Source organism: Anaerococcus sp. C0059F3 (assembly GCF_056590475.1).
The window spans coordinates 57550-113871 of the sequence record NZ_JBWPWE010000008.1 but is presented as its reverse complement, the minus strand read 5'-3'; the positions used below and the strand labels follow the sequence as shown (position 1 = coordinate 113871).

Here is a 56322-nt window from a genome sequence, read left to right as displayed (position 1 = left end):
AAAGTCAATCTTTAACCAACCGTCTTTTTTATCTTTAACTTCGTATTCTTTGTTTTCATCGTCTATTAGGCCGATAATGTTATCGCCAAGTTTAGCTTCGCTTCTAACATTTACTCCATTTGCTTGATTTTTGTTAATTACAGCGCTTGCTGCGTCTGCCTTGTTAGCTCCAAAGCTAAAAGCCGATGGGATTACTAGGGCTGCCGCTAGGGCGTATTTTGTAAAAAATTTCATTTTGTCTCCTTAAATCTATATAAATTTCTTATTTTTAAATTTATGTCTCAATCTGTAATAATAGTTACAAATTGATAACAATTCCTTATTACGGTTTATAGTATAACTTTAAATTGTGTGGAAATTATGTAGATTTTGTCAATTCTTACAAATTGTTTACAATTTTATTCAAACCATTGATTACAAGCCTTTTCCTCTATGGCTTTCTCTCCTATTACAATGAATTTTGTTGAGATTTTTTTATCAAAGAAGATATTCTCGCTAATAGAAGACTTTTATAACTTGTTGCCAATTGTTACATTTGATTTCCAATTTGTAACTAATTTTGATTATCATTGGCATTTTTAAGTACAAAATAAACTTATTTCCTCAAAGAAAAGTCCCATAAATACAGATATATTTGCCCATATTTTTCATATGTAGTAAAATTTACTTAAGCTTATAAATAGAAAGAGAGACACTATGAAAACTGTATACATCTTATGCGGAGGACCATCGAGCGAGCATGATATTGCCCTAAGAAGCGCCCTTAACATAGTTAAAAACCTAAATAAAGAAAAGTACAACAAAAAAATCGTATATATAGATAAGGAAGGAAAATTTTCAGAAACTTTCACAACCTATGATCCAGTTGACGAATTTTCCCTAGTTAAAAAAATCGAAAAATCAAAACAAGCATCGATTGCAGACTTCCTTTTAGAAGTCTCTAAAGAGGACCTAGAGGATACAATCATCTTGCCAGTAGTTCATGGTACCTATGGCGAAGACGGCACTATCCAGGGCTTTTTAGACGCAGTAGGCCTTGCTTATATAGGAAACGGCCTCCTTTCCTCTGCTATTTGCATGGATAAGGTCACATCTAACGATATTTTCGAAAAATCAAAGCTAAAACAAGCCAAGTACAAGTATTGTTATAAGGAAGACTTTAACGACGAATTTATTGATGAATGTATAGCCTATGTCGGCCTTCCTCTAATTGTAAAACCATCTGCCAATGGGTCTTCTGTTGGAGTTTCAAGGGTTGAGACTAAGGAAGATTTCAAAAAAGCAGGCCTTGAAGCCCTTAAATATGACAGAAAACTTTTGGTAGAAGAATTAATCGTAGGCCAAGAAATAGAACTAGCTGTCCTTGGAGATTCTGATAATATAGATGTCTCTGACCCAGCAGCCTATATCACCGACCACGTATTTTTGGATTGGGATGCTAAGTATTTTTCAAAATCAACCAGAGAAGAGCTTCCTTATAAGATGGACGAAGATGACAAGAAAAAAGCCAAAGAATTTGCCAGGGCTTGCTACAAGGCAGCAGGATGCGAAGGTTTTGCCAGAGTTGATATCTTCTATGGCAAAGATAAAGAGTTTTACATCAACGAAATCAACACCTTCCCAGGCTTTACCCCTTCATCATTTTTTGCAAGGATGGCCATGGACCTATATAAGGTAGACTTTTCTAACATCCTTGATATGTTAATAGAAGATGGTTTTAGGAGATCTAACAATGATTGAAAAAACTTTAGGCCAAATCGCCCAAATGATTGGCGGAGACATATCTGATGAGAAATTTTCCGATATAAAAATTAAAGGGATTTCAACCGACTCAAGGACAATCGATCCAGGTGAGCTTTATATTCCCCTAGTTGGCGAAGTCTTTGACGGTAGGATTTTCATTAAAGAATGTGAAAGCAAGGGCGCCAAGGCCTTTTTCATAGATGATCCGGCAAAGATAAATAAAACTGTATCTATCCCTTATATAAAGGTCAAAGATACAAAAAAAGCCCTCCAAGACCTAGCTACAGCCTACAGGGACCAATTAACCTGCAAGGTCATTGCAATCACCGGTTCAAACGGCAAGACAACAACCAAGGACATTTTGCACAAGGTCTTGTCAGAAAAATATAAGACCCAAAAAACCTGTGGCAACCTCAACAACGAAATAGGAGTTCCAAAAACTGTCCTAAGCCTTGATACCGACACAGAAGTCGCAATAATAGAGCTTGGTACAGATAATTTTGGAGATATTTCCCTAACAAGTCGCATGGTTAAGCCACATATATCTATGATTACCAATATCGGAGATTCCCATCTTCATAACCTAAAATCAAGGTCAGGCATCCTAAAGGCCAAACTTGAAATCCTTGAAGGCATGGACGACGACGGAATTTTTATCTATAATATAGACGATCCGACCATGGAAAAAGAAGTTCCAACTTACCAAATCAAGCAAAAAGTCCTTTCTTTTGGAAGAAGCGATAAAGCGACTTTTAGGATCAATTTTGAAAAGTCAGGCCCAGCTAGTATCCGCTTCTCCCATGGAGATGACTTCTACCAAGTTCCACTCATGGGTGAGCATAATATCTACAACGCAGCCGCTGTTGTAATGATAAGTCAAATGCTTGGACTTGACAAAAAATCAATTGACAATGGCTTTGCCAAGGCAACATCAAGTCAAAACAGGACTGAACTTTTGGAATTTGATGGCTTTGACGTTTTGGATGATTCCTACAAGTCAAATCCCCAATCCCTCCTTGCAGGCCTTGAAACAGCCTACATGCTCGAAGGATACAAGAGAAAGATTGTCTGCCTTGCAGATATGCTTGAGCTTGGTGAAAATGAAGTTGACCTCCACCGCCAAGTAGGCAGGAAAATTGACAGCAAAAAAATAGACTATTGCCTATTTTATGGGCCACTAGCTAGGGAAATGTATGAGGCAAGCCTTGAAAATTTCCCTCCTAACAGGTCCCTTTACTTTGAACACAAGGATGAATTAATTGAGAAATTAAAATCTCTCGTCATCGGCGCTAGCCTCGTCTTTGTTAAAGGAAGCCACGGCATGCACATGGAAGAGATAATCGAAGCTATTAAGTATTTTAACATATGAAAGAGGTATCTATGATTTACACAGTAACCCTAAACCCTTCTATAGACTTGTTTGTAGAAGTAGACAAATTAAATCCTGGTTATAACAACAACATCAAAACCGAAAGGACCCTTCCAGGTGGTAAGGCAATCAACGTTTCAAGGATCCTTTCCCAACTAAAAATCCCAACAACAGCCACAGGTTTTCTTGGCTCCTACCAAGGACTTTTTATAAAAGATTGGCTAGAAAAAGAAGAAATCCTAGTAGACTTTGTAGAAATCAAAGAGTCTAACAGGATAAATATCAAAATTTTTGAAGACAAAAAAGAAACAGTAATCAACTTCCAAGGACCAACAATTTCCTCAGAAGAAGTCGAAGAACTCCTCTACTACCTATCAAGAGTTAGGGAAGGCGACACCATCATCTTTGGTGGATCAGTTCCACCAATGGAAAATGGCGAAGATTCAGACATCTACGACAGGATGGTAGAAATCGCCAAGGCCAACGGTGCTTACTTCATAGCTGACGTTCCAAGCCAATATTTAATGAATATGGTTGAAAGAGGCCCACTTCTTGTTAAACCAAACGGTGAAGACATCGAAGCTATCTACAAGGTTAAAATCGAAGATAAGATGGATTATATCCCTTACGGCAAGGACCTAATCAAAAAAGGCGCTAAATACGTTATAATTTCCTATGGCGAAGACGGATCAATGTTCTTTTCAAGAGACGGAGTCTATGCCGCAAAACCAGTAAAAGACGGCAAGGAAATAATCAACACCGTCGCTTGCAGGGATGCGATGATAGCTGGCTTTGTCGGCACCCTAGTGAGAGATAATGACCCAATCGAATCCTACATGGTCGCAGTTGCTGCAGCAAGTGCAACAGCCAAGGTCCTAGACCTACCAAGCAGGGATCAAATTCTGGAAGTCCTCCCACTTGTTGATATTGAAATTATAGAATAAATGCTAATAATTGCGCTTTGCAATAATCTAGGCCAAACAAAAAAATCTAAGAGCCTGAAAAGTTTTAAACATCTCGCAGAAGAAAAAAATATGCAGGATTTTTTATACGACTATAGGGACAAATTTTCTTCATTTGATTCCTACTGGCTTTTCGATCCCCACAAAGATACAGAATTAAAAAGAGAAAGCCTAGAAGATATAGAAAAATTTGCCCAAAGCCTATATGATTTTACAAAAAACCTAGACCTAGAAGAAGAAAATAAAATCATCGAAAAATATAACCTATCGCAAAGAAAAATAGAAACCTATGGCAAAAATCTAAAAGCCCTTGCAAGGCTTGCTATAGAAAAAAATATGACCCTAGCAGGCCTTGGAGATTAATCCAAGCTTGCTAGGGTCTTTTGCCATTTAAAAATCTCTTTTTTTATAAAAGTTAATGGAAAGTTTAATCGAAATTGTAAGAAAAAGGACAAGTAGAATACAAATCCCAATTATAAGCATCCTTTGATTTTCTAATACAAAGTTAAGGATTGGTCTAAAATCTTTTATAAAATATCCTCCAAGCATTCCTAAGATTCCAATTATAAGTATTGGTAAAAATCCAAAAGTCTTTGCTTTAGTATAGCCAGATTTAAAAAACATCGGATACTGAAAAGAAATAATTATCCCAAATAAAACAAAGTTCATTCCTAAATACATCAGAATATCAAGGTCTAATGGTATATTTTTTATTAGGGAAACTATAGTATATATCGAGAAGCCAAGTAGACTAGCCACTATAAAAATCAGACCAGCTAAGATATACCTACCTATAACTACCTTTTTGCTATCTATAGAAAAAATCTTATATAGGGCATCAATACCTGAATTTTCTCCTAGCAAAAATGGAGTAGATGAAAATATTACAGCAAAAGTCAATGTCATTGATAACATTACTACAGGAGTTTTATTAATAAAGGAATAAAAAAGACTTATACCTAATAGTATGATTAAATTTTTCAAAGTATAATAGGGTTTCATTGAGATTATATCCAATTTAATTTGCTTTCTGATATTCATTATATCCTCCCATAATAAATCATTATTTGATCAATGCTAGGCACTTCTGCCACCAAGTTCTCATCTTCCCTATAATCTTCTCTTAATACTAAAGCCTCAAAATTGACCTTAGATTTCTTTTGGCCATAAACTTTAAAGTTCTTTATCTTTTCAAAATCATCAAGACCACCTTTTATTAGTAAAAATTTGTCGTAAAACTCATCTTTTGGGCCTTCAAAAACGATTTTCCCCTGGTCTGTAAAGACAATATAATCGGCAATCCTATCTAAATCCTGGGTTATGTGAGTTGAAAACAAAACTGTATGGTCGGGATCTTCCATAAAGTCTAAAATCATATCCACAAGTTCATCCCTCATAGCAGGGTCAAGTCCGCTTGTAGGCTCATCTAGGATTAGGATTTTCGCCTGGTGAGAAAGGGCAATTGCAAGCATAAGTTTTATCTTCATTCCCCTTGATAATTCGCAAACTTTCTTCTCCTTTTCAAGTCCAAACTTATTAAGATATTCGTAATAGGTCTTGGCATCCCACCTATCATAGCCTATAGCCATGGCCTCACTAACTAGGTCCAAGGTCCAATCCTTGCCCAAAAATGAATCGTCCATTACAAGGCCCACATCTTGAAGATAGGTCAAATCATTAATTTTTTTACCATCTAGGAAAATTTCCCCATCGTAGTTTATAAGTGACAAGAGAGCCTTGATGGTGGTTGTCTTTCCCATTCCGTTTTTGCCAATAAAGCCAGTTACAAAGCCTTTTTTGATGGCAAAATCATTTGGGCCGAGCTGAAATTTGTCATAAGTTTTGCTAAGATTTTTTGCCATAATTTTATAAGTCATTAAAATCTCCTTCATACAAATATTCTAAAAGTTCAAATAAATCCTTCTTTTCCATTTCAATATCCCTTGAAATCTTGACCGAATCTAGGAGAGCCTCTTCGAGTTTTTTCTGTTTTTCCTCAAGCCTTAAATTGAGATCTTCCTTACCAACAAAGGTCCCCAAGCCCTGACGAGATTCGATAAATCCTTCATCTTCAAGCTCATCATAAGCCTTTTTGACAGTCAAAATCGAAATGGAAAGCTCACGGGCCATCGCCCTCACAGAAGGCAGTTTCTCCCCCGCCTTGAGATTTCCCTTCAAAACCTCATCTCTTATAGCATTTTTAATTTGTTCATAAATAGGGACAGCCGACCCATTTTTAATAATAATCTTCAATTTTCTCTCCTTCTTACATAACAGTATATAACAGTTTATAACACTTGTCAATAAAATTTATAAATAAAAAAATCCCCCCCCATCTATAAAGACGAGAGGAATCCTCTTATTTATCTGCTTCTATCAAATTTTTAAGCCCCTCAATTCCCACTCTTATTGCAAGGTCTGTATCGTGGATTACTGGGTTTGGGAGATTTTGTTTTTCTCTCTCTTGGTTGGCTACTACAAGGAAGCAAGATCCGACTCTCACTTTCAAAAAGCTTGCCACTACAAAGAGGGCTGCTGATTCCATTTCGCTGGCGAGGGTTCCTAGCCTTTTCCAGGCTTCCCACTTGTTTGTAAGTTCGTAGGAGACTGGCATGGTGTCCGCTTCGTGTTGGCCGTAGAAGGAGTCCTTGCATTGGACAACGCCCACATGGTCTTTTGCACCCAAGGCTTCTGCCCCTTTTTTTAAGGCACCTGTCACTCCAAAATCTGCCACAGCTGGAAATTCGATTGGGGCATACTCCTTGCTGGTTCCTTCCGCCCTGATGGCAGCTTGGGCTATTACTATGTCTCCGCTTTTTACATCTGTGTCAATCCCTCCGCATGTTCCGACTCTGACAAAGGTGTGGGCGCCGAGTTTGGCAAGCTCTGTCATGGCAATGGCTGCCGATGGGCCGCCTATGCCTGTAGATGTGACTGAAACTTTTTCCCCATTTAGAAATCCTGTATAGGTCACAAATTCACGCCTGTCGCCTACTTTTTTGGGATTTTCAAAATAGGCTGCGATTTTTTCGCACCTTTTTGGATCTCCCGGCAAGATTACGTATTTACCAATATCTTCTTCCTTTAAACCTATATGGTATTGTCTACCGTCGTCTGAATATTTCATATGCCCTCCATAAGATTTTCTATTAAGTCTGCCACAGAGCCCATGCTAAAATTACAGGCCTCTCTTACAGCCTCATTTGTGACATAGTCAAGAGTGTAGGAAAGTGGCGTATTTTTTAGAAAATCAATATCATTATAGTCGTCGCCTATGGCAATAATTTCTCCATCATAGAAATAAAAATCCTTGATAAAATCTATTCCTCTTTGTTTATTTATACCCTTTTTGACCACATCTATAACGCCTATGGAATAATGAAAATCAAAGTCTTCTGGGAAATGATTTGGTATTTGACTTTCAGAATAAATCGCCAGGGCTATTATCGGTTCATTTATATTTTTAAGATTATTTTCCTTGGCACTTTCAGTAAAAATCGCCATTTGATTAGGAATTTCTTTGCCATAAAAATTTAAAAAGTCCCTGGCCTTTGCTTTTGAAATAGTGGCCTTAAAGACTTCTTTTAATTTCCCATTTTCTTTTAGGAAAATGTGGCCACCGTTGTTGCAAATTACGGCATCAGGCTTGATTTTCCCTTCTATTAATGGAGCGAGACTTGCAAAGGACCTACCTGTCACAATAGCAAAAAGATTCCCAGCTTGCTGGAAATCTCTTATTGCTTTTATATCTTTTTGGGAAATCTTCCCGTCTATAAAAATTGTCCCGTCAAAGTCAGATGCCAATATCACTTTTCATCCTCTTCGATTTTGATATATTCTATGCCGTTTTTCTCTAATAATTCTACAGCATAGTCGTCCATCCTGTAGGCGTTTCTGTAGTAAATTTTTTTAATACCCGCTTGAATTAAGCTCTTTGTGCAGTTTAGGCAAGGAAAATGGGTTACGTAGCAAATTGTGTCTTTGACTGAAATTCCTTCCTTAGCACAGTACAAAATGGCGTTCATCTCGGCGTGAATGGTCGCTATGCAATGGCCATCCCTCATGGTATGGCCAATCTCATCGCAATGGGCATTGCCCTTGATTGATCCGTTATATCCGGTTGAAACTATCCTATTTTCGCTATTTACAAGGACACAACCAACATAGGCCCTGTCGCAAGTGCCTCGCATAGCAACAGTTTCTGCTAGTCTCATAAAATATTCATTCCAACTTAATCTATCTTTTGCCATAGCTCTCTCCTCTTAAAATTTAAGTCTTATCTTAAATAGGATATCAAATAACTTGTAAGATATCAAGAGTGAAAGGGCGTAGGCTAGGATTCTTAGGATAATATTCCCCTCTCCTGAGCTTATTAAACCAGCTATTATCACAAAGAGGATGGAAGTTAAGGATAAGATTCCTGCCCACTTGCAAATCTCTGATAAGGCCTTATTTTTAACCATGTAACCAGATCTTTCTGCAGAAGACCTGCCTATTAAGAAGTAGGTTCCAACAGCTATTATTAAGGCAACTACCAAACCAGCCCAAAGAGTTGATGTCTTATCAAAACTTGCATTTAAGAGTGATAGGAAGACCTGACTTGCTGGGCTTAAGGTTCCTTTAAAATCATAGTAGGCATCGTTGAAAGTTCCTGGATAGGTGTCGCCAAATATTCCCAAAAAGGAAAATATTATAAGTTTAAACCATTCTACAAAACCTATGGCAATTATAGAAAGTCCTATGTGGCCAAGGAAGTTTCCAGCTAAAAGTCCTAAGGATACGCCAACAAGAGATGCTGACACAAGGGAAATCATTGATTTCATAAGGAAGATTCCGATTTTTGCAAAACTTGCTATTTCTGAAAATACTGAGCCCTTAATTGTAATGGTCACCATTAGGATATTTATTATAAACAAGGCGAGTCCAAATACTAGGGCCACCCCTATTTTCATCAAAAATTCCCTTTTCTTTGACCAAGGAAGCATCCTGGTAAAGTCATAGTAGTTTAGGGATTCTTCGATAGATGTAAGTCCCATCGAGATTATCATTATAAAGACAAGAGATAGGGCCATGGAGCTTGTAATTTTTTCTGTCATGTCTGACTTGTAGTCATTAAGCTTTTCCATTCCCCACATAAATTCCTCATAGGTAGATTGTTTATCCCAAAGGTCGTCTTTGTTGAGTTTTTCCATATATTCTTCATCATAAGACCTTTCTTTCCTATATCTTAGCTTATACTTTTTGGCAAAAGCATCCGCAGTTTTTTCTGCATCTTTTAGATATTTTTCATCGATTTTTTGATCTTCCGGATAAGTTTTCTCCTCACCAAGATATTTTTCCATTGTTCTTACATTGTCTGTAATCCTAAAGGCGTCCAATTTTAAATTGCTCTTAACCCCAAGAGTGTTAAAAAGGGTGATGAAAAATCCGAAAAGGATAATCCAAATTGCATACCTCTTCCAAGTTAGTTTGAGTAGTTTCCCAAAATCTTTCATATTTCACCTCCAGCTTCCATATAGAAGTAGTCTTCTATCTTAAGGTCTAACATATCGTATTGGACAATCCCATCGTCTGATAAATACTCACTTAAGACCTTATCATCAGCCTTAATTAGGATAACCTTGACCCTGCCGAGAGATGATACAAGGACAGAATTATCTGCCAAAGCCTGTGGAAGTTTGTCTTTGACAACAACTTGGACCTTCCTAATATTTTTTGTATCTACACTTGTATTTTTAAGCCTGCCGTCCTTAGAAAGGTATAAAATCTCCTCGCAAATGCCTGTCAAATGGTCCAAATCGTGGCTTGAAGCAAGAACGGTTCTCCCTTCTTCCTTGGCATCTAGAATATAAGAAAGGATTAGTTTTTTATTTAAAACGTCCATCCCATCAAGGACCTCATCAACGAGGAGGATATCAGCCTTTGATGCAAGGATTGTGATTAATCCTAATAGGTTTTTTTGCCCCTTGGAGAGGTTTCTGATATTTTGGTTTGGATCAATTTCGTTTTTGTTTATTTCAGTAAAGAAATAATCACTGTCAAAGTTTTCATAGCTTATTTTGTAAAATTCTGGCAGGTCTTTTGCCTTATAAAAGCTAAAGTAATCAAACCTGTCTGGCAAAAATCCTATGTGGGAAATGAGTTTTGGATTTTCGCTTAATTTCTTCTTATCAAGAGTAAATTCGCCTGAGTCAGCCAAATATATCCCGCAAAGGATTTTAAGGAGGGTTGTCTTTCCTGACCCGTTCCTTCCGACAATGCCTGTTATTGTCCCTGGCATAAGGCTAAAAGACACGTCTTTTAGGACCTGGTTTTTGCCAAAGGCCTTGCTGATATTGTTAACTTCAAATAACATCTATCTCACCTTCTACTTTCTCATACAATTCGATGACTTCTTCCTTAGAAATCTTAAGGAAAATTGCTTGGGATAGGTCTTCTTCAAGCTTTTCAATAAATTCGTCTCTCTTTAGGTCGATTTTTTCGCTATTAAGCTCTATAACAGTCCCTATACCTGGTTGGGTTTTAATAATACCTTGGTTTGACAACTCTTTAAATGCCTTTGAAACTGTTGTTTGGTTTATCAAAAGTTCCTTGGATAATTCTCTTACAGATGGAAACTTATCCCCATTTTGAAGGTAGCCTGCCGCAATGGCGACCTTGGATTGCTCAACAATCTGCATATAAAGAGGAGTCTCTGAATTTGGATCTAATTTAAACATCTTAACTCCTTACTGTTTGGTCATACACCATACATCTTATTATCATTATATCAAGGATTGGTTTTTTGTCAAATAAAAAAAGGCCAGAATAATCTAGCCTTAATTAGCTTTATAAAATTTTTCCCAATTGTAATTACATCAGAGGAGCAAATGGTTTTAAGAGTTTTCCTACAATTTTTGTTGATGTTTTCATATTTATGACGTCTTCATCTGTCACAAGTTTAGAAACTTCAAAAAATTCGTCAAAGTCTTCTTTGATTGTTTCAAGACTTTTTGATTTATAGACCAAGACCCCACATTCAAAGTTTTGGTAAAGGGCTCTGTAGTCGAGGTTGATTGTGCCGACCACGCCTATTTCTCCATCGGCTAGCCATGTCTTTGAGTGGACAAATCCAGGAGTGTATTCATAAATTTTTACACCGTATTTTAGAAGTTCTGCATAATGATTTTTTGCCAAGGTAAAGGCGACTTTTTTGTCTGGTATATGAGGAATACAAAGCCTCACGTCGACTCCCTTTTTTGCCGCACTTTGAAGGGCAGAAATTATCTCGTCATCAACAATTAAATAAGGAGTCATGGCATAAACATAGTCCCTGGCGTTATTTACCATGTCTAGGTAAATATTTTTGCAAAGGCGTTCGTCGTCTGTAGGATTATCCGCAAAAGGAATGTAGTAGCCGTCTTCTTCCTGGGCAGTCACATATTCCAAATATGGTCCAAAATCTTCGATGACCTCGTCTTTTTTTGCAGCATTCCACATAGTCAAGAAAAGAACGGTTAGGCTTTCAACAGCCTCTCCCTCAACTCTCAAACCACAATCCTTCCAGTGGCCAAAACGCTCATACCTGTTGATATACTCATCAGCTAGGTTTATTCCACCGGTATAGCCAACCTTGCCGTCAACAACCATAACTTTCCTGTGGTCTCTGTTGTTTAGGTAGGTTGAAACAATTGGATACATTTTGGAAAAGACCCTAAATTTAATACCAAACTCTTCCATTTCATCTTCAAAATTTGAATGAAGCCTGGTAATAAGGTTTGATCCGTCGATTAAAAGCCTTACTTCAACGCCTTGGTTGACCTTTTCAACCAAAAGCTCAAGGATAGTCCCCCACATATAGCCGTAATCGAGAATAAAAAATTCCATGAAAATATATTCTTTGGCATTTTTAATATCTTCTATCATGGACTCAAACATATGGTCCCCGAGTTTGAAATATTGGGATGAGGTAGATTTATAAGCGGAGAATCCGCCGATGTTTTTAAGATAGGTAGAAAGATTGATAAACCTCTTATCCTTTGTCGCCATGAGTTCCTTATGAGTTAGGGACCTTTGGTGGTAAATCCTAGATTCCACTTCAAGGTCAATTACCCTCTTGTGTTCACGCCTGTAACCAATTTTAAAATATGCCATCCAAAAGGCAATAATAGCGAAGGTAGGCGCCACAAAGATAAAAAGAGACCAAGATAATTTCATATAAGGATTCATATCGTCAATATTTAGAATTACCATCATCATGATAAAACTTAGGATAGACGAACCTCCAAAGAGATAATATTGGTTGATGCCAAGGTACCTATAAAGGCTAATTAGGATAAATATTTGAAATAAAATCATAAAGGCAAAAAGTCCTGCCCTAGAGAATATCAGTGATCCCAAGCCCTTCTTAGTCTTCTTGACATATTTATTTTCTTTAATTTTATTAACAACATTTTTTGCTTGGTCGTTCATATTATTACTATACTTCTTTTAAGTTAGATATCTTTAAATATTTGACTTATTATTTCAAATCAATAGAATAATGCCAAGGAGTTTTAAATGAAAAATGTACTAATTCTAAATGACTTCGTATCCAAGGGGAAAATAGCCGGAAGGCTAATGGCACCAGTCCTTTCTTATATGGATTGTGAAGTTTTTTTGCTGCCAACAGCGATGATAGCAAACAACTTTTCCCTAGGTGGAAATGCTTTTTTTAATATAGATCCCTTTATCAAGGAAAGTCTTGCAAACTGGGAGAATTTAGGAATCAAATTTGACTTAATTTTTATTGGCTACATAGAAAACGCCAGCCAAAAAGAAATGATAAAAGATTTTATAAAAAATCTCGATTACAAACCAACCATTGTCTTTGACCCAATCATGGGCGATGACGGTGCCCTTTATCCAGGCCTTGATGAGACTAAGGTCGCAAATTACAAGGGTTTTGTAGATATAGCTGACATCATAATACCAAATGAGACTGAGGCAAAATTTCTAGACCTAGATATAAATAAGCTTACAAAAAATGGCAAGAAAATCATAGTAACATCCGCAAATAAGGACGGAAAACCAGCCGTTCTTTACTATGACGGCGAAGAAAATGCCATTTTCTATGATAAAAAAGACATCAAAGTCGGAGGTTCTGGCGATCTCTTTGACGGACTTTTTATAGGCTATCTTTTAAAAGATTTTGATATTCCAAAAGCAATCGAAAAAACTTGTCAGGATATAATTAAAATCATAGTTGCAAATGAAAAGAAAAATCCAGGTGCAATTGAGATAAATATTGAAAAATACCTGACTTTGATAGGAGCCTAGGATGGAAAGAAATAGGAAAACTTATTTTAAAAAATCCTTATCCATAGCTTGGCCGGCAGTCCTTGAATTTTTCTTTGTGTCAATAGCAGGCTTTATCGATACCTTCATGGTTTCAAGTTTAGGACCTGCGGCAATAGCTGCAATTGGTCTTACAATCCAGCCGAAGTTTTTGTCCTTGTCAGTCTTTTTTGCCATAAACGCTGCAGTTTCGGCTTTAATAGCCAGACGCCAAGGCGAAGGCAAAAGGGATAAGGCAAACGTGACCCTTACAACCGCCCTCTACATCATGGTGTTTTTTGTTATATTTGTAGACTTGTTGATGATACCCTTCGCAGGGAAAATCCTTGAACTTGCTGGATCAAACACAGAAACCCACAAATTGGCCTACGATTATTACATGATAATAATGATAGGACTAATCTTTAATGCCCTATCCATGCTCATAAATGCGGCTCACAGGGGCTGTGGCAACACTCAAATCGCCTTTATTTCAAATATGGTATCGTCAGTTGTAAATATCAGCCTAAACTTTTTGCTAATTGAAGGAAGGTTTGGCTTCCCAAGGATGGGAGTCAGAGGTGCAGCCCTTGCGACAGTCTTGGGAACTGTGGTCGCAACAATAATGTGCCTTATATCTTTAATCGATAAAAATTCTTATATGAATTTTAGGACCATGGCAAAAAATAAATTCAAATTCTCTATGGAAATTGCTGGAGAAATTAAAAACCTAGCCGTAAACCTCTTTGTGGAAAATATTTCAGCAAGGATTGGCTTTATGATTACAGCAATTACAGCCGCAAGGCTTGGTACAGAGGCCTTTGCCGCCCACAACGTCGGTATGAACCTTCTTGGCCTATCCTTCTCCTTTGGTGACGGTATGCAAGTGGCAGCCATTGCCCTTACAGGAAACGCCCTAGGAGCAGGCCATAAGGACGAAGCCCTCAAACTCGGCAAGTCTTGCCAAGAATTAGGCTTTATATTTTCGGTAATAATATCGTTAATAATGATATTTTTCGGCAGAAATATATTTTCTATATTTTTTTATGAAAATCATATACTGGACATGGGCGTTCTAATTTCAAGGTTTCTGACAATTATTGTCCTCCTACAAATCTCACAAGTTATATATGGGGGTTGCTTAAGAGCCGCAGGTGATGTAAAATATACGTTAGGAGTTGCACTCGTGTCTGTAACCTTTATCAGATCCATAGTAACTCTTATCTGTGTCAATGTCCTAAACCTAGGACTTGCCGGTATCTGGATTGGTATCCTATCTGACCAGGCATCAAGATTTTTGAGTTTAAGACACAGATTTAATTTAGGAGAATGGGTACACAAGAAAATATAGGAGGGTACTATGAAAAAATTATTTTCTCTATTAGCTCTAGCATTAGTGCTAAGCGCATGTGGTAACTCAGCTGACAAAAAAGCAGAAGAACCAACAGAAACAACTACTAAAACAGAAGCTCCAGCTGAAGAAAAAGCTGAAGAAAAAGTTGAAGATGCAAAAGATGCTCAAGAAGATGCTGACAAAGCAGAAGATGAAGCAAAAGATGCAGCTAAAGATGCAGCTGAAGAAAAAGTAGAAAAAGAAACAGAATCAAAAGACAAAGGAAATAACTAATAGTAATTTCACTAAGTCAGAAAGCCACTCTTACGGGTGGCTTTTAAATTTCTTCTATGGTATAATAAACTTGTATTTGGGGAATTAGCTCAGCTGGGAGAGCGCTTGGCTGGCAGCCAAGAGGTCAGGGGTTCAAGTCCCCTATTCTCCACCAAATAGCAAAAACCGAGGCTTTGGCCTCGGATTTTTTTGTCTTATAAATTTATGATATAATATTATTATCCCCGATAGAAAGGGGGTGATGCCCTATGGGGGAAATACTCATGATAATTTTATCATCATTTGTATTACCTTTGCTAGCTAATATTCTTTTTGAATTATGGAAAGAAAAACGTAGCAAAGACAAAAAGCAGGACTGACACTCCTGCTTTTTTGATGCCCCATTTCTGGGAAATACTCTTCATTTGTATCACAAAGTTTGAAAGCTTTGTGGCTTTTTTGGCTGGATAAGAGGTGGCTTCTCTTACTCAAATTATATACTAATTTCCCTAATTTTTCAAGTTCAATCAATTATACCACACTATCTTATATTGGGGTATGTTTATATAAGAGGAGAATCTTATGGATATGGAAAAGATAATAAAAATTGATGATGATTTAAAAAGAAATGAAGAGCTCTATAAGCTTTTTGATGAAGAAAAGCGTCTTAAATCAAGGACTGGACTTATTGAGAAAAACACTACCCAAAGGGAAATAGATAAATTAATAAATGCAAATTCTACAGTTCTTGACATCGGGGCTGGGACTGGAGTTTATACAATCCATCTTGCCCCTAAAGTTAAAGAAGTTACTGCCTTTGAGCCATCTAGTTCAAATTTTAAGACCTTAGAGCAAAAAACAAAAGAATTTTCAAATATAAAGTCCTATAATATGTCATCTTTCGACCTAAAAGATTTACAAGCAAATTATTTTGACCTAGTCTTAATCTTCGGACCCATGTACCATCTCTCTGATGAAAAAGACAGAAAGGACGTACTAAAAGAAGCCAAAAGAGTCTGCAAGGATGGTGGCCACATCTTAATTTCCTTTATAAATCACGATATGGTTTTAATTAGCGAAACAATAAACTTTAACACAGATATTTTTTCAGGACCTAGCTATAATATTGAAAAACAAAGGTTAATTGATAGGCCATTTGTATTTTTCAAACTCAATGAAGCGAGAAAAATGATTGAAGAATCGGATATAAAAATAAAAGAAATAATAGCTAGCGATGGATTCGCAGAAGTATTGAGTGAAAAGCTTGAGGAAATGACTGAAGAATCATTTAAACATTATTTAGACTGGCACTTAAGACACTGCAAAGACCCAGAAACACTAGGCGCAACGAACCACCTTCTTTTTGTATGCAAAAATAAAAAATGAAAAAAATAAAACTATATCTCCCAATAGAAAACGAATTAGACTTTGCAAAAAATATCCTAAATGATCCTGCCACCATGGCCTACAACAAAGGTTATGATTTGCCTTTTCCTGGCTATGATAAGAAAACTGGCACTATCACCCATGATGACACCTATCGGAAAAAATGGTATGACCTTTATTTTTCAAATCCAAGCAAATATTTTTACGCCTATATTTATGACAAAGATTTAAAAACCTTTGTAGGAGATGTTAATTTTCATCCTTCAAAACTTAATGATTTTACAAGGGATATAGGAATTGTGATTAAAGACGAATTTAGGGGCCAAGGCTACGGCAAGGCTGGTCTTAAGCTTTTAATAAATGAAGCTTTTTCCTTTGATTCTATAAGGGCTCTTGCCAATAATTTTGAAAAAGACCGTGCAGTTGCTTTGAAAATCCATAAAGATTTAGGTTTTAAAATCCTTTATGAATCTCATGGAATAATTTACTTAGAGATTAAAAATAAATTTTAAAAAAATGAAGACATAAAAAATGTACCAAGTTTTCAAACGACGAAACTTGGTACATTTTATTTATTATTAAAATCTTATTCCAAAACTTTTACCTGGTGCATCCTTGGGGCATCCATTGGTAGGCTCACGTCTGTTTGCCAGTGGCCGTCAGTGTTTGTGAAGCTTATTGTAATTTTTTGCCCATCATAACCCATCATATCTTCTGGAAGGCCTATTATGCCTACATTTCTTGTATCATCTCCGCTTCCATCGCCCGATTGCATTGTGACATCCATTGGCTTATCTAGGATAAGGACTGCATAATATTTTCCTGTATCTGGAACAGCCTTTGGGTTTAACTGTTGATAGTTCACTAGTTCAGAGTGACTAAATACTCTCACACTTCCTGTTGCGATCATATTTCCGGCATTACGCTCAGCTTTAATTTTCTCTTCTAATGACTTGTCTGTATCTTCCTTGCTTCCTTCTTTTTCGCCCTTTGCTTGGTCTAAAGATTTGATGTATTCGCCATCTTTGATTTTTGCCAAGTCATTAAGCTTATCCCTATCATCAATTTCAAAAAATTCTATCTCTTTAGAATCATCTGGACCTAGGGTATCAATTCTTCCTTCCCAAATGACTTCTCTTTCTAGCTTAAGAATATCATCTTCAACAGAACTTGTGATTTTTTCTTGTTGACCTTCTCCTGTCCCTGACATAAAAGTTGTGTAGATTAGGGCATCGTAATCAGCATTTTGTGCAAGCATTCCCCTAAAACCACCAGCAGGTGCAACCCCTATTGATATTGGATCTTCATCATAAAATACATCTGTAAAATCATCATTTGCAGTAAATAATTTGAGATAAGATATGCCAAAATCAGTCTCTTCCGCTACTAAAAGCTGTGGATAATCACCTTGGTCTGTTTTCACAAGGGCGTAGGAATAGGTGAATTCTCCTTCTTCTATGCCTGAAATTTTATAAGAATCAATTTCATCTAGGACCTTATTATATAATTTAGCTAATTTTTCATTATTTTCACTAGGATTTTTCTCCTCTTCGACCTTTTCCTCTTTTTTCTCGTCTGCCACTTCTTTCTTTTGTACGATTTCTGAACTATCCTCTGTATTTTCATTAGGTTTTTCTGAACAAGCTGCAAGACTTAGGGCAAGAGCTAAGGTAAGGCTTGATATTTTAATTAGTTTTTTATTCATTTCTTCTCCTATAATAATTTGAATTTAAAATTTATAATTACTATAAATTATATCAAATATAGAAAAATATTTCAAATGCTGATTAAAATAGATTTCAATATAAAAGAGCAAGCCGAAGCTTGCTACATTTTACATATCCATTATTTCCATCTTGTCTAGTTCGTCTTTTTGTTTTTCTTTATTGTCGTAGTACCTGTAAATTAAGTAGTAGATTATTGTTGGAATGTTAGCTATTACCATTGTTGTAAGGACTGCCATCCACCAATTACCATCATCTGCTATATTTAACATATATATTATCGATATTATAAAAGAAAGCCCTGGTAGGATTAGGCCTGCCCTTCCCTTTGTATATTTACATATCAAAATTTGCAAAATTAATGGTACGAACAAAATTAAAATTGCTATTACTGAGTTTGCTGCAGCTAGCTTCATTTCTCTTCTCCTTCTTTCTTGTATTCTTCAATCAAAATCTTGGCTGCATCTAGGGTGATTTTCCCATCTATGGCCATTGATTTTATAAGGCTCACATAGGACTTATCTTCCTTGTCGGCTAATTTTATTTTTTCAATCAACCTATCAAGCCTTAATCTCACCGTTGGGTAGGATACGCCGTAGATTGCTGCCATTTCCTTTAAGGATCCCGATTCTAGGATAAATCTCTTGATAAAGTCGATTTCGCTATCATCGAGATTTTCAATCCATTCTCTTTTATCATTTCCCATGGCATCCTCCTTTGTTAATACCATTATAAGCCTAAATAATATTAAAGTCAACTTTAATTTTATTAAAAATTATTAAAAGCTAATCCTAAATAATATTTTAGGTGAATAATATTTCCCCTTTTGGGTTATATATAAAATAAGGAGGAGCTTATGAAATTTTTACACACAATGGTAAGAGTTAAGGACCTTGAAAAGTCCTTTAAGTTTTATACAGAAGAATTAGGTTTTGTAGAATCAAGAAGAAAGGAATTTCCTGAAAAGAAATTTGACTTAGTTTATCTAAAACTACCACAAAGTCCTGATTATGAATTAGAATTAACCTACAATTACGACCAAGAAGAAGGCTACGAAATCGGCACAGGCTACGGCCACATAGCCATTTCTAACCCTGATATCAATACTCTTAGGGAGAAATTAATGAAAAAAGGATATGAAGTGACAGAAATCAGAGGCCTAACACCAAATTCAAACAAGTATTTCTTTGTGACTGACCCAGATGGATATAGGATTGAAATTATCCAAATGGCTGACTAATCAATAAAAAATCCGGATTTGGCTTTGACCTTATCCGGATTTCTTTTTCTTTAATTTATAATTTGTATTCTTTTTCTCTTTTCCAAATAGGATCTTCTATACCCTGAGCTTTTTGTCTTTCGTAGTCGGCCATAACTTCTTTTACCTTTCCAAAAAGTAAAAATAAGCTAATTACGTTGATAAATACGATTATACCAACAAATACGTCTATGATTCCCCAGACTACTTCAAGGTCTAGTTTAGTTGATATAATAAACATTGCAAAGGCTGTGAGCCTATAAATCCAAAGCGGGATTTTTGCTTCTTCCTTAAATATTAATAATACATTTGTTTCACCATAAAATAAGTCTGCAATTAGGGTTGTAAAACCAAACATAAGCATGGCAAAGAAAATCATCCACCTACCAAGATTTCCTAGTTGTGACTGGAAGGCGTCTTGGACTAGGACTATGCCGTCATTGCCATTTCCTAAAACTCCTGTAAGCATAATTGCAAAGGCTGTTAGGGTACAGATAATTATAGTTGTTACGAAAGTTCCAAACATTCCCAAAAATCCTTGTTCTGCAGGATGTGCCACATCTGCTGATGCGTGCATTATACCTGCTATACCATTACCTGCGTCATTTGAAAATAACCCCCTTGCAACACCATACCTAAAGGTTGTCATAATTGTATAGCCACCAAGTCCTGCAAAAGCTTGTTTGATGCCAAAGGCACCTTTGAAAATATCTGAAAACATTGCTGGCACCTTAGTAATATTTGTAAGTAGGATAAATAAAACTGCTAATATGTATAAACCGGCCATGACTGGCACAATTTTTGAAGAAATATCTGTAAGCCTTTTAACTCCGCCAATTGTAACTATTGCCGCTATTATTGTAACAACTATTCCAACGTAGATTGGGTTGATATTTGATACTCCTGTAAGGGCTTGGGCGATTGAGTTTGTCTGCATAAAAGCTATGCAAAGTCCAACTCCAATTATGTAGAAAAATGCAGTTATAACTGACATGACTTTTGATTTAAGGCCAAACCTTACATAGTATGCAGGTCCTCCCCTGTAGGTACCGTCAGTCAATTTCACCCTATAAATTTGACCTAGGACTGTTTCAGCAAAGGTAATTATCATCCCAAGTAAGGCTGTAATCCACATCCAGAAAATCGCTCCAGGTCCACCTGCCACAAGGGCTGTGGCAACTCCTACTAGAGATCCTGTACCAACTTGGCCGCCAACAGCTGTTGCAAGGGCAGCAAAGCCTGATACATTTGAATCAGATTTTAGATTTTTCTTTATTACGTGGAATATGTCCTTTGCGTAGCGAAACTGTGGAAAGCCTAACCTTATCGAATAATAAAGACCTACGCCCAAGAGAACATAACCAATCACATTGGCCCACATAAAGTTTGCTATTTCAATAAAAATATTCATAATACTCCTTTAATTTACAAGATTTTTCCCATCATTTTTTCAAATGCCTTAATATTATCAATTGCGATTCTTAAAAGTCTTTCCCTCGTTTCAACAGGTCCCCAGGCCATGTGTGGGGTAATGATAATATTATCATAGGCTAAAAGCGGGTTGTCATCGTTAATTGGTTCGGTTTTATTTACGTCAAGTCCTGCCGCAAAAACTTTCCCAGTATCAAGGCCAGCCATCAAGGCTTTTTCATCAATCAAACCACCCCTGGCTGTATTTATAATAATAACACCGTCTTTCATCTTTGAAATAGCCTCTTCATTGATTATATTTTCTGTATTCTTAGTCAAAGGCAGGTGAAGGTCGATAATATCAGCTTTGGCATAAATTTCATCAAGGCTCGCATATTTTACATAGGCCTTAGCTTCCTCATTTTCACTGCGATTGTAGGCCAAAACTTCCATGCCCATGGCCTTATAAATCTTTGCTGCTGCAAGGCCAATTTTTCCCAGCCCCAAAAGTCCAATGGTTTTACCGTAGAGTTCTATAAGTGGATAGTCACCGAAATACCAAAAACCTGCTTTCTTCCAGCGACCAGATTTCACTTCCCTATCGTGGTGGCCAACCCTTGTGGTAATTTCAAGAAGGAGGGCTAAGGAAAACTGAGCCACAGCCTCTGTTCCGTATGCTGGCACATTTGTCACTGCAATTCCCAAATCTTTGGCCGCCTTGGTGTCAATGTTATCAAAACCAGTTGATAAGACCCCTATATATTTCAAATTCGGAAGATTTTCCATTATTTCCCTGGTGATTTTCACATAGCAAACCAGTAAAATTTCCGCATCCTTGGCTCTTTTTATGATTTCTTCACTATCATTTGGACATTCTTTATAGACTGTGAGATTTCCAAGCTTTTCTAAATCATTAAAAGAAATATCTCCCGGATTTAAGGGTTTAGAGTCAAGAATTACGATATTTTTCATAAAAACCCTCCTCTAGGTTTTTAAATTCATCTTCATTTAAGCCATAATCACCAAGTTCAAAACGGCCTAGCCTGTGAAAGTCAGAACCACCTGACATTAGAAGATCAAGTCTATTTGCAAAATCTTTCGCCCTATCAAAATCTCCATCCTTCATCCTAGAATGGTTGATTTCAATAGCTCTAAGTCCCATTTCCTTGTATTTTCCAATCTCATCCCAGTTATCGTACTCTTGGGGATGGGCAAGGATTGATAGGCCTCCATCTTTATTTACAGCCGCTATTGCGTCTTTTACAGGAATATAGCCCATGGTCCTTGCAAGGTCGTCAGTGGTTTTTTCGTGGAAAATATCCTTAAAACCGACTCCTTCCATTCTTTCTGGGTATTTTGCCATCATTGCCCAAAAAATATCTGACTTATATATTATGGAATTTTTTGCAAAAGTTTTTAAATAGGTGTAATCCAGGTCAAAACCATCTTCCGCAAGCTTTGGCAAAAGAGAAATGTGGTAGGCTTCTCTTTTTTTATTAGTAATGGCATTAAGCTTGTCAATTTCCGGTGTTTTTTCAGGTAAAAATAAACCCACTATGTGGACTTTTTTATGAGAATCAAAGTCATATGCCGATATTTCAAGGCCCTTAATTAGCCTAATATCAAAGTCTTTGCCGATTTCCTTTATTTTTTCAAAATGGTCTGCCCTGTCGTGATCAGTTATGGCCATGGTTTTGATTCCTGCCCCCACAGCCATTTCTATTACTTCTTTTATATCATAGTCACCATCAGAATATGATGTGTGCATGTGTAAATCTGCGTATTTCATACTACCTCTCAATATTTATAATCTATCTATATGAACAAAAAAAGGGACTGTTTTTTTAACAGCCCCGTATTTTTATTTGTTTGGAGTCAATTTTACTGCTGATGTTAAAATATCTGAATATGTGTAAGATATTGTTCTTTCAACATCAAAGTCATTGTTGACCTTAACTGTAAACACACTTGGAAATGCACTTACAATGACACCTGTCTTAGTTTTTACTCTCTTCCTGCCCATATCGGCCTTAAGAATTACTTCCTTACCAACCGAATTTTCTACTTCTTTTCTAATATCGTGAACTGATCTTTGTGCCATTTAATCATCCTTCCATTTGATACTTGTATCATTATACTTCCAGATGATGCTTTAGTCAAGAAAAACTATTATTATACACTAGCTAAAACGAATGTCAAATATTTTTCAAAGTTTTTTAATTCCTAGTAAATGCGTAGAATTCAATATCTTAAATGTATTTAAAGAATCCTAAATATGCCTTGTAGGTTTGGTAAAGGTCGGCTTTTGAAATTAATTCTAGAGGTGCGTGCATGGATACCACTGGAGTACCGCAATCAACCACAGACATACCGTATTCTGCAAGGATATAGGCGATTGTACCGCCGCCACCTTGGTCGATTTTACCAAGTTCACCTGTTTGCCAAATTGCATTTTCTTTTGCAAAGGCAAGCCTTACTTCAGATAAATATTCGCCGTCAGCATCATTTGAGCCGCCTTTTCCACGAGAACCTGTATATTTGGTTAGGGCCACACCATGGCCAAGCTTGGCTGTATTCATTGGTTCTGTTGCATCAAGATAGCCAGGATCTTCTGCAAGGGTTACATCTGCAGAAAGGACCTTAGAAGATCTCAAAGCTCTCTTTAGGCTAACAATATTACCCTTGCCTTGGGCATTTAGGATCTCAAGGACCATGTCTTCGAAAAATTGGCTGGTCATGCCTGTTGCACCAACAGATCCGATTTCTTCCTTGTCAACATAAAGACCTACTAGAGTTTTTTCTGGAGTATCCTCGCCTGCTTGAAGGATTGCCTTTAGAGAAGCAAAAGAACATACCTTATCGTCGTGGCCATAAGCCATAATCATTGATCTGTCAAAGCCAACGTCACGTGCCTTAGTCGCTGGAACTACATTAAGTTCTGCCACCATAAAGTCATCTTCTTCAAGGCCATAATTTTCTTTTAGGAATTTCAAAACATTTTTCTTGATAGGATTTTCTTTTTCATCCTTAAGAGGAATTGATCCTACCATGATATTGAGTTTTTCACCTTCTATAACTTCGCCTGCCTTCTTTTGGTTAAGGTCAGCTGATAGGTGGACTAAAAGCTCAGAGATGAAAAATACTGGATCATCATCCTTTTCACCTATTGATATTTCAACCTTTTTGCCATCCTTTGTAAAGGCAACGCCCACAAGACTTAATGGAATATTTGTCCATTGGTATTTTTTGATACCGCCATAATAGTGGGTTTTTAAATAAGCTGCGTGGCTTTCTTCAAAAAGTGGAACTGGCTTAAGGTCAAGCCTTGGGCTATCTAAATGGGAACCAACAATGGTCATACCAGCTTCAAGATTCTTAGAACCAAGGACAAATAAAGCCACAGCCTTATCTCTATTAATAGCATAGGCCTTAGCCCCAGCCTTAACTTCATTATCCTTAATTAGGTCATCAAGTGGCCTAAAACCAGCCTCTTCCGCTCTTTTAATAATTTCCTTAACAGCCATTCTCTCTGTCTTAGACTTATCCATAAAGCCAAGATAATCCTTAGAAAAAACGTCCAAATCTTTAAGCTCTGCCTCAGTCAATTCAAGCCAGGCAGATTTTCTAATATCTTCCATACTTCCTCCAATAAAAAAGGGAAATTTCCCCTCGATATTATTTATATTATTACTATACTGGTTTATTGTCGATTTTTAATAGGAAAATTAAAAGCGACTAGATTTATTTCTAGTCGCCTTTGATGCAAAGATCTCTTAATAAGATACTTTTATTTTTAAAAGATAGTCCGCTTTTTTATCCTTAAATAGCTTATCCACTTCATCTACATTCGCCCATTTTAGTAAAATTTCTGAAGTTTCTTCTCTTGCAACATTAAGCACAAATTTTTGTACAGCTGGAGATGGGCCTTCAAGCATATTTTCGTTTTTAATTGGAAAATCAATCATACTGTAAGAAACTAAATTCAAATATTCTTTCTCATCAAAACTCCAATAATTAATAGGAAGACGTTGAGGAAGAACAATCTCAACAATATCGCTATCTTGATCCATTTTAACTTCTATTTCAGAACCCATATGTGATTCTCCTACAAGATCTATAGGATAAGCTTTGTTGTTTATCATTACCACATTGTTTTGTGGATATCCCTTATCATCGACAGGAAACTCCATTTCTTTGTCATCTGATACAGGCTCTTTGCTACAACTTGTCAGTAAAAACATAACAGAAAGCAAAAAGGAACCAATCAAAATAGTCAAAACTTTCTTAAAACTCAAAGACTTAGTATAATTCATAAAACCCACCTTTCTTTTTCATTTTTAGCAATAATTTACATATTTTTAATTAGCAGATCTGTTAATTATATTTTTAATTTTTTCAGTAACATCACCTTCAATAATGTATGTCTTAACTATTTTGCCATTTTCATAATATTCTATATAAGTATCATTTTCAGCATAAATCAACAACTTAGTTTTACCATTACTTACAATTTTAATAAATTTCATTGGTTCTATCTTTAACCAATAATCTTTATTTAACTCTTTAATATCATTTGCAATTAAAAAATCAGATAGGTCTTTTTTTATTTCTTTTGTAAACTTTACATTTTTATAGGCATCTCCTTCACAAAACTCTATTTCATAATAATTTTCTGGTAAAATTTCTCTTATTTTTTCATAGCTTTTGTCATTATTAAAGTATAAAAATATAATAATAACACCAATAAAAGATATTATAGATATGAGTAAAACACTTTTTATTTGTGCCCATTTAATTTCTCCTCTAATTCCATATCCTCAATATATAGCAGAGCCAACTCTTTATCCGATTTGTTCATTTTATCAAGATTTTTCTTTAAGATTTCAATATTCTTTTCAGTTGTGTCTAGTGTCGCTACATATCCTGGATTTAGGTTTTCATTAATATAGTTAACAACTAGCTCATATCCATCTGGTTCATAATAAGCTTTGCCATTTTTGCTTTTATAATACTCATTATCATCAACCAAATAATCCATTTTATTTAATAAGCTAGAACTTGCCTTTTTAGCGATTTCTTTACTAGAAAGCTCAGGATACATATCTTTAAACATATTATATGCATCTATATAATTCTGGGTGTATAGTTTAACCTCATCACTACTCAAGCCAGGTTTTAACTCTAACAAATCTTTTTGAAAGCTTTCAAGATTATATTCTTTATCAAAATATTCAAACTCCTTCCACTTGCCCTTGTGTATTTCCGAGTCGATCTTTGATGTTTGTGCGAATAAATTTCCCATACTTACTGCTATTATCAACATAATTATTAAAAAAACAACCTTCTTTTTCATAATTTTGTTTCCCCTCCACATGCAAAAATAGTTTAACACACTATATTTTTTAAACTTAAATTTAATTATCTCTAAAGTAATGAAATCCATAGCTTGCAAAGTTATTATTACTTTCTACTGGGATTTCCTTATAGGTTTTATCTTTGAACCATTTTTCTCTAAAATTTTCAATACCTTTTCTACTTGTTCTTCAAGTTCTCCCCTCTTTGGGATAAATAAGGTGTATTTTGATGCGAATATTTTATTTGATAAGTTACTAGTGGATATTTTGCTTGGACTCCGTCCTTATCTGTACATAGGATTATCTCTATTAGTTCATTTGCTAATCTCTTAATTAAGATTAATAAAAAGTAAGCCTTTCGGCTAGCTTTTACATTTTAATAACCCTGATCTTCTATCTTCCATACCCTATCTTTGTCTTTTCGAACTAAGATCCAACTGTAATCCTTGTATTCTCCCTTACTTAATACAGGATTTTCCCCACTTATGTCAAAATCTGAAAATAGTACGATAACATCATTTGGATCTATATCAGTGCCCTTGCCTTTTCCATATTCCATAAAATCTTTTATCGCATCTTCCGATTTATCTTCATCGTAGCGAAGTGATTTTAATTTTGAGCCAGGGAATGAAAAATTATCCTTTACTACTTTAATTGCAGAATCTATTTCTTCATCGCTAAATTTACTAGAATCACCTATGTCGATTGTAATATCTCCATCTGTTTTCCCTTTACATCCTGTTAATGAAAATAAAAATATTATAGCAAGAAGAATTTTAAAACCACGTTTCATAATATTTCCTCCTCTGACTATATATACCATATCCATATAATAATTTGTGGTGGCGAGGCTTACCACATACATAAAACCCTTGCCAAGTTCAAGAAAGATTTTTTCAATATGGTCTATAAGTGCCTTTCCTAAATCACTTTCCATCATTGGTTTTTTATGGCAAGCCTAAAAATTCAAATACATAAGAGGCTTTTACAAGGTTAGATGCCTTATTAATTCCATTGACCTGCCTAAAATTACTCCACATTCTCTTTCAAATTTTTCTAATTTACCTTTCTCTCTAAGAAGGACTTCTATTTCATTAAATTTTATCGGATCAATTAGCATAAATAATCTCTATTCTCTTGCTAAACAACAGCTTTAATTAAATTTCAATAATAGCTTATATATTCTATCTAAGGATTTTTTATCTAACAAAAGGAAAAAAATTATTAATTAATATTGCAAATCCAATACTGCATATGCTCATTAATATGGTTTCTTTAAGCGAATCTCTTCTTAATACTACTAAGCCAATTATAAATACTGGCAAATCTAAAGCTGATATTGGGTCTATGTACCACTGGCCAAAGACAAAAGTCATATTAAATAAAACTCCTAAAATTAGGCTTGCTATGATAAATGACCACCTACCCTTGCCTTTTGAATACCATGAAATAAAGGCCAATATTGGAGATAGGATGGTAAATCCAAACCAAATCATGGCGTAGGTTTTTGGGAAAAATCCCGCAATATAATTTGAATAAAGATAATAGCTTGTGACCATGGCAAGAAAAAATACAAAAACATTAAGGCTTGCCCTTGCTGGAGAATTGCTATAAATTGAAATGCATATGGCTAGTAAGGCCCAAATTGAAAATCCTCCTAGGAAATTATGGAGGTCCACTACCTCATCTATATACATAAGCAGACCTTTTAGGTCAGCTTGTTTATAATCTAAATACTTTGAAAAAGTCCCTAATGTTAAACCAAGAAGTAATATAAATATTGTATTAATAATTTTTCTACTAATTGAAATATCTTTTTCTACAGACCTTATAGGATTTAAAAACTCAATCATTGATATAGTAACCTCCCATATTTATTTATAACATTATACCCATTACAAAAACAATCTATCCCATATTTTCATAAATAAATTCATATCAAAAAAAGGAAAGCACAGTTTATTCCGCACTTTCCTTTTATAATTATTTATTAAATAAGTTTCCAAATATTTTTAGCATATGCCACAGGGTCTTCGATTTCTAGGCCTTCTATGAGCCTTGCTTGGTCTAGTAAGAGTCCTGCTATCATTTTCGCCTTATCTTTATCTTCCTTGTAGGCTTTTTCTAAGAGGTCGTAGGCCTTAGTTTTTGTTGAGATTTCTAAGACTTTTTCTGCCTTTATGCCGAAGGCATTTGGTTGGTTTTTTAGGGTCTTTTCCATTTCGATTGAGACTTCTCCTCTTTCCTTGATTAGGGATGGGACGTCTTCTAATTTGTCTGTAAAGGTCACATCTACCACGTCTTCTGGCATGGCTTCTTTGATAAAGGAGATGATTTCGCTATCTTCCTTATCTTCGTCCTTAGACTCTTCCTCTGCAGTGATTGATTTAAATTTTAGTCCTTGGTATTCTCCTAGCATCTTGATTAAAAATTCATCTAAGGCCTTGTCTAAGAGAAGGACGTCCTTGTCTTCGTCTACCATTTTAAGGGCTGGGGAAGACTTGATTTTTTCAAGGGATTCGCCTGTGCCGTAGTAGATAAATTCGGCTGTTGATGGGGCAGCTTCCTTGTATTCTTTTAGGCTTATCAGTTTATCTTCTTTTCTAGAATGGAAGAAAAGTAGGTCTTGTAAATCTTCCTTGTTTGCCCCGTAGGATTCGTAGATGGAAACCTTGATGGAGTCGGCAAATTCTTTGTAGAATTTTTCGTAGTCTTCCCTATTTTTCTCCATCATTTCCTTAAGATGAGCGTTGATTTTTTTGTTGATTTGTTTTGAAATTACCCTTAATTGCCTATTTTGTTGGAGGGTTTCCCTTGAAATATTTAGGGTAAGGTCGTCAGATTCTACCACACCTTTTACAAAGGAATAGGCATCGTCTAGGATTTCATCACAAGAATCCATGATTTTTACTCCGTGAGAATATAGCTCAAGGCCGATTTGTCTGTCTTTTGAATAATAATCAAAAGGTGCCTTTTCTGGAATGTATAAAAGTGCCCTAAATTCAACTAGGCCTTCCGCTTTGAAATGAACCCATGAAAGTGGCTTATCAAAGCCAAAGTGACTTTCTTGGTAGAAATTTATATAATCTTCATCTGTGAGATTTTTCTTATCTTCCTTCCAAATTGGTTTGTCAGAATTGAGGACGGTCATATCCCTGTAATCTTCGTACTCTGGCTTATCTTCTGGGGAACCTTCCTTGATTCTGGTCTTTGTGATTTCCATCTTGATTGGGTACCTAATATAGTTTGAATACTTGGTGATAAGACCTCTAATTGTGTTTTGATCTAGATAAATATCGTAATTTTCATCTTCTGTATTTTCTCTCAAATGAAGAATTACATCAGTTCCTGTGCTTGCCTTACTTGCTTCCTTGATAGTAAAGCCGTCCGCATCTTCGCTTTCCCAAATATAGGCCTTTTTTGATCCGTGTTTTTTAGATAAAACTTCAATTTTTTCTGCAACCATAAAGGCAGAATAAAAACCGACACCAAATTGACCAATTAAGTCTTTGATGTCTGATAAATCAACAGACTTCCTAAAGGCTTCGGTGCCGGATTTGGCAATGGTTCCGAGGTTATTTTCTAGGTCTTCCTCATCCATTCCAATACCTAAATCCCTAATTGTAAGAGTTCTTTCTTCCTTATTTGGGATGATTTCTATAAAATAATCGTCCTTATTTGTTGTAGTATCGGACTTTAAATCCTCGTAATATAGCTTATCTAGGGCGTCTGAGGCATTTGAAATAAGCTCTCTTAAAAATATCTCCTTGTTTGTATAAATTGAGTGAATCATAAGATCCATTACTTTTTTGGCTTCCGCCTTAAATTCTTGTTTCATATCTAATCCTCCTTGAGAATTTTTAATAAAAATAAATTAGCAGTCTATATGTTCGACTGCTAATACTATACTTATATTTACTTTTCTTGCAATTATCCCAGGTATTTTATATTGCCATAAAGCATGACAAAGGCTGCAACAAGGATAAAGATGTGCCAGATGGCGTGGTTGTAAGGAATTTTTTTGATGGCATAAAACACAGCCCCAATTGTATAAAATAGGCCACCTAAAACCAAAAACAAAATATAGGAAATGCCAATATACTTATAAATTTGATACAAAAGCAAAACTGAAATCCAACCCATGGCCATGTAGATAATCATGGAAGCTTTTTTGATCCTGTCTTCATTGCCAGTTGCAAAAGCTATTATGTTCATAGAAATTCCTGTGATGGCCAAAATCCAAATGATTACAAAAATCACTATGGAAAAGGTCGACTTTAGGCCGATTAAAATGATTGGTGTGTAGGAACCTGCGATTGTAAGGTAGATTACTCCGTGGTCGATGGCCCTAAAAATCGTACGAGCAAGGGGATTTGTCATCGAATGGTAGAGGCTTGATGCCAAAAACATCAGGGCGATGGCAATAAAATACATAAGCCAGGCCAAGAAAGCTACTATATCTCCGGACTTGTAGGTTGAAATTACAAGGGGTAGGAAAAATATCAGGCTCAAGATAAAACCCAAAAGGTGGGTTGCAATATTTAAAAATTCTTCAGATTTAGAATATTTAATTATCCTCATTTCTAACCTCCCTAATTAGGTCCACGACTTCTTTTTGTAGCTTTAATCTTTGATTAATAAGATCTTTCTTTTCCTTTTCTATCCTTTTATTTTCCTTTATTGTAAGGATGACAAGGCCAGCTAAATAGCCAACAAAGATAAAGGCTAGGCTCTGGGTGGTGGAAAGTTTTATAAGACTTGCTATTAAAAATCCTCCTAGACCGATTGCAAAAGGCCCTACAAAGAGCCTCGCAAAGCTAGGCTTTGCCCCCTCATTGATTTTGTTATTTATAGCCAAAAGTTCTTTTTGTTTTTCATTTATTAATTCTTTCTTATCCATAGTCCCTCCTATACCCTAGTATTTTACTTTGATTATTTCCCCTTTGGTAGTAAAATGTTTATATATGAAAAAGGGGGTTAATATGACCGAAAATACTCAAAACAAAGTAACTATCACACGTGATATGATAATAGGCGATATAATCCAAGCTAAACCTGAAGCTATCAACACTCTTATGATGAGTGGCATGGGTTGCATAGCATGTCCAACAGCTCTTTATGAGACCCTTGAAGAAGCTTGCATGGTTCACGGCATGGATCCAGATTATTTGCTTGAACAATTAAACGACTAAGATTAGTCTTTCAAAATCGTCCCGAGCTTAGGCTTGGTGGCGATTTTTTTATTTAATATTTCATAAAATCCCTATCGTCATTGAGGTCAAAAAGTAATTCCAAGTAAGATTTTTTATATTTTACAAATTCTCCCTTAGAAAGTAGGTCTAAAACCTCAGCACGACTTGCCCAGCGGGCGGCCTTGACCTCTTCTTTTTGTAGTTTTAAATCCTCAATATTTATATTTTTTCTTAGAATAAAAAAATCATCAAAACCCTGGTCGAAATTGGCAGTTAGAATTGGCCTGATGCTTGTAAAATCAAAGTCAAGACCAAGTTCTTCCTTAAGTTCTCTCCTTGCTCCCTCAAAGGAATTTTCGCCAGCCTGGCAGGCACCTCCACAAGTCAAATCCCAAAGTCCACCCATTTTCTTGTGATCAGCCCTTTGTTGGATAAGCAATTCTCCCTTGTCATTAAAAATTAGGATATGGACGATTAACCTAAGTCCTCCAGATGGAATTGGTTCTTTTCTTGGATAGGTTTTGCCAGTTCTTTTCCTGTATTTATCATAAATATCTAAAATTTCCATTTTTTCTCCTAGCAAAAAAGCCTGCCACAAAGGCAAGCTTATATTTATGCTTTAATAATTGCAGCTGTAAGCTTTGGTATTACTTGTTTTTTACGAGATAGAACTCCCTCAGCATTTATTGTGCCATTTGGAGTTAGTTCTCCAAATTCTTCTTGGATGTCGTCGTAATATTCGCCAACAACAAGGAGTTCAGACCTTTGGTTAAAGATGTCTGTGAGAACAAGGACAAAGGTATCTTCGCCTCTTTCCTTGATCTTGGCTGCCATTTGCTTTTTAAGGTCGTCCATAATTGGCACTAGCTCTTCAGGATTCATTGTGAAAACTTGGCCTACTCTGACGTTGGCATCGCCGATTGTAAAGGTCTTGATATCGCCTTCTATTAGGTCTTTGGCAGATTTTCCCTTAAGTGAAGTACCGGCCCTAAACATCTTGTCGGCAAATTCTTCTGGATTAATACCTGCAATCTTGCTCATCCTGTCAAGGATTCTCTTGTCGGTATCAGTTGTAGTTGGTGACCTAAATAATAAGGTGTCAGAAATTATTGCCGCACAAAGTATGCCTGCGATTTCTCTAGAAGGCCTGATACCTGATTCTAGGTACATTTCGCTTATTATTGTGGCTGTTGATCCAACTGGCTCTGCCCTGAAAAATACAGGAGAAGTTGTAAGAATATTTGCCACCCTGTGGTGGTCGATAATTTCTATAATCTCAGCTTCATCTATATCGTCGATTGATTGGTTTCTCTCGTTGTGGTCAACTAAGATGAGTTTTTTCTTCTTTGATGAAATCAAATGATACCTAGAAACTGATCCTACAACCTTTTTTGTAGCGTCAACTACAGGATAGGACCTAAATCTGGACTTGGCCATAGCATCCCTTACTACATCAAGGGTGTCGTCGGTTTTGAAGTAAATCAAATTCTCAGTTGTCATTACCTGGCTAACTGGAATAGTCATTGGCAAAAGCCTTGAAGTCATAAAGGTGTTGTATTCTGTTGAAATAACTGCCACCTTATTTTCCTTGGCAATTTCGATTACCTCATCACTGAGGCCTGTTCCATTTGTAAGAATCAAAAGGGAAATATTTTGTTTTAGGATAATGTCATAGTCAGTCCTATTGCCAGCTATAACTATGTCGCCATCGGTGAAAATGTCTTTTAAATCTTCCTTGCTGCCGCCCATGGCAAAGACCATCATCCTGCCAGGAAAAGTTGGGTCTTCCTCGCCAAGATAAATAATTTTTGCAGCTAATACATCAATAATATTGTCAATTGGAGTGTGGGCACGACCTAAAATCCTATCGTCCCAAACATCCATATATGATTTTGTAATATTTGAAAGTGAAGCAATACCAACAATTTCCCCATCATTATCTACAACTGTTAGGGAATTTGTAGCGCCTTTTTGGAAGGTGTCCCAGGCCTTTCTGATTGGAATACTTGGGTCAATTATTGTTCCCTTATCAAAAGATAAATCGCCGACAGTAAGCTTCATAGATTCCTTGATTTCTGGTGGCTTTACCCCAAAATAATCAAGGACAAAACGGCTTTCTTGGGAGAGTTTTCCAAGTCTAATTGGAATGGCCTCATATTCTCCAAGCCTATTTTTTAGGTCAGCATAGGCAATGGCTGACATAATTGAGTCTGTATCTGGCTTTTTGTGGCCGGTTATATAAACTGTTTGTCTCATCTTTTCCCCCTTTAAGAAAATTCTACCTTGAGCATTTCTAGTTTGTACCTATTTATCTGAACTACGGTAATTTTTATTCCTTCTTCTTCAATACTGTCTCCCAGTTTTGGAATTCTGCCAATCTTGTCAATCAAAAATCCGCCTATAGAGTCATTTTTGATTTGGGCGAGGTCAGTATCAAAGTAATCGTTAAAGTCATTTATGTGGATAGATGGGTTTACCAAATATTCCTTGTCATTAATCTTAAGAATTGATTCAAGGTGGGTGTCGTACTCGTCTTCAATCTCTCCTACAAGTTCTTCTACTATATCTTCAATGGTTACAATTCCTGATGTGCCACCATATTCATCTATAACTATGGCAAGGGAAACATTTTCTCCCCTCATAGACTTAAAGAGGTCAAATATGTGCATATTGTCGTAAACATAAAAGGCAGGTCTGACCATCTCTTCGATATTAAGGGCCTTATCTTCTGCAATAAAAGCTACTATGTCCTTCATGTGGAGGATGCCGATGATATTATCAATGGACTTGCCATAAACAGGTATCCTTGAGTGTTTGCAATTTTTTAAGAAATCTTTAAGTTCCCTATCTTCCGTGTCAACAGCAATTGCTTCCATATTGGTCCTGGCTGTCATGATGTCTTCAACGTCAGAGTCTCCAAACTCAAAAACATTGTTGATAATTTCTGATTCCTGGTCATTTATTACCCCTTGTTCCTCAGAAACGTCCACAATAGTCTTTAGGTCTTCTTCAGTCACCAAATCTCCCTTTTTAGCATTTTCCCCTATAAGGAGCCTTGTTAAAAAATTTGTAATAGCTTGGAGGAAAAAAGACATTGGTTTTAAGATAAAATCAAAAAACTTAATTGGTTTTGCAACCTTTAGGGCAACCTTTTCTGATGATGAAGAGGCTATATTTTTAGGTGTCACCTCGCCAAAAATTAAAATTGTAAGTGTTAGGACAATGGTTGAAATAATAGCACCTGATGGGCCAAAAAGATCTGTAAAAAATATGGTTGCCACAGTTGTTGTAGCTATATTTACTATATTATTTCCAATCAAAATAGTAGTTAAAACCTTGCCGATATCGTCAGTTAGCTTTCTAACTAGGGAGGAATTTTCAACTCCATTTTCTTCCATTTGTCTAATTTTAAATACATTTAAAGATGTAAGGGCAGTTTCTGATGAGGAAAAAAAGGCACTTCCTATAACCCCTACTATTATAACTATAAGTTCAATCCAATTCGTCGTACTCATTGTTCCTTCTTTCTCGATATATGTTCTTATACCTATTATAGCGATTTTTGAGGCAAAAATAAAGGATTTTGGTGATAATTTTAAATAAAAACATATAATAGACTTGTATCATAAATAAAAGGAGGCAAATATGGCAGAAGTTTCATTTTTTGAAAAAACTTTCAAGCTAAACAAACATGGTACTAATGTTAAGACAGAAATAATGGCAGGTATAACCACCTTTATGACAATGAGTTATATCCTTGCAGTAAATCCAGCCATCCTAAGCGAATCAGGTATGGATTACGGTGCAGTTTTCTCAGCCACCATCATCGCAAGTGTAATAGCCATGGTCCTAATGGCCTTTTATGCCAACCTACCTTTCGGTCTATCTGCTGGTATGGGGCTTAATGCTTTCTTCACCTATACAGTAGTCGGTCAAATGGGTCACTCTTGGGAATTCGCCCTCACCGCAGTATTTTTAGAAGGAATTATTTTTATGTTACTGTCCTTAGTGGGAGTAAGAGAGGCGATTTTCAACTCAATTCCAACAACCCTAAAGAAAGCAGTTTCAGTAGGTATAGGCTTATTTATAGCTGAAATTGGTCTATTAAATGCAAACATCATCGTTAAGGCAGAACCAGCCCTAGCTCTTGGAAACCTAAAGAGTCTTGAAGCCCTAGTATTTTTCTTTGCCCTAATAGTGATGATCGTTCTAACAGCTAGAGGAGTAAAGGGAGCCCTACTTTGGGGAATCCTGGTATCAACCGTCCTATCACTAATCCTCGGCGTAACACATTTACCAGATGCAAATATCGTAAGTCTACCACCATCAATCGCACCTGTTGCCTTTAAATTAGACTTTTCTAATATCTTCTCTTTGGAGATGTTTTCAGTCTTATTCTCATTTTTATTCGTAGATATCTTTGATACCCTAGGAACCCTAACAGGTGTTGCAACCAAGGCAAAAATGCTCGATGAAAATGGCAACCTACCAGAAGCAAGCAAGGCCCTAATGGCAGACGCAGTCGGCACAACAGCAGGCGCCCTACTTGGAACATCTACAATCACAACCTTCGTAGAATCTTCATCAGGTGTAGCCGAAGGCGGAAGAACTGGTCTAACAGCACTTGCAACAGCAGGATGCTTTGTAATAGCAGCATTCTTCTTCCCAATATTTTCAATAATACCTGCAGCAGCCACATCAGCAGCCCTAGTAACAGTAGGACTCTTCATGCTATCAACTGTTGTGGAAATCAACTTTGAAGACATCACAGAATCTTTCCCAGCCTTCATGACAATCCTCATGATGCCACTAGCTTATTCAATAGCAGAAGGTATAGCCTTTGGAATGATGAGCTTTGCAGCCATCAAACTTTTGACAGGCAAGGGCAAGGAAGTAAGTTGGGTAATTTATCTTTTAGCAATAATTTTCTTAGTTAGATACATTATTTAAAAAATTTACTTGACAAAGTGCTAATGTTATAATATGATAAAGCCAACATAAATCTTAGATAGAAGTAGTAGCAAACAATTAAGCCAACAGAAAGTTAATGGTTGATGAGAATTGCAAGGTACAATTATTTGTGAATGGGTCTATCGGATCAAAGGTGAAATTACAGTAGCCGGCGGGTGTTTCTCACCTTACAGGGATAGGATATGAAAGTATCTAAAGAGGTCTATTAATGATAGACAAATGAGGATGGCACCGTGGGCACTAGCTCGCTCCTAATATTAGGAGCGGGCTTTTTTTATACCAAAGCACCAAGAAAGGAAATAAAAATGCAAACAAATACAATACAAACCAGAAACTTAACAGTATCAGCAATCTTCATGGCCCTAGGACTTGTCCTCCACTTTATGGTCCCAGGCATATTTTTCGGAGTAAAACCAGACTTCCTACTCTCAATGATGTTTATCTCGCTTATGATAGTGGGAGATGTTAAAGAAGCCTTATTAATAGGGGTAGCAGGAGGCATCATGAGCGCCCTAACAACAGGTTTTCCAGGCGGCCAAATTCCAAACTTCATTGAAAAAATAATCACATCCCTAGTTGTCTTTTACACAATCAAAGCAATGAGAAGAAACTTCTCCATTCCAAAGATAATCCTAATCTTTGCCCTAGGAACCATGGTTTCAGGCACCCTATTTTTGACAATCGCCCTAACCATGACAAACCAACTAAATTTATTCATCCCATCTTACCCAGCAGTCCTAGTAGCCATGCCCATAAATGCTATCCTTGGAATCTTCCTCTACAAGGCAACACAGAGGATGAATCTTTTAAGATAAAAAATATAAGAACTTCTAAAATATTTGTGATATGAAAAAAATTATAAATCTAAAAAAGGTCCCCAAGACTTACTTATTTCAAGCTTGTGGACCTTCTTTTTATCCCTAAATTTTTCTACAATTTTTCAAACTTTACCTTAATCCTACAAGGTCTTTAGCATATCAACATAGTTTGGCATGGAATAATTTTCTCTTGATATTAGTTTTTCTAAAGTGTCTGAGATTTTTCTTACCTCTCTTGCCACTTGACTGGTTTCTTTTTGTAGGAAGTAGGCCTTTGTTTCTATATCTAATATTGTTTCACTTTTTTCTATTAGGTCTAAAATTTTTTCTGAATAGTCCAGGAGTTTACCAACTTCATCGTTTATCTTTGTGGCCCTTTGCCTAAGATTTTCATTTTCCATAAAGGATAAATAGTCTTTGATCCCCTTTATTTCCCTCATGGCTGATGGGAGGATTTCTTGATGGATCATGTTGTTTAAAATCTCTAGTTGGGCAGAGAAAAATTTTATTACATCTTCAAAACCAACATTTATTATTGACTCTATTTCTTTTTGGCTAAAGATACCAACTTTTTCAAAAATCTGGTAGGCCCTTGTATCTTTTGCAGCCTTTAGGGCATCAAGGTAGGTTGGGTAATTTTCAAGACCTCTTTTTTCTGCTTCTTTTTTCCAATCTTCTGAGTAGCCGTCACCTTGAAAGAGTATATTTTTATTTGCCAGATATATTTCTTTGATAATTTTATAGGCTGCTTCTTTTAAATTTTCGTCGCTTACATCTTCTAATCTAGAGTAAATTTTCTCCAAAGCTTCCGCCATACCAATGTTTATCACTGTATTTAGATCAGCGGCAGATTGGGATGAACCTAGCATCCTAAATTCAAACTTATTGCCGGTGAAGGCTATAGGTGATGTCCTATTTCTATCTGAGGTGTCAGTTTTCATCTCACCTAGGTGTGGGATTTTTACTTTGTTTGAAATAAGTTTTTCCTCAAAATCGTCATTTGCTATTGCTTGTAAAATCTCCTCTAAATCACATCCTATAAACATTGAAATTATAGCTGGTGGGGCCTCATTGCCTCCCAATCTATAATCGTTAGTTACAGTAGAAGATGCAATTCTAATAAGTTTTTGATATTTATTGCAGACTTCGACCATGGCTGATAAAAATAAGAGAAAAACCATATTGTTTTTTGGGTCCTTGCCTGGCGAAAATAAATTTTTACCATAATTTGTAGCCAAGGAATAATTGTTGTGCTTGCCCGATCCTGCCATATTTTTGAAAGGTTTTTCCTTTAATAGGCAAACTAGGTCGTGTTTTAGGGCAGTTTTTTCCAAAATATACATCAAAAGCTGGTTATTATCCACAGAAATATTTGCGTTTTCAAACATAATCGCTATTTCAAATTGGTTTGGACCCACCTCATTGTGTTCAGCTTCCATATAAATTCCCAAGTCGTAGAGAGCCTTGTTGACATCTTCATAAAAGGCGTTGACCCTTTCAGGAATGGCCCCAAGATAATGAGAAACCAGCTCTTTTTCAACCATAGGATCAGATCCCACCAAGGTCATGCCCGAATATTCAAGGTCGATTCTTTGGTCAAAATATTTTTTATCAATTAAATAAAATTCTTGTTCAAGACCAACTTTGGCCTTGACCCTGTAGGTTGGTTGGTCTTTTAAAAATAAATTACAGAGTTTAGTTGCAACCTTACTAACCATATTCATCGATTCAATTAAAGGCAATTTCTTGTCGAGTTTTTCTCCATAAAAGGAAACAAAAACTGACGGAATGTACAAAATCTTGTCCAAAATAAAGGAATTGGCTGTTAGATCCCAATATGTATAGCCCCTGGCTTCGAAAGTTGAACGCATACCTCCAGACGGAAAGGACGAAGCGTCAGGCTCGCCGATTATAAGTTCCTTTCCAGAAAACCTATTTATAGGATTGTGCTTGTCATCCCTATTTAAAAAGGCAGTTTTTTTGGTTGCAGTTTTGCCATTTAGGGGTTGAAACCAATGGGTGTAGGATGTCGCTCCCTTAGAAATTGCCCAAGTTTTCATAGCGTGAGCTATAGAGTCCGCAGTTTCCCTGTCTAAAGTTGCGTTGTTTCTAGCAGCTTCCTTCCATTTTAGATACACTGGATAAGGGACATTTTCCTTCATTGTTTTCTTGTCAAAAGCTAGATTTCCAAATTCTTTCAAAATAATACTTCCTTATGTTTTACTTTTGCAAAATTTTTGTTTTCATTATACCTCGTGAAAAATAAAAAATAAATTTGAATATTTATCCTAGTTTCATCTTATTTTTACCAATAAAAAAAGAGCTCCCCTTCCTATTTTTTTAATTTAATAGGATAAGTTATGCTCTTAATTAATATTAGATTTTAATTGATTTAAACAATTCTTTTGTATAATCGTCCCTGTCTGGGCTTGCTAGGTCCTTAGTTTTGAATAAATCTACTAATTTTCCGTTGTATAGGACCCCTATCCTGTCGCACAAATATGCTATTACGTTTAGGTCGTGGGATATGAATAGACAGGTGAAGTTGTGGGTTTTCTGCAAATTCTTAATCAGATTTAGGATTTGGGCCTGGATTGAAACGTCAAGGGCCGATACTCCCTCGTCTATGATTAGAAATTCTGGTTCGATTATTAGGGCGCAGGCTATGGCTATCCTTTGCTTTTGGCCGCCTGATAGGTTTGGCGGATAATAATCGAGGACGTCTTCTTCCATCTCGATTTCTTCTAAGATTTTCCTGATTTTTTCATCCCTCTCTGCTTCTGTACCGACATTATGGATTTTTAGAATTTCTTTAATGGAAAAACCTATTGTCTTTTTGGGATTTAGGGCCTGGTAGGGATTTTGAAAAACTACCTGGAGTTTTTTCCTGTAGGCCAAAAGCTCTTCCTTGTAAAAGCTTGTTATATCCTTATCTTCAAAATAAACCTTGCCACTTGTTTCCTTAATTAGTCTTAGGATAATATTTGAAAGTGTGGTTTTGCCCGATCCGGATTCACCGACTAGGCCAAAGATTTCACCTCTTTTTATATCAAAAGATACATGGTCAAGGGCTAGGTTGTCTTTTTTCCTAAAGAGAATGGACGAATCCTTATAGACTTTGCTTATATTTTCTATTCTTAAAATCTCATCCATTTTGACCTCCATATAGGTGGCAATGAACCCTATGACCGTCTATTTCGTATCTTTCTGGGAAAGTTTTTGTGCAAATTTCCATAGTGTGATCACACCTGTCTGCAAAAGGACAACCCTCATTTGACCTATTTTTGAGGTCTGGCACGTGGCCATTGATATTATAAAGGGCCTCGCCCCTTTTCTTGTAATTTGGTACTGCCTTTAGAAGGGCCTTGGTGTAAGGATGGAGAGGATTACCAATTACGTCTTTGGTTTCCCCTTTCTCAACTAACCTACCTGCATACATTATCATGACTTTCTTGCAAATCCTATCGATTAGGTTTAGGTCGTGGCTTATAAATAAGATAGCCCCGTTATAGATGTGGCCTAAATCCCTAAATAGGTCAATTATCTGGGCCTGAACCTTGGCATCAAGGGCTGTGGTTGGCTCATCTGCTATCAAAACATTTGGGTTTGCGATAAGAGCAATGCAGATTACAATTCTTTGCTGCATGCCGCCTGATAGTTCGTGTGGATATTTTTCATAGAGGTTTTCTACGTCCCTAAGGCCCACATTTTCCATGGTTTTATAAACAAGTTCTCTGCGCCTTTCCTTATCAAAATCGTAGTGGATTTTCAAAACTTCTTCGATTTGGGCTCCTACCTTCATTAGTGGATTTAAGGCAGACCCAGGTTCTTGGAAGACTGTGGCTATATTTCTCGCCCTGTATTTCTTCCATTCCTTGTCAGTTAGACCTAGGACCTCTATGTCCCTTAATTTGACTGAACCTGATTTTATTATTGCGTTTTTCGATTGGATTCCAAGCATGGTTTGGGTTGCCACAGTTTTGCCACAGCCAGATTCACCAACAAGGCCTACAAAGTCCTTTTCATAAAGGTCAAAGGAAATATGGTTAACTGCGTTTTTATCTCCATTTATAGTTTTAAATGCAACTGTCAAATCATTTACTTCTAGGATTTTTTTCATCGCTGGGCCTTCTCTCTTAGTCTTTCTGACCTGTATTTTTCACCATAGAGGGTAAAACCTAGGACAACTAGGCTTAGGCAGATACCTGTGAATATAAAATAGTGAGGTGCCTGGCTAAAATAGGCCTGACTTTCCTTAAGCATCCTGCCCCATGATGGGTTCGGAGGTCTCACTCCCAGTCCCAGATAGGAAAGGCCAGCCTCAGCTAAGATTGCCTGAGAAACTGAAAGGATAATTGCAACCATGACCTGGTTTTTGATATTTGGAAGGATGTGGTTTATTCCTATATAAAGTGGGCTCGCCCCTTTTACCATGGCAGATTTTACAAATTGAGCGTTTTTAACCTGCAAAAAACCACTCCTTACAACTCTCGCAAAATAAGGTACAGACATAATTCCTATCGCTAGAATTGTATTCATTACCCCTGCTCCAAAAACTGTAACTAGCATCATGGCAAAAAGTATTCCTGGAAAAGCCATGAGAGAGTCGATAAACCTCATCAAAACTTCGTCTACTCCTCCGCCAAAATATCCTGCGGCCGCTCCTATGATTGAACCAAGGAAAAGGGCTAAGGATACAGTTCCGAAGGATAAAATTAGAGCATACTTGGACCCTTCCATAAGCCTTGATAAAATATCCCTACCCATATTATCTGTCCCAAAAGGGTGGGCCAGACTTGGAGGTAATAGTTTCAAGCTGGTGTCTATTTTATTTGGATCATAAGGTGTCCAAAATATTGAAACAATAAGGATTAGAAAATATAGTCCAATAATTGCCTTTCCTATCCTGATTGAATTTTTATTTTCTTTTATCATCTGCCACCTCTAATCCTTGGATCAACTAATCCGTAAAGTATATCTATAAATAAATTTATAAAGATAACCAAAAATGCAACTGCAAGCACAACTGACTGGATAAGGGTGAAGTCCCTAGAGCTAATTGATGCTACAATAAGAGATCCTATTCCTGGTAGGGAAAATACATTTTCTACTATCAAAGATCCACCAACAGCTGATGTCAGACACATTCCTATGACTGTAATTACTGGAATTAGAGCGTTTCTTAGGACGTGTTTATAAAGAATTTTCCTTAATTCCATCCCCTTCATCCTGGCAGTTCTGACGTAGTCCTTGTTGATTTCATCAAGAAGGGCTGCCTGCATATACCTAATAATTGTCGCTATATTTGGTATAGCTATAGCCAAGGAAGGCAGAAAGAAATTTCTTACTTTATCAAAAAAATCTCCACCCATGATATTAAATGATAGGGTAGAAAAAATTCCGAGCCTTACTGCAAAAACGTGAATTAATAAAAATGCCAGCCAGAAAGATGGGATTGATATGCCTAGTTGGGTAATAGCTGTAATTATGGATGCATACCACCTGTCAGCCTTCATTGTAATTTGTATTGATAATGGAATGGCTATTATTATTGATAAAATCAAAGAATAAAAAGTAAGCCACATGGTTACCGGAAGTTTCTTAAAAAAAAGTTCCCTAACCGGGATTTGGTATTTTAGACTCATCCCCATATCAAGTCTTAAGAGTCCTAGTATCCAATTTATGTATCTTTCAAAGATTGGCTTATCAAGACCTAGCTCTTTTTCAAGAGCTAGGATTTGCTTTGGATCTGCCTCGGTGCCTAGGATTATCTCAGCAGGATTTCCGCCAATAATCTGAAAGACAAAAAATATTAAAAGTGAGACAAAAAACAGAGTCAAGATAAGCGAAATTATCTTTTTTGTAATTGCTTTTGACATTATTTTCCGGCTATATCTTCAAGGTTTAGTTTTTGGACTGGGTAGGTCTTAAGGCCTGTATATTGGTTATTTAAAACTATATTGTCGTTAGGGTCTTGTAAAAATACTGCCGCACAATCTTTGGCAATTATTTCTTGGGCATCTTTTACATTTTTAATTAGCTCATCCCTATCTAAAGTTGCCATGGCATTTGAGATTGCCTTATCAAAATCTTCTGAAACATAGTTTAGGTAATCCTTATCAGATGTTGAAACATACCTATCAAGAACCCTGATTGGGTCTGTGTAGCCTATAAATCCTGCGATTGTTGTTTCAAAATCTCTTTGCTTATAAACCTTATCAAGCCAGGTTGAAAACTCAATTGGGTCTATAGTTGCGTTTATATTTGCCTTTTTAAGTTGGGCTTGGATTAGTTCTGCTGTATCCATGTGGAATTTATAGTCGCTTGGCACTGTCATCTTGAAAGAAATTCCGTCAGGATAACCTGCTTCTTTCAATAACTCCTTAGCCTTTTCTACATCTGTTGGATATAGCTCACCAAGGTCATTGAAATAATCCTTAAGGGCAGGTGAGAATGAGGAGTAAATCTTGGTTGCCTTACCACCTGCAACAGCTTCGATTAATTCGTCCTTATCGATTGCGTAGGCTATAGCTTGTCTTACTCTAATGTCGTCAAATGGCTTAACTTTATTGTTTAGACCAAGAAGTTGAACTAGGTTTTGTGGGTGAGAATATGAATCTGTAGATTCTTTTACTTGTTCAAGCTCGTCTGCAGTTAATTTTGAAGCAAGGTCTACTTCCTTATTATTTAGGGCCATGACTAGGGCTTGGTTATCGGCAACTCTTACCACATTTACTTGTTTGATTTTTGCAAGGTGGTCTTTTCTATGGTAATCGTCAAATCTTTCCATAACCATGCCTTCACCTGGTGTGTAGGAAACAAACTTGTAAGGACCTGTACCGATTGGCTTAGTTTGATTGTCTGCGTAGTCCTTTTTGACAATTGGTTGATTTTGTAGGTAGATAAAGGAGTTATTTACCTTATCTAATTTCATGGTAATTTCTGTTGGTGAAACTACATTCATTTCAACTATGCCAGCAAATTTTGATGACAAAGGCTCTCCAGATGAAAGTCCAGAAAGTTTATCATATGTATAATAAACGTCATCAGCAGTAAAATCTGATCCGTCGTGGAATTTAACTCCTTCTTTTAATTTAAAAGTGTAGGTAAGACCGTCTTCTGAAATCTCATAGGATTCTGCCAAGTCTGGGACAAGATTTCCGTCCTCGTCCACATCCAAAAGACCGTCAAAGATTTGGTCCATCACAGTCTTTGTGTCCCCTGCAGTAGCGTTAAATGGGTCAAGAGAATCAATCTCTGTCGCCATTGCCACTGTAAGTGGTCTTTCTGCAGTCTTGTTGTCTTCCTTTTCGTTTCCTTCTTTTGCACCTCCACAAGCAGTTAGCATTGCCCCTGCTAGTAGTAAAGCCAAAAGACTTTTTGATTTTTTCATTTCTCCTCCTTAGGAAAATTATTCTAGTAACTATTATAACAGATAGATATTTTTTTCACAATGATTTTCAAAAAAAAACCACCCGTAATATCTATAGGACAATATACTTAATTAAAAGTAAATTTAAACCTAATTTTCATTACTAGAAGGTTTTTTTATTTGATCTTAAAGCCTATCTTCAACCGACTTTATTTTTTGTTCCATAGTGGCTTTCTTATCACGTCTGTCATCCATTTTTATAACTGTATAAACCCTGTCACAACCCTTGTCAAATACAGATTCCTGCATCTTTCTGATTGCCTCTAAGGCCTTATCAGCATCGGCTTCTATAACTGTGCCCATTGGGTTTAATTTATATTTCACACCCTCTGCCATAAGGATTTTTTCAGCTTCTGCCACATATTTTGAAACAGAAGTTTCTTTTGTACCTATTGGAATTATGCAAACTTCAACTACTGCCATCTAGTCCTCCTCAAAAAACTTCTTATAAATTTCATAAGCCTGATAAATATCTTCCACACCTGCAAGCTCCCTTATTGAGTGCATAGCAAGAAGTGGGATACCAACATCAAGGGCCTTGATACCAAGGGCTGTGGATGTAATTGGGCCTATGGTTGATCCTCCAACCTTGTCATTTCTATTGTGGAAGGTTTGAATCTTGTAGCCATATTTTTTGGCAATATTTATTAGCCTGGCCTTGGTTTCTATAGTTGATGCGTAGGCACCATTGGCTGCGATTTTAATTACCAAACCCTCATTCATCTTTACAATATTTGTAGGATCGGCAAAAGCCTTGTAGTTTGGATGAGTGGCGTGGGCCTGGTCGGCAGAAATTATCATAGAATTTTCCACCATTATTTGATAACCTTCCCTATCAAGACCAAATTTAAGGGCGATTCTTTCTAAAGTATTGCCTAATAGATTTGAAGCCGCCCCACCCCTTGTTCTTGAGCCAATCTCTTCGTTATCGCTCAATAAAATCATCTTATTTTTGCCTTGCTTGCTGTCTACAAGTGCCATTAGTGATGCGTGGACAGAACCGAGGTTGTCAAGTCTTCCAACATGGACCATGTTATTAATAATAGCACCCTTTTGCCTGTCATAAAGGCCAAGATCAAAGTCAAGTATGTCTTCTGGATTAATTCCTAATTCCTCTGCCAAAACATTTACAAGATAAGAATCTCCCTCAAGCTCATCCTTGATGGTTTTTACAAGAGGATAGAGATTATCTTGAGTATTGTAGGCATAACCCTTGTTGACTTCCCTGTTCATGTGGATAGCGGCATTGGCAATTGTAAGTAGGTCCTTGTCTATATTTACAAGCTCATACTTTATTTTGCCATCTTTTTTGTAGGCAACTTTTCCCGCTAGAGAAAGGGTCCTATCAAGCCAAGTTGAGTGGATCATACCGCCGTAGGCTTCGATATTTAATTTCAAAAAGCCTGTGTCAGCCATTTCTGGGTTAGATTTTACCTTAAAGGTCGGACTGTCTGTGTGAGAACCAATTATTTCAAAGCCTTTTTTCAAATCTTCTCCAATCTCAAAGGCTATTAGGGCTGAATCATCACGACTAGTGTAATATTTGCCCTTTTCTAGGTCCCAAACTTGGTCTTCCCTAAGTTTCTTAAAACCATTCTCCTCTAAAATTTTGCCAGCATTTTTCACTGCAAAATAATTTAGGGGACTTGCGTCAATAAAATTTATTAAATCTTTACTAAAATCTATACTATTCATAATATTACCATACCCAATTTTTAATAAGAAAAAAAGAGCAGAAAACCACTACAATCACAAATAAAATTTGTTATGGTCTATGCTCCTCATATATTTTTAATTTCTATAATTTTTAAGAAAATTACTAGTCACATCCTTAAATCCCTGAGGATTTTCTTCAGCAAACTTGGTGTGGCCAAAGCCCTTGGCTGTGTAAATTTCCTTTTTATCTCCCCTTATACTCTTATAAATATCCTCGCCCATATAGACTGGAGTGACCTTATCATTATCAGAATTTATAATTAAAACAGGGGAATTTATATCAGCTTCTTTTGCCCATTTGCTCGCATCTATGTCTTTTAGGGTAAAACCTAATTTTGCCTTTAGAAAAATATTTGTCATGAATTTCATCAGTCCAATTGGTAGGCCTTGTTCTTCTTCTACTTGCTTATAGACCTTATCAGCAAATTCATTCGAATCAGATACCGGAGAATCTAAGATTAGATAATCAATCAAAGAAGAATCCCTGCTTGCAGCAATTAGGGCTGTCGCTCCACCATAAGATTCGCCGTACAAAATAATTTCTTGAGCATCTAGAGTATTTTTCCCATAAGAAATTGCATCTAGGGCATCAAAAGATTCTAAAATTCCAAAAGTATTGTAAGTCGCTTCATTATCGCCAGAATTTCTTTGGTCGTAGATTAATAGACTATAGCCTAAATCATAGAAAGCTTGTCCTGGACTATAAAGAGAATACTTAGTCCCTCCCATACCGTGGACCATAACCGCAAGGCCTTTTGCATCCGGATTTTTGATGAAAATTGCAGGTATGTCATGGTCTTTTTGTGAAGATTTTATTTTTATTTCTTCTATTGATTTTCCCTTGGCAAAACTTTCGTATTTATCCCTGTAGGAATTCATATTTTTTTGAGTTTCTTCCCTACTTGCAATATTTGTAAGCCCGTCGAAAGAAGCCTTGCCAATAAAGCCCAAAAAACCAAGGCATAAAAGTACAATTATCAGGCCAATAATTTTTATAATTTTCTTTTTCATAAGATCCTCCTATTCATATTATAAGCAAAATTTCTTGGTAAAGATATAGAAATTAAGATATTTTACATGATTTTTACATATTAATCTTCCCGCAAATTTGCTTATATTTTATCAAAGAGGGTATATACTATTATTGAATTAAAAAAAAAGGAAGAATTATGACAAACAAAAAAACACCAATAAAATCAATCGCCATAGAGCTTACTATGTTTTTAGCCTATGCTTTTTTCGCCGTAAACTGGATATCTGGTTCAACTTTAACCCCCAATATCCTAAAGGCCTTTAATCTAGAAGGGGCAAATTCAGTTTCCCTGATTAATAACGTGGTTACAATCGCCAAAATTTTGGGAAACCTAGTTGCAGCGACTATTTTCGCAAAACTTTTCCCAAAAAAATCAATTGGTCTTGGCGCCCTTCTAATCCCAGCAGGAGCCTTACTTGCGGCTCTTTCACCATCATTTCCTATTTTTCTTATAGGAAGGTTTGTAATGGGCTTTGGTGGAGCACTTTTTGTAGTCTACTTCTCACCTGTGGTTGTAAATTATTTTGATCCAGACAAAAGACCAGTTGTAAATGCCCTAAACAACGTATCTTACAATGTTGGTTCGATTTTGGCCTTGCTTCTTGTAGGACCTGTTATAAAACTTTTGGGTCTTGGCAGGTACGCCCTCGTGGCCTTTTCCATAGTTTCCTTTATAATTTTTGCAGCTTGGATCCTAATCGGAGAAGATTTTATGATTACATCTAGTAAAGAAACAGGATCAAAGACATTTTCCCTAAAAGATGCCCTTGGAGAAAAAATAGCAATCCTAATGCCTTGTATGTATTTTGGCCACTTGACCCTTTATATGGTTATGCTAAATATTTTCCCAAATACCAACTTTTCGCCAATTCCTGCTAGTAAAATCTCAACACTTTTTACAACAGGAGCCCTAATTGGTACCCTACTTTCAATCATGGTTGCAAAAAGATCAACCAAAAGAGTTCCAACCTTGAAAGTAGCAGGGATCCTTACAACCAGCATTGGATTTTTGCTAATAAATACCACAAACCCAATCCTTGCATCTATCTTGGCCTTGGCTTTGGGCACTATTATGTATGTTCCACTTACAAATTTCGTCTTAATCCCCCAAGAAATGCCTGGCATGTTCTCAGAAAGGCTTACCCAAATCATGTCAGTTTACTGGGCCCTAGTTTATATCCTAGAAACAATCGCCTACCAAATTATTGTTCATATCCAATTTAGTTTTGGCGATAAAATGGCCCTCACAGCGACCCTTATCCTTTCAATAAGTTTCATAATCGGCTCTTTTATCATGAAGGAACCAGCAGAAATTAAATAGGATTTAAAAAACGGAAGATCTTAGGATTTTCCGTTTTTGTTTAAGTATTTTATACATTCCTTGTAGACTTCAAGGCCCATCAGAAGACTCTTTTCATCAAAATCAAAGGCCTTGTTATGATGGCCTGCTGCAAGGTCTGCCCCAAAGATAAAGTGTATCGCAGATCCGCCTTCAGAATTCACCTTGTTTATATAATAGCAAATGTCCTCGCTTGCCTTAAAATCAGGATTTTTTATGGTATCAAAACCCTTTTCTTCTAACATTTTATTTATTTCTTGGTAAAATTTAGTGGCTGGTTTGATTATTGATGGCGCAGAGCCAGCGATTTTCACCTCATAGTCCAAATCGTATTGGATACTAGCCCCCTTTATAACCTGGATAGCCCTGGTGACAAGAAAATTATTTACCTCATCACTTCCACCCCTGGTCTCAAGCTCAAGGACAGCCTTGTCTGAAATTGCATTTCTAACCCTGCCTCCCCTAATAACTCCAACATTAATTCTCGCCATGCCCTTGGAGTGTTGGGCAATAGTTTCTAGGTTTAAAAGAGCGGATGCGGCGGCGAGGTTGGCGTTTTTGCCCTCTTCTGGTAGGGCTGCCGCATGGGAAGAATGGCCCTTGAATATTGCATCTAGTTTAGTAGATGCAAGAAAACCTGTCGTTCCCACTCCTACTTTTCCCGAAGGAAGTCCCATTCCCAGGTGGCCTGCGAAAAAATAATCTATATTTTGAATAAATTCAGATTCGCTAAGGGACTTGGCTCCACGAAGGCCTTCTTCACCTGGTTGGAAAATCAAAATGTACTTGCCAGATAAATCCTTTTTATTTTCTAAAATCCATTTGGCAAGGAAAATTCCCATGGATAGGTGGCCATCATGACCGCAAGCGTGCATGGCTCCCGGATTTTCCGACGCAAAGCCCTCCCTAAAAGGCTTGTGAAACTTATCAGCGCTTTCCTTTATAGGTAAGGCATCTATGTCAAAACGAAAGGCAAAGGTCTTGCCAGGTTTTTCTGTATCAATTGTTGCAATTAGGCCAGTATAACCTTGCAATATTTCAGAAGTATCGAAGTCTTCCCTGTATTTTATAGTGGCAGCGTAGGCTTTGAGCCTCTCAGAAGATGGCCTTCCAAAAATCATATCTTCTTTGTGGATTTTCTTACCGTATTTGATATCGGTTACTCCAAGTTTTTTTAAATCCTTTATGATATTAATAGTGGTATTAAATTCCAACCAACCAGGTTCGGCTATTTTATGGTAATACCTCCTGGTTCCTATCAAATCTCGTTCCATCTTAATTTTCCTTTTCCTTAAAGGCTATAAAATATAAAAGTCCAACCAAAATTGCCCCACCGATGATATTTCCAAGTGTAACTGGGATTAAGTTTTTAGTGACCATATTTAAAAAGTTGAGATGAGAAAGCTCATCTAAGCTTAAACCAGTTTTTTCAACAAAGGCTGGGATATTTTTTGCAAAAATTCCAGCTGGTATATAGTACATATTTGCAACACTATGCTCAAAACCAGAAACTACAAAGGCTACAACTGGAAAAATCGCAGAGGCGACTTTGCCCACATAGTCTTTTGCCCCAAGAGCCATCCAAACTCCTAAGCAAACCAAGAAATTACAAAAAATCCCGAGGATCAATCCTTGGCTAAAACTAAGGTTTATCTTTTGATTTGCGATTAAAATCACCCTTGCGGCCAAATCATTATCCGCAATTTGCCACTGGCCTGACTTATAAATTAAAAATGCTACAAATATAGATCCTATAAAATTACCAAAATATACAATAAGCCAAGATTTTAAAAGGTCTCCCAGAGAAATTTTCTTATCTAAAAAGGCTATTGCCATGAGGTTGTTGCCTGTAAAAAGTTCTCCACCAGCAAGCAAAACAAAGATTAATCCAGGTGTAAAAGTTAGTCCTTGGATGAGTTTTCCAAGGCCAATTTTATTTGGATCAGCCAAAAGATTGAAAGATGCAAGGGTCGAAGCAACTGCGCCTAGAGCGATAAAAATTCCTGCTATAAATGATAAAACTAAGGTTTTTTTGATATTTTGTCTAGCTTTTTTCTCGTAGAGGCCACTTGCCTTTGCCAAAATTTGATCAGGCCTAAGATCAGATTCCATATTCCCTCCTAAAAGATTTTTAATAAAATAAGTAAAATTCTTCCCTATAAATATACCTCTCTTAAAAAAAATACAATAAAAAAGCTGGCTATTAACCAGCTTAATCTTAAGAATTATTGAGATCCCTATCAAGCTCATCTTCACTTGCTGCTACAATTAGGGCTGCAGATGATGCTGCAGTAACATTTGTAGCTGTCCTTCCCATGTCGGCAAGAGATGAAATTGGAGCGAGGATTACGACCATTTCTATTGGTAGACCCATAGCTGCAAAGACTGCTGTTGTCGCAATTGTGGCTGTGCCTGGGACTCCAACTGTGCCTAGTGATACCAAAAGGGCAACTAAGATTAGACTTAAATATTCTGTAAAACCATAGCCAAGGTCAAGGACATTTGCTGTTAAAATAGCAGTCATCACTGGCCAAAATCCTGCACAACCTGGCATGCCCATGGTCGCTCCAGCTGGGGCTACAAAGGAGGCGATTTTTTCTGACACTCCTAAGTTTTTTTCGAGATTATCCACATTTGCTGGAATAGTTCCTACTGATGATTGGGTAGTAAAACCAATGGCCTGGACCGAAAAATTCTTCGTAAAAAACTTAAATGGATTTAGGCCTGCAAAGATACTTATTAGGGCACCTGTTGTGACATAGGAGTGGATAAAGGAAGCTAAATAAGTTAATAAAAGGACCGATACCAAAGGTTTAATGGCAGAGTAGTCAATCCTTGCAACGGCCGATCCTATTAAGGATAGGACGGCATATGGGGTGAAGCTTGTCACAAGGCTTACTAGCCTATTTATTATCTCAGAAAAAGATTCAATAAAGGCAACAAAAGGCCCAACTTCCTTTTCCTTGCCATTTTCAATTAGGCTTAAAACCACAAAACCAATTAAAACTGCAAAAACAATTATAGGTATGACCCTGCCGTTGGCTGCGTCATCTATAATATTTTTTGGGAAAAAGTCCACGATTGCCTCTGCAAAAGTAGGGACTTCTCTGGCTTCTGCAGGTTCTGGTAGGGGTATGTTTGCGTTTTTACCAATAGCAAAAACTACTGCAAGGATTACCCCAAGTGCAGACCCCAAAACATTGTGAAGGCTTAAAATCCCAAGAGTTTTAAGGCCTATGGATTTAAGCCTCTTTATAGATTCATTTGAAATTACAACCTTAATTACAGATGTAAGAAGCAAAGGAATTACTAGGGCGAAGAGCAAATTAGCGTAAATTTCTCCAAAAATCCCAAAAAGTTCAGTTTGACCCTTAAAAACAAGGCCCAGACCAAGACCTAAAAGAGATCCAAGGATGACCCTTGAAGAAAAGCTTGCGCCTTTCTTTTTCATAAGACTTAGACCATAAAAAAGAACCAAGCCTACAAGTAGTGCTAAATATTTCATAAATATTCTCCTTTTTAAAAAATTTAATAAAATTAAACAAAAAACTCGTCCCCAAAAAGGACGAGTTAACGTGATTCCACCTTTATTCGTTTTAAGTTTGCTTAAAACCTCAACCGGGGTCAACAAACCCCTCTCGCTATAACAGGCGATCCTGGAGCCCGCTACTAAATTCACAGACTCGACTTAAAGATGCATAAACACAAGCTTTTTATGGTCCATCTCAGCAAAGAAACCTCTCTGTAATAATTCGCTTTGTGCTCTCTTCTTTTTAACGTCAATTTTATTATAGGATAATTATACAATTCCTAGTAAATTAGTCAAGATTAATATTCATTTTTTGTTTATATAATTTTATTAAATAAGCTTTAAAATCCAAGACTGTAATAAAAAACCTTGTTAGGTCTTTCACAATCCTAGCTCAATATCATATTCACAATATTCAGCTAAGTCCCTCTATTTTGAATATTTTTCCCAAACTACAAAACTATCTTCCCCTAGTCTTTGATTTGAATAATTGTTAGAAAGTAAAATTTTTTCATCTGCTAAGGCAAAATCTATTTGACTTCCTAAGTTAATGGCAAGGCTCAAAGTCTTTTCCTCATCAAATCTTTCTACTATTAGGAGATCTTTATGGCTATAAATTTTTATGTCACCATCTTTTATAGTTTGATGGTTTTTGATGGCTAGGATTTCTTTTACTTTTTCTATATAAGTTTTGTTTTCTTCCAGATTTTCCCAAGGAAAGGTCCTCCTACAATCAGGATCTCCCTTTCCTTCTAGGCCGATTTCTGTCCCATAGTAAAGAGAGTTCGCCCCCATATAGACCACGCTTAAGACGAGGGCTGCAAGAAGTTTATCCTTAGATCCACCTATTTCAGTAATAAATCTCGGTGTGTCATGGGTATCTAGGAAGTTAAGCATCATCCTATTTGCCTGGTCTCTATTTCTCATAATGACCATATTTAAGTAATCGCTGGTTTCTTGGGCGGATTTTTCACCCTTAAAATAGGCAAGACAAGCATTTGTGAAGGCATAATTCATTATGGAATCAAACTCATCTCCCCTAAGGAAGGATTCCGCATTATGCCAATTTTCACCGATTATAACAGCATCTGCCTTCGCCTCTTTGATTTCCTTCCTAAATCTCTTCCACAAATCGTGGCTAACTTCGTCGGATACATCAAGCCTCCAACCGTCAATATCAAATTCTTCTATCCAATACTTGGCAATTTTTATCAAATAATCTTGGACTTCCCTATTTGAGGTTTTAAGCTTTGGCATATTGTAAACATGGGCAAAGGTCTCATAGTTGATTTTCTCTACATCTGCCTTATCCCCATTTATATAAAACCAATCGTAATACCTAGACCCCTTGCCCTTTTCTCTCACATCCTTAAAAATAGGATTTTCGTGGCACATGTGGTTAAAGACCGCATCTAGAACTATCCTTATGCCAAGGCCATGGGCCTTTTCTACAAGCTTTTTAAAATCATTTTTGTCTCCAAATTGCGGATCAATTTCAAAATAATCTATGGTATCGTATTTGTGGTTGGTTGGTGATATGAAAATCGGTGTTAAATATAAGGCATTTACTCCCAAATCCTTGATATGGTCAAGTTTTTCTATAATCCCCTTAAGGTCACCACCTGCAAAAGAATTTGGTTTTGGTAAATCTTCCCAAGCTTGGTTGATGTAGGAATCATCCTTAGAAAAATCTCCCCTCCTAAATCTATCTGGAAATATCTGATAAAATACAGCCTCTTTCATCCATTCAACAGGCTCAAATAAGTCTGCCTCATGGATATAAGGCATGTGAAAAGATGTGAAATAAAATTGGTCAAAATCGTAAGTCTCTTCAAGGCCATTTTCACTTAAATAATAGGTCTCATTTTCATCCTGGACCTTAAAAACATAGGCGAATCGCTTGTCCTTTAGCTTAAAATCTGTTTCATAATAAGAAAAATACCCATCTTCAAAAGTCTTTTCCATCTTAACTTCTTGCCAAAGGTGTGGATCATCACATTTATAGGTATAAATAAGGCGTACATCAAGCTTATCATTTTTATCAGCCCTAAGTCTTATATTTAACTCATCAAGCCTTATGGCATAGGCCATAAAACTCTCACTAATATGCAAAATGGCTGGTTTATTCATATTTTCTCCTTTAGGCTTTTTTAATGATTATATGCTAGGTTTGAATATTTTCATTTTTTATACATAAAAACCCCTCCATCCCTGTTGTGGATTTTGGGGCTAATATTAGCGACTACCTTGTCTTAGAGGTATTTTTCCTTGTAGATTTCTACAATGTTTTCAACTGTAAAGCCTAATTTTTCTGCAACTTTTTCGCCAGGTCCTGAGATTCCAAAGCGATCTATGGCTATATTTATACCACAATCACCTGTCCACTCAGCCCATCCGAAAGAAGATGCCATTTCGATGCTCACTTTTCTTTTAACATCCTTTGGAATAACCATATCCCTATAAGCCTTATCTTGTTTTCTAAATAGGCTCATGGATGGCATGGAAACTACTCTTACGTCTTCTCCAAGCTTCTTCAATTCACCAGCTGCCTTTAAGGCTAGGGCAACTTCCGAACCTGTTGCTATTAATATTCCGTCAGGTGTAGGATTTTCCGAATCTTTTATAATGTAGGCGCCCTTATCAATTGAGTCTAAACTTTCAGTTTCTTTTAAATTTTCTAGATTTTGCCTAGATAGGACTATAACTGTTGGGCTATCCTTGCTTTCTAGGGCAACTTTCCAAGCTAGCCTTACCTCATTAGCATCTGCTGGTCTAAGGTCGATTGTATTTGGGATAGACCTAATCATAGCAAGCTGTTCTATAGGTTGGTGGGTTGGTCCATCTTCCCCTACTGCCACTGAATCGTGGGTGAAAACATAAGTTAGAGGAAGATTTGAAATAGCTGATAGCCTGAGGGCTGCCTTTACATAATCAACAAAAACAAAGAAGGTTGAGATATGATGGAAGCTACCACCGTGGGCAATTATTCCATTGCCAATAGCTGCCATGGCAAATTCACGCACCCCATACCAAACATTCCTACCAGATGGGTCATCTTTAAAAGATGGCGATCCACTTATATCTGTCTTGTTAGATGAGAATAAGTCTGCAGAACCTCCCCAAATATTCCTATCATATTTAGCTAGGTCTTGGAGAATTTGTCCACTTGAAGCTCTTGAAGCTAGGGCCTTATCTGCTGCTGTGTATCTTTTAATTTTCTCAAAGAAATCCTTATCAAGTTTTCTTTCTATTCCATTAATCAAAGAAGCGTAGTCTTCTGGATAGGCTAGGCTATAGGATTTTAGGAGCTCATCCCATTCTTGGTTCGCTTTTTCGCCCCTTTCGCCTAGGCTAGTCCTAAAATCTTCGTAAACTGTTTCTGGAACAACAAAATCTTCTTCCTTCCAACCATAGGCTTCCTTAGCCTTGGCAAAGTCATCAGCACCCAAAGGTGCACCGTGAACCTTGTTTGTACCTTCGTTTTCTGAACCATAACCAATTACAGTTTTAATTTCAATTATGCTAGGCTTTTCATTTTGGCTCTTTGCTTCTTCTATGGCCTTGGCTATGGCTTCTACGCTCTCTCCATCTTCGACTTTGATGTAATTCCAATGTGCTGATTCAACTCTTTTCTTTATATCATCTGAAAAAGATGTTGTAAGTTTACCGTCAAGGCAAATATCATTTGAATCATAAAGGACGATTAGTTTTGACAATTTTAGGTGGCCTGCAAGGCTCATTGCCTCGTAGGAAATGCCTTCCATGAGGTCTCCGTCCCCACACAAACAATATGTGTAGTGGTCGATTACTGGGAAATTTTCCTTGTTATAAAGGGCTGCCATGTGCTTTTCAGCAAGAGCAAGACCTACGGAATTTGCTATGCCTTGACCGAGTGGGCCTGTTGTTACTTCAACACCTTTTGTGTCTAGTCTTTCAGGATGGCCAGGGGTTTTTGTTCCTATTTGCCTAAAACCCTTGAGGTCATCAATAGAAAGCTCGTAGCCTGATAGGTGGAGCATAGTGTATAAAAGGGCAGAACCGTGACCTGCTGAAAGGACAAACCTATCCCTGTTGAAGTAGGAAGGGTTCTTAGGATTTACCCTTAGAAAATTTTTCCAAAGACTATAAATCATTGGGGCAGCTCCCATGCAAATGCCTGGGTGGCCACTGTTTGCCTTTTCAATTT

The 56322-nt window shown here is 36.7% G+C and carries 59 protein-coding genes and 1 tRNA gene (2 of these 60 cut by a window edge); 15 read left to right on the top strand and 45 right to left on the bottom strand.

Annotation, left to right across the window (positions count from 1 at the left end):
• On the bottom strand, positions 1–234 hold the 5' portion of the coding sequence (locus AC1EJ5_RS06785; protein ID WP_479815333.1) for an aggregation-promoting factor C-terminal-like domain-containing protein. Its footprint begins 576 nt before the window's first position; 234 of the gene's 810 nt are visible here — the first part of the coding sequence; its start codon is at positions 232–234; the stop codon falls past the left edge of the window.
• 462 nt (positions 235–696) lie between these two features.
• On the opposite strand from AC1EJ5_RS06785, the gene AC1EJ5_RS06780 reads away from it, so the two are divergent.
• The 4 genes from AC1EJ5_RS06780 to AC1EJ5_RS06765 all read left to right on the top strand — a co-directional run bounded on the left by AC1EJ5_RS06780 (position 697) and on the right by AC1EJ5_RS06765 (position 4437).
• A complete protein-coding gene (locus tag AC1EJ5_RS06780) occupies positions 697–1740 on the top strand; it encodes a D-alanine--D-alanine ligase family protein (RefSeq protein ID WP_479815331.1) in 1044 nt (347 codons plus the stop codon).
• Positions 1733–3112 (top strand): UDP-N-acetylmuramoyl-tripeptide--D-alanyl-D-alanine ligase, encoded by a 1380-nt coding sequence (locus AC1EJ5_RS06775; protein ID WP_479815329.1) that lies wholly within the window; start codon positions 1733–1735, stop codon positions 3110–3112. The genes AC1EJ5_RS06780 and AC1EJ5_RS06775 overlap by 8 nt, the downstream gene beginning before the upstream one ends.
• Before the next feature lie 11 nt (positions 3113–3123).
• Entirely contained in the window at positions 3124–4056 is a 933-nt protein-coding gene (locus AC1EJ5_RS06770; RefSeq protein WP_311486930.1) for a 1-phosphofructokinase family hexose kinase, read from the top strand.
• 90 nt (positions 4057–4146) lie between these two features.
• Positions 4147–4437, top strand: a complete 291-nt coding sequence (locus AC1EJ5_RS06765; protein ID WP_479815327.1) for a hypothetical protein — start codon at positions 4147–4149, stop codon at positions 4435–4437.
• Positions 4438–4464: 27 nt separating this feature from the next.
• Here the strand turns inward: AC1EJ5_RS06765 and AC1EJ5_RS06760 are convergent, their stop codons facing one another.
• The 10 genes from AC1EJ5_RS06760 to cls form a co-directional block, all read right to left on the bottom strand.
• Positions 4465–5115, bottom strand: coding sequence for an ABC-2 transporter permease (locus tag AC1EJ5_RS06760; protein ID WP_479815325.1), 651 nt, complete (start codon positions 5113–5115; stop codon positions 4465–4467).
• Positions 5115–5951: an ABC transporter ATP-binding protein gene (locus AC1EJ5_RS06755; RefSeq protein ID WP_479815323.1), complete on the bottom strand. Its 837-nt coding sequence runs from the start codon at positions 5949–5951 to the stop codon at positions 5115–5117. The genes AC1EJ5_RS06760 and AC1EJ5_RS06755 overlap by 1 nt, the downstream gene beginning before the upstream one ends.
• Entirely contained in the window at positions 5941–6327 is a 387-nt protein-coding gene (locus AC1EJ5_RS06750; protein WP_479815321.1) for a GntR family transcriptional regulator, read from the bottom strand. Before AC1EJ5_RS06750 ends, AC1EJ5_RS06755 begins: the two co-directional genes overlap by 11 nt.
• Before the next feature lie 106 nt (positions 6328–6433).
• Entirely contained in the window at positions 6434–7201 is a 768-nt protein-coding gene (udp, locus tag AC1EJ5_RS06745; RefSeq protein WP_479815319.1) for a uridine phosphorylase, read from the bottom strand.
• Entirely contained in the window at positions 7198–7884 is a 687-nt protein-coding gene (locus AC1EJ5_RS06740; RefSeq protein WP_479815317.1) for an HAD family hydrolase, read from the bottom strand. Before AC1EJ5_RS06740 ends, udp begins: the two co-directional genes overlap by 4 nt.
• Complete coding sequence (locus AC1EJ5_RS06735) at positions 7881–8324, bottom strand: deoxycytidylate deaminase (protein ID WP_209771037.1); 444 nt, start codon at positions 8322–8324, stop codon at positions 7881–7883. Before AC1EJ5_RS06735 ends, AC1EJ5_RS06740 begins: the two co-directional genes overlap by 4 nt.
• Before the next feature lie 12 nt (positions 8325–8336).
• Complete coding sequence (locus tag AC1EJ5_RS06730) at positions 8337–9569, bottom strand: hypothetical protein (protein ID WP_479815315.1); 1233 nt, start codon at positions 9567–9569, stop codon at positions 8337–8339.
• Positions 9566–10429, bottom strand: coding sequence for an ATP-binding cassette domain-containing protein (locus tag AC1EJ5_RS06725; RefSeq protein WP_311479662.1), 864 nt, complete (start codon positions 10427–10429; stop codon positions 9566–9568). Before AC1EJ5_RS06725 ends, AC1EJ5_RS06730 begins: the two co-directional genes overlap by 4 nt.
• Positions 10419–10793, bottom strand: a complete 375-nt coding sequence (locus AC1EJ5_RS06720; RefSeq protein WP_223419532.1) for a GntR family transcriptional regulator — start codon at positions 10791–10793, stop codon at positions 10419–10421. The genes AC1EJ5_RS06725 and AC1EJ5_RS06720 overlap by 11 nt, the downstream gene beginning before the upstream one ends.
• A gap of 133 nt (positions 10794–10926) precedes the next feature.
• Entirely contained in the window at positions 10927–12525 is a 1599-nt protein-coding gene (cls, locus tag AC1EJ5_RS06715; protein WP_479815312.1) for a cardiolipin synthase, read from the bottom strand.
• Positions 12526–12612: 87 nt separating this feature from the next.
• Between cls and AC1EJ5_RS06710 the strand changes: the two genes are divergently transcribed.
• The 6 genes from AC1EJ5_RS06710 (at position 12613) to AC1EJ5_RS06685 (ending at position 16872) form a co-directional block, all read left to right on the top strand.
• On the top strand, positions 12613–13371 hold the full coding sequence (locus tag AC1EJ5_RS06710; protein WP_479815310.1) for a bifunctional hydroxymethylpyrimidine kinase/phosphomethylpyrimidine kinase: 759 nt from the start codon (positions 12613–12615) through the stop codon (positions 13369–13371).
• Position 13372: 1 nt separating this feature from the next.
• Positions 13373–14719 carry an MATE family efflux transporter gene (locus AC1EJ5_RS06705; protein WP_479815308.1) on the top strand — a complete coding sequence of 449 codons (1347 nt, stop codon included), beginning with the start codon at positions 13373–13375 and terminating at the stop codon, positions 14717–14719.
• Positions 14720–14728: 9 nt separating this feature from the next.
• On the top strand, positions 14729–14995 hold the full coding sequence (locus AC1EJ5_RS06700; protein ID WP_223419523.1) for a hypothetical protein: 267 nt from the start codon (positions 14729–14731) through the stop codon (positions 14993–14995).
• A 78-nt stretch (positions 14996–15073) separates the two neighbouring features.
• Positions 15074–15149 (top strand) — tRNA-Ala (locus AC1EJ5_RS06695).
• Between the two features lie 407 nt (positions 15150–15556).
• Positions 15557–16360 carry a class I SAM-dependent methyltransferase gene (locus tag AC1EJ5_RS06690; RefSeq protein ID WP_479815306.1) on the top strand — a complete coding sequence of 268 codons (804 nt, stop codon included), beginning with the start codon at positions 15557–15559 and terminating at the stop codon, positions 16358–16360.
• Positions 16357–16872 (top strand): GNAT family N-acetyltransferase, encoded by a 516-nt coding sequence (locus AC1EJ5_RS06685; RefSeq protein WP_479815304.1) that lies wholly within the window; start codon positions 16357–16359, stop codon positions 16870–16872. The genes AC1EJ5_RS06690 and AC1EJ5_RS06685 overlap by 4 nt, the downstream gene beginning before the upstream one ends.
• Before the next feature lie 74 nt (positions 16873–16946).
• Here the strand turns inward: AC1EJ5_RS06685 and AC1EJ5_RS06680 are convergent, their stop codons facing one another.
• The 3 genes from AC1EJ5_RS06680 to AC1EJ5_RS06670 all read right to left on the bottom strand — a co-directional run bounded on the left by AC1EJ5_RS06680 (position 16947) and on the right by AC1EJ5_RS06670 (position 18790).
• A complete protein-coding gene (locus AC1EJ5_RS06680) occupies positions 16947–18065 on the bottom strand; it encodes a hypothetical protein (protein ID WP_479815302.1) in 1119 nt (372 codons plus the stop codon).
• Between the two features lie 129 nt (positions 18066–18194).
• Positions 18195–18500 (bottom strand): hypothetical protein, encoded by a 306-nt coding sequence (locus AC1EJ5_RS06675; RefSeq protein WP_348937464.1) that lies wholly within the window; start codon positions 18498–18500, stop codon positions 18195–18197.
• Positions 18497–18790, bottom strand: a complete 294-nt coding sequence (locus AC1EJ5_RS06670; protein WP_223419512.1) for a DUF2089 family protein — start codon at positions 18788–18790, stop codon at positions 18497–18499. The genes AC1EJ5_RS06675 and AC1EJ5_RS06670 overlap by 4 nt, the downstream gene beginning before the upstream one ends.
• A 150-nt stretch (positions 18791–18940) precedes the next feature.
• Here AC1EJ5_RS06670 and gloA point away from each other — a divergent pair, with 150 nt between their 5' ends.
• On the top strand, positions 18941–19324 hold the full coding sequence (gene gloA / locus AC1EJ5_RS06665; RefSeq protein WP_308748691.1) for a lactoylglutathione lyase: 384 nt from the start codon (positions 18941–18943) through the stop codon (positions 19322–19324).
• A 55-nt stretch (positions 19325–19379) separates the two neighbouring features.
• On the opposite strand, the gene AC1EJ5_RS06660 is transcribed toward gloA, so the two are convergent.
• From AC1EJ5_RS06660 to AC1EJ5_RS06595, 14 genes are all read right to left on the bottom strand, one after another.
• Positions 19380–20753 carry an alanine/glycine:cation symporter family protein gene (locus AC1EJ5_RS06660; RefSeq protein WP_308748690.1) on the bottom strand — a complete coding sequence of 458 codons (1374 nt, stop codon included), beginning with the start codon at positions 20751–20753 and terminating at the stop codon, positions 19380–19382.
• 14 nt (positions 20754–20767) lie between these two features.
• Positions 20768–21724, bottom strand: a complete 957-nt coding sequence (locus AC1EJ5_RS06655; RefSeq protein ID WP_479815300.1) for a D-2-hydroxyacid dehydrogenase — start codon at positions 21722–21724, stop codon at positions 20768–20770.
• Positions 21702–22541 (bottom strand): PHP domain-containing protein, encoded by an 840-nt coding sequence (locus tag AC1EJ5_RS06650; RefSeq protein WP_479815298.1) that lies wholly within the window; start codon positions 22539–22541, stop codon positions 21702–21704. The genes AC1EJ5_RS06655 and AC1EJ5_RS06650 overlap by 23 nt, the downstream gene beginning before the upstream one ends.
• Before the next feature lie 72 nt (positions 22542–22613).
• A complete protein-coding gene (locus AC1EJ5_RS06645; protein ID WP_209771007.1) occupies positions 22614–22853 on the bottom strand; it encodes a Veg family protein in 240 nt (79 codons plus the stop codon).
• Between the two features lie 148 nt (positions 22854–23001).
• Positions 23002–24390 (bottom strand): aminopeptidase, encoded by a 1389-nt coding sequence (locus AC1EJ5_RS06640; RefSeq protein WP_479815296.1) that lies wholly within the window; start codon positions 24388–24390, stop codon positions 23002–23004.
• Between the two features lie 135 nt (positions 24391–24525).
• Positions 24526–25065: a hypothetical protein gene (locus AC1EJ5_RS06635; RefSeq protein ID WP_479815294.1), complete on the bottom strand. Its 540-nt coding sequence runs from the start codon at positions 25063–25065 to the stop codon at positions 24526–24528.
• Between the two features lie 45 nt (positions 25066–25110).
• Positions 25111–25278 carry a hypothetical protein gene (locus AC1EJ5_RS06630; RefSeq protein WP_311486906.1) on the bottom strand — a complete coding sequence of 56 codons (168 nt, stop codon included), beginning with the start codon at positions 25276–25278 and terminating at the stop codon, positions 25111–25113.
• A gap of 251 nt (positions 25279–25529) precedes the next feature.
• Positions 25530–26105 carry a hypothetical protein gene (locus tag AC1EJ5_RS06625; protein WP_479815292.1) on the bottom strand — a complete coding sequence of 192 codons (576 nt, stop codon included), beginning with the start codon at positions 26103–26105 and terminating at the stop codon, positions 25530–25532.
• A gap of 377 nt (positions 26106–26482) precedes the next feature.
• On the bottom strand, positions 26483–27046 hold the full coding sequence (locus tag AC1EJ5_RS06620) for a DUF4829 domain-containing protein (protein ID WP_479815290.1): 564 nt from the start codon (positions 27044–27046) through the stop codon (positions 26483–26485).
• A gap of 45 nt (positions 27047–27091) precedes the next feature.
• Complete coding sequence (locus tag AC1EJ5_RS06615; protein WP_348937453.1) at positions 27092–27226, bottom strand: hypothetical protein; 135 nt, start codon at positions 27224–27226, stop codon at positions 27092–27094.
• A 79-nt stretch (positions 27227–27305) separates the two neighbouring features.
• A complete protein-coding gene (locus AC1EJ5_RS06610) occupies positions 27306–27959 on the bottom strand; it encodes a hypothetical protein (protein WP_479815288.1) in 654 nt (217 codons plus the stop codon).
• 137 nt (positions 27960–28096) lie between these two features.
• Positions 28097–29944, bottom strand: coding sequence for a molecular chaperone HtpG (htpG, locus tag AC1EJ5_RS06605; protein ID WP_479815286.1), 1848 nt, complete (start codon positions 29942–29944; stop codon positions 28097–28099).
• 92 nt (positions 29945–30036) lie between these two features.
• Positions 30037–30687 (bottom strand): PAQR family membrane homeostasis protein TrhA, encoded by a 651-nt coding sequence (trhA, locus tag AC1EJ5_RS06600; protein WP_479815284.1) that lies wholly within the window; start codon positions 30685–30687, stop codon positions 30037–30039.
• Positions 30674–31006, bottom strand: coding sequence for a hypothetical protein (locus AC1EJ5_RS06595; protein WP_479815282.1), 333 nt, complete (start codon positions 31004–31006; stop codon positions 30674–30676). Before AC1EJ5_RS06595 ends, trhA begins: the two co-directional genes overlap by 14 nt.
• Before the next feature lie 82 nt (positions 31007–31088).
• Between AC1EJ5_RS06595 and AC1EJ5_RS06590 the strand changes: the two genes are divergently transcribed.
• Entirely contained in the window at positions 31089–31298 is a 210-nt protein-coding gene (locus AC1EJ5_RS06590) for a DUF1858 domain-containing protein (RefSeq protein WP_223419485.1), read from the top strand.
• 52 nt (positions 31299–31350) lie between these two features.
• Here AC1EJ5_RS06590 and AC1EJ5_RS06585 read toward each other — a convergent pair whose 3' ends face one another.
• From AC1EJ5_RS06585 to AC1EJ5_RS06575, 3 genes are read right to left on the bottom strand one after another with little or no spacing between them, the layout of a single operon-like run.
• The gene (locus tag AC1EJ5_RS06585) at positions 31351–31866 is read right to left on the bottom strand and encodes an NUDIX hydrolase (RefSeq protein WP_348937449.1); all 516 of its coding nucleotides are present in this window, start codon (positions 31864–31866) and stop codon (positions 31351–31353) included.
• Positions 31867–31910: 44 nt separating this feature from the next.
• Entirely contained in the window at positions 31911–33554 is a 1644-nt protein-coding gene (locus tag AC1EJ5_RS06580; protein ID WP_479815280.1) for a putative manganese-dependent inorganic diphosphatase, read from the bottom strand.
• A gap of 11 nt (positions 33555–33565) precedes the next feature.
• Complete coding sequence (locus AC1EJ5_RS06575) at positions 33566–34813, bottom strand: hemolysin family protein (RefSeq protein ID WP_479815278.1); 1248 nt, start codon at positions 34811–34813, stop codon at positions 33566–33568.
• 130 nt (positions 34814–34943) lie between these two features.
• On the opposite strand from AC1EJ5_RS06575, the gene AC1EJ5_RS06570 reads away from it, so the two are divergent.
• Both AC1EJ5_RS06570 and AC1EJ5_RS06565 read left to right on the top strand, forming a co-directional pair.
• Complete coding sequence (locus AC1EJ5_RS06570; protein ID WP_308748676.1) at positions 34944–36248, top strand: NCS2 family permease; 1305 nt, start codon at positions 34944–34946, stop codon at positions 36246–36248.
• A gap of 326 nt (positions 36249–36574) precedes the next feature.
• Entirely contained in the window at positions 36575–37084 is a 510-nt protein-coding gene (locus AC1EJ5_RS06565; RefSeq protein ID WP_479815276.1) for a tryptophan transporter, read from the top strand.
• A 143-nt stretch (positions 37085–37227) separates the two neighbouring features.
• On the opposite strand, the gene AC1EJ5_RS06560 is transcribed toward AC1EJ5_RS06565, so the two are convergent.
• The 9 genes from AC1EJ5_RS06560 to AC1EJ5_RS06520 all read right to left on the bottom strand — a co-directional run bounded on the left by AC1EJ5_RS06560 (position 37228) and on the right by AC1EJ5_RS06520 (position 47246).
• Positions 37228–39294, bottom strand: coding sequence for a glutamine synthetase III domain-containing protein (locus AC1EJ5_RS06560; RefSeq protein ID WP_479815339.1), 2067 nt, complete (start codon positions 39292–39294; stop codon positions 37228–37230).
• A gap of 169 nt (positions 39295–39463) precedes the next feature.
• Positions 39464–40240 carry an ABC transporter ATP-binding protein gene (locus AC1EJ5_RS06555; RefSeq protein WP_479815274.1) on the bottom strand — a complete coding sequence of 259 codons (777 nt, stop codon included), beginning with the start codon at positions 40238–40240 and terminating at the stop codon, positions 39464–39466.
• On the bottom strand, positions 40233–41207 hold the full coding sequence (locus AC1EJ5_RS06550; protein ID WP_479815272.1) for an ABC transporter ATP-binding protein: 975 nt from the start codon (positions 41205–41207) through the stop codon (positions 40233–40235). Before AC1EJ5_RS06550 ends, AC1EJ5_RS06555 begins: the two co-directional genes overlap by 8 nt.
• Complete coding sequence (locus tag AC1EJ5_RS06545) at positions 41204–42022, bottom strand: ABC transporter permease (RefSeq protein WP_308748672.1); 819 nt, start codon at positions 42020–42022, stop codon at positions 41204–41206. Before AC1EJ5_RS06545 ends, AC1EJ5_RS06550 begins: the two co-directional genes overlap by 4 nt.
• Positions 42019–42966: an ABC transporter permease gene (locus AC1EJ5_RS06540; RefSeq protein ID WP_479815270.1), complete on the bottom strand. Its 948-nt coding sequence runs from the start codon at positions 42964–42966 to the stop codon at positions 42019–42021. Before AC1EJ5_RS06540 ends, AC1EJ5_RS06545 begins: the two co-directional genes overlap by 4 nt.
• Complete coding sequence (locus AC1EJ5_RS06535) at positions 42966–44480, bottom strand: ABC transporter substrate-binding protein (RefSeq protein WP_479815268.1); 1515 nt, start codon at positions 44478–44480, stop codon at positions 42966–42968. Before AC1EJ5_RS06535 ends, AC1EJ5_RS06540 begins: the two co-directional genes overlap by 1 nt.
• Positions 44481–44645: 165 nt before the next feature.
• A complete protein-coding gene (locus AC1EJ5_RS06530) occupies positions 44646–44942 on the bottom strand; it encodes an MTH1187 family thiamine-binding protein (protein ID WP_479815266.1) in 297 nt (98 codons plus the stop codon).
• Positions 44943–46214, bottom strand: coding sequence for a M18 family aminopeptidase (locus AC1EJ5_RS06525; protein ID WP_479815264.1), 1272 nt, complete (start codon positions 46212–46214; stop codon positions 44943–44945).
• A 96-nt stretch (positions 46215–46310) separates the two neighbouring features.
• Positions 46311–47246, bottom strand: a complete 936-nt coding sequence (locus AC1EJ5_RS06520) for an alpha/beta hydrolase (protein WP_479815262.1) — start codon at positions 47244–47246, stop codon at positions 46311–46313.
• Between the two features lie 158 nt (positions 47247–47404).
• Here AC1EJ5_RS06520 and AC1EJ5_RS06515 point away from each other — a divergent pair, with 158 nt between their 5' ends.
• Positions 47405–48589: an MFS transporter gene (locus AC1EJ5_RS06515; RefSeq protein ID WP_308748668.1), complete on the top strand. Its 1185-nt coding sequence runs from the start codon at positions 47405–47407 to the stop codon at positions 48587–48589.
• Positions 48590–48609: 20 nt separating this feature from the next.
• Here the strand turns inward: AC1EJ5_RS06515 and AC1EJ5_RS06510 are convergent, their stop codons facing one another.
• From AC1EJ5_RS06510 to tkt, 5 genes are all read right to left on the bottom strand, one after another.
• Positions 48610–49881: an amidohydrolase gene (locus AC1EJ5_RS06510; RefSeq protein WP_479815260.1), complete on the bottom strand. Its 1272-nt coding sequence runs from the start codon at positions 49879–49881 to the stop codon at positions 48610–48612.
• A 1-nt stretch (position 49882) separates the two neighbouring features.
• Positions 49883–50719, bottom strand: coding sequence for a formate/nitrite transporter family protein (locus AC1EJ5_RS06505; protein WP_479815258.1), 837 nt, complete (start codon positions 50717–50719; stop codon positions 49883–49885).
• A 106-nt stretch (positions 50720–50825) separates the two neighbouring features.
• Positions 50826–52112 carry a dicarboxylate/amino acid:cation symporter gene (locus AC1EJ5_RS06500; protein ID WP_479815256.1) on the bottom strand — a complete coding sequence of 429 codons (1287 nt, stop codon included), beginning with the start codon at positions 52110–52112 and terminating at the stop codon, positions 50826–50828.
• Between the two features lie 453 nt (positions 52113–52565).
• Positions 52566–54266 (bottom strand): glycoside hydrolase family 13 protein, encoded by a 1701-nt coding sequence (locus AC1EJ5_RS06495; RefSeq protein ID WP_479815254.1) that lies wholly within the window; start codon positions 54264–54266, stop codon positions 52566–52568.
• A 122-nt stretch (positions 54267–54388) separates the two neighbouring features.
• Positions 54389–56322, bottom strand: partial view of a transketolase gene (gene tkt, locus AC1EJ5_RS06490; RefSeq protein ID WP_479815252.1) — the 3' portion only. It continues 58 nt past the right edge of the window; only the last 1934 of its 1992 coding nucleotides appear in the window; its start codon lies off the right edge, out of view; its stop codon occupies positions 54389–54391.

Excerpts from the sequence above, each read along its gene's own strand:
- gloA (WP_308748691.1), top strand. The coding sequence starts at position 18,941 with ATGAAATTTTTACACACAATGGTAAGAGTTAAGGACCTTGAAAAGTCC.
- AC1EJ5_RS06660 (WP_308748690.1), bottom strand. The coding sequence starts at position 20,753 with ATGAATATTTTTATTGAAATAGCAAACTTTATGTGGGCCAATGTGATT.
- AC1EJ5_RS06675 (WP_348937464.1), bottom strand. The coding sequence starts at position 18,500 with ATGAAGCTAGCTGCAGCAAACTCAGTAATAGCAATTTTAATTTTGTTC.
- AC1EJ5_RS06620 (WP_479815290.1), bottom strand. The coding sequence starts at position 27,046 with ATGATGGAAAGTGATTTAGGAAAGGCACTTATAGACCATATTGAAAAA.
- AC1EJ5_RS06510 (WP_479815260.1), bottom strand. The coding sequence starts at position 49,881 with ATGGAACGAGATTTGATAGGAACCAGGAGGTATTACCATAAAATAGCC.
- AC1EJ5_RS06580 (WP_479815280.1), bottom strand. The coding sequence starts at position 33,554 with ATGAGACAAACAGTTTATATAACCGGCCACAAAAAGCCAGATACAGAC.
- AC1EJ5_RS06610 (WP_479815288.1), bottom strand. The coding sequence starts at position 27,959 with ATGATTGAGTTTTTAAATCCTATAAGGTCTGTAGAAAAAGATATTTCA.
- AC1EJ5_RS06565 (WP_479815276.1), top strand. The coding sequence starts at position 36,575 with ATGCAAACAAATACAATACAAACCAGAAACTTAACAGTATCAGCAATC.
- AC1EJ5_RS06500 (WP_479815256.1), bottom strand. The coding sequence starts at position 52,112 with ATGAAATATTTAGCACTACTTGTAGGCTTGGTTCTTTTTTATGGTCTA.
- AC1EJ5_RS06780 (WP_479815331.1), top strand. The coding sequence starts at position 697 with ATGAAAACTGTATACATCTTATGCGGAGGACCATCGAGCGAGCATGAT.
- AC1EJ5_RS06495 (WP_479815254.1), bottom strand. The coding sequence starts at position 54,266 with ATGAATAAACCAGCCATTTTGCATATTAGTGAGAGTTTTATGGCCTAT.
- AC1EJ5_RS06590 (WP_223419485.1), top strand. The coding sequence starts at position 31,089 with ATGACCGAAAATACTCAAAACAAAGTAACTATCACACGTGATATGATA.
- AC1EJ5_RS06735 (WP_209771037.1), bottom strand. The coding sequence starts at position 8,324 with ATGGCAAAAGATAGATTAAGTTGGAATGAATATTTTATGAGACTAGCA.
- AC1EJ5_RS06545 (WP_308748672.1), bottom strand. The coding sequence starts at position 42,022 with ATGATAAAAGAAAATAAAAATTCAATCAGGATAGGAAAGGCAATTATT.
- AC1EJ5_RS06700 (WP_223419523.1), top strand. The coding sequence starts at position 14,729 with ATGAAAAAATTATTTTCTCTATTAGCTCTAGCATTAGTGCTAAGCGCA.
- AC1EJ5_RS06650 (WP_479815298.1), bottom strand. The coding sequence starts at position 22,541 with ATGAAATACGCAGATTTACACATGCACACATCATATTCTGATGGTGAC.
- AC1EJ5_RS06640 (WP_479815296.1), bottom strand. The coding sequence starts at position 24,390 with ATGGAAGATATTAGAAAATCTGCCTGGCTTGAATTGACTGAGGCAGAG.
- AC1EJ5_RS06575 (WP_479815278.1), bottom strand. The coding sequence starts at position 34,813 with ATGAGTACGACGAATTGGATTGAACTTATAGTTATAATAGTAGGGGTT.
- AC1EJ5_RS06730 (WP_479815315.1), bottom strand. The coding sequence starts at position 9,569 with ATGAAAGATTTTGGGAAACTACTCAAACTAACTTGGAAGAGGTATGCA.
- AC1EJ5_RS06540 (WP_479815270.1), bottom strand. The coding sequence starts at position 42,966 with ATGTCAAAAGCAATTACAAAAAAGATAATTTCGCTTATCTTGACTCTG.
- AC1EJ5_RS06530 (WP_479815266.1), bottom strand. The coding sequence starts at position 44,942 with ATGGCAGTAGTTGAAGTTTGCATAATTCCAATAGGTACAAAAGAAACT.
- AC1EJ5_RS06645 (WP_209771007.1), bottom strand. The coding sequence starts at position 22,853 with ATGGCACAAAGATCAGTTCACGATATTAGAAAAGAAGTAGAAAATTCG.
- cls (WP_479815312.1), bottom strand. The coding sequence starts at position 12,525 with ATGAACGACCAAGCAAAAAATGTTGTTAATAAAATTAAAGAAAATAAA.
- AC1EJ5_RS06585 (WP_348937449.1), bottom strand. The coding sequence starts at position 31,866 with ATGGAAATTTTAGATATTTATGATAAATACAGGAAAAGAACTGGCAAA.
- AC1EJ5_RS06555 (WP_479815274.1), bottom strand. The coding sequence starts at position 40,240 with ATGGATGAGATTTTAAGAATAGAAAATATAAGCAAAGTCTATAAGGAT.
- AC1EJ5_RS06760 (WP_479815325.1), bottom strand. The coding sequence starts at position 5,115 with ATGAATATCAGAAAGCAAATTAAATTGGATATAATCTCAATGAAACCC.
- AC1EJ5_RS06625 (WP_479815292.1), bottom strand. The coding sequence starts at position 26,105 with ATGAAAAAGAAGGTTGTTTTTTTAATAATTATGTTGATAATAGCAGTA.
- AC1EJ5_RS06550 (WP_479815272.1), bottom strand. The coding sequence starts at position 41,207 with ATGAAAAAAATCCTAGAAGTAAATGATTTGACAGTTGCATTTAAAACT.
- AC1EJ5_RS06655 (WP_479815300.1), bottom strand. The coding sequence starts at position 21,724 with ATGAAAAATATCGTAATTCTTGACTCTAAACCCTTAAATCCGGGAGAT.
- AC1EJ5_RS06670 (WP_223419512.1), bottom strand. The coding sequence starts at position 18,790 with ATGGGAAATGATAAAAGAGAATGGATTGAAAATCTCGATGATAGCGAA.
- trhA (WP_479815284.1), bottom strand. The coding sequence starts at position 30,687 with ATGAGGATAATTAAATATTCTAAATCTGAAGAATTTTTAAATATTGCA.
- htpG (WP_479815286.1), bottom strand. The coding sequence starts at position 29,944 with ATGAAACAAGAATTTAAGGCGGAAGCCAAAAAAGTAATGGATCTTATG.
- AC1EJ5_RS06525 (WP_479815264.1), bottom strand. The coding sequence starts at position 46,214 with ATGAATAGTATAGATTTTAGTAAAGATTTAATAAATTTTATTGACGCA.
- AC1EJ5_RS06635 (WP_479815294.1), bottom strand. The coding sequence starts at position 25,065 with ATGAATTATACTAAGTCTTTGAGTTTTAAGAAAGTTTTGACTATTTTG.
- AC1EJ5_RS06705 (WP_479815308.1), top strand. The coding sequence starts at position 13,373 with ATGGAAAGAAATAGGAAAACTTATTTTAAAAAATCCTTATCCATAGCT.
- AC1EJ5_RS06535 (WP_479815268.1), bottom strand. The coding sequence starts at position 44,480 with ATGAAAAAATCAAAAAGTCTTTTGGCTTTACTACTAGCAGGGGCAATG.
- AC1EJ5_RS06595 (WP_479815282.1), bottom strand. The coding sequence starts at position 31,006 with ATGGATAAGAAAGAATTAATAAATGAAAAACAAAAAGAACTTTTGGCT.
- AC1EJ5_RS06765 (WP_479815327.1), top strand. The coding sequence starts at position 4,147 with ATGCAGGATTTTTTATACGACTATAGGGACAAATTTTCTTCATTTGAT.
- AC1EJ5_RS06505 (WP_479815258.1), bottom strand. The coding sequence starts at position 50,719 with ATGGAATCTGATCTTAGGCCTGATCAAATTTTGGCAAAGGCAAGTGGC.
- AC1EJ5_RS06720 (WP_223419532.1), bottom strand. The coding sequence starts at position 10,793 with ATGTTTAAATTAGATCCAAATTCAGAGACTCCTCTTTATATGCAGATT.
- AC1EJ5_RS06690 (WP_479815306.1), top strand. The coding sequence starts at position 15,557 with ATGGATATGGAAAAGATAATAAAAATTGATGATGATTTAAAAAGAAAT.
- AC1EJ5_RS06630 (WP_311486906.1), bottom strand. The coding sequence starts at position 25,278 with ATGAAATTTATTAAAATTGTAAGTAATGGTAAAACTAAGTTGTTGATT.
- AC1EJ5_RS06570 (WP_308748676.1), top strand. The coding sequence starts at position 34,944 with ATGGCAGAAGTTTCATTTTTTGAAAAAACTTTCAAGCTAAACAAACAT.
- AC1EJ5_RS06680 (WP_479815302.1), bottom strand. The coding sequence starts at position 18,065 with ATGAATAAAAAACTAATTAAAATATCAAGCCTTACCTTAGCTCTTGCC.
- AC1EJ5_RS06710 (WP_479815310.1), top strand. The coding sequence starts at position 12,613 with ATGAAAAATGTACTAATTCTAAATGACTTCGTATCCAAGGGGAAAATA.
- AC1EJ5_RS06770 (WP_311486930.1), top strand. The coding sequence starts at position 3,124 with ATGATTTACACAGTAACCCTAAACCCTTCTATAGACTTGTTTGTAGAA.
- AC1EJ5_RS06685 (WP_479815304.1), top strand. The coding sequence starts at position 16,357 with ATGAAAAAAATAAAACTATATCTCCCAATAGAAAACGAATTAGACTTT.
- AC1EJ5_RS06515 (WP_308748668.1), top strand. The coding sequence starts at position 47,405 with ATGACAAACAAAAAAACACCAATAAAATCAATCGCCATAGAGCTTACT.
- AC1EJ5_RS06520 (WP_479815262.1), bottom strand. The coding sequence starts at position 47,246 with ATGAAAAAGAAAATTATAAAAATTATTGGCCTGATAATTGTACTTTTA.
- AC1EJ5_RS06755 (WP_479815323.1), bottom strand. The coding sequence starts at position 5,951 with ATGACTTATAAAATTATGGCAAAAAATCTTAGCAAAACTTATGACAAA.
- AC1EJ5_RS06615 (WP_348937453.1), bottom strand. The coding sequence starts at position 27,226 with ATGCTAATTGATCCGATAAAATTTAATGAAATAGAAGTCCTTCTTAGA.
- AC1EJ5_RS06725 (WP_311479662.1), bottom strand. The coding sequence starts at position 10,429 with ATGTTATTTGAAGTTAACAATATCAGCAAGGCCTTTGGCAAAAACCAG.
- AC1EJ5_RS06775 (WP_479815329.1), top strand. The coding sequence starts at position 1,733 with ATGATTGAAAAAACTTTAGGCCAAATCGCCCAAATGATTGGCGGAGAC.
- udp (WP_479815319.1), bottom strand. The coding sequence starts at position 7,201 with ATGAAATATTCAGACGACGGTAGACAATACCATATAGGTTTAAAGGAA.